This is a genomic window from Methanobrevibacter wolinii SH, from assembly GCF_000621965.1.
Lineage (GTDB): Archaea > Methanobacteriota > Methanobacteria > Methanobacteriales > Methanobacteriaceae > Methanarmilla > Methanarmilla wolinii.
In genome coordinates this window covers 115,343-163,372 of record NZ_JHWX01000007.1, presented here as the reverse complement: position 1 = coordinate 163,372, position 48,030 = coordinate 115,343, and the positions used below count along the sequence as shown (strand labels likewise).

At 22.9% G+C, this 48,030-nt stretch carries 37 protein-coding genes (1 of these 37 running past the window's edge); 25 read left to right on the top strand and 12 right to left on the bottom strand.

Features of this window, described 5'->3' with window-relative positions; translation table 11 throughout:
* Positions 1-442 precede the first annotated feature (442 nt).
* The 5 genes from T523_RS00685 to T523_RS00665 all read left to right on the top strand — a co-directional run bounded on the left by T523_RS00685 (position 443) and on the right by T523_RS00665 (position 5,337).
* A complete protein-coding gene (locus T523_RS00685; RefSeq protein WP_042706930.1) occupies positions 443-2,929 on the top strand; it encodes a carboxypeptidase-like regulatory domain-containing protein in 2,487 nt (828 codons plus the stop codon).
* A gap of 194 nt (positions 2,930-3,123) precedes the next feature.
* Positions 3,124-3,396 carry a hypothetical protein gene (locus tag T523_RS00680; protein WP_042706929.1) on the top strand — a complete coding sequence of 91 codons (273 nt, stop codon included), beginning with the start codon at positions 3,124-3,126 and terminating at the stop codon, positions 3,394-3,396.
* Positions 3,397-3,442: 46 nt separating this feature from the next.
* Complete coding sequence (locus tag T523_RS00675; protein ID WP_042706928.1) at positions 3,443-3,886, top strand: hypothetical protein; 444 nt, start codon at positions 3,443-3,445, stop codon at positions 3,884-3,886.
* A gap of 58 nt (positions 3,887-3,944) precedes the next feature.
* Positions 3,945-4,640 (top strand): hypothetical protein, encoded by a 696-nt coding sequence (locus tag T523_RS00670; protein ID WP_156929569.1) that lies wholly within the window; start codon positions 3,945-3,947, stop codon positions 4,638-4,640.
* A gap of 34 nt (positions 4,641-4,674) precedes the next feature.
* The gene (locus T523_RS00665; RefSeq protein WP_042706926.1) at positions 4,675-5,337 is read left to right on the top strand and encodes a metal-dependent hydrolase; all 663 of its coding nucleotides are present in this window, start codon (positions 4,675-4,677) and stop codon (positions 5,335-5,337) included.
* Positions 5,338-5,364: 27 nt separating this feature from the next.
* Here the strand turns inward: T523_RS00665 and T523_RS00660 are convergent, their stop codons facing one another.
* Positions 5,365-6,702, bottom strand: a complete 1,338-nt coding sequence (locus T523_RS00660; RefSeq protein WP_052334577.1) for a Sau3AI family type II restriction endonuclease — start codon at positions 6,700-6,702, stop codon at positions 5,365-5,367.
* A gap of 101 nt (positions 6,703-6,803) precedes the next feature.
* On the opposite strand from T523_RS00660, the gene dcm reads away from it, so the two are divergent.
* The 6 genes from dcm (at position 6,804) to T523_RS00625 (ending at position 14,612) form a co-directional block, all read left to right on the top strand.
* Complete coding sequence (gene dcm, locus T523_RS00655; protein WP_042706924.1) at positions 6,804-8,066, top strand: DNA (cytosine-5-)-methyltransferase; 1,263 nt, start codon at positions 6,804-6,806, stop codon at positions 8,064-8,066.
* A gap of 136 nt (positions 8,067-8,202) precedes the next feature.
* On the top strand, positions 8,203-9,324 hold the full coding sequence (locus T523_RS09110) for a hypothetical protein (RefSeq protein WP_042706923.1): 1,122 nt from the start codon (positions 8,203-8,205) through the stop codon (positions 9,322-9,324).
* Entirely contained in the window at positions 9,324-10,595 is a 1,272-nt protein-coding gene (locus tag T523_RS00645) for a DNA cytosine methyltransferase (RefSeq protein WP_042706922.1), read from the top strand. Before T523_RS09110 ends, T523_RS00645 begins: the two co-directional genes overlap by 1 nt.
* A gap of 875 nt (positions 10,596-11,470) precedes the next feature.
* On the top strand, positions 11,471-12,301 hold the full coding sequence (fdhD, locus tag T523_RS00635) for a formate dehydrogenase accessory sulfurtransferase FdhD (RefSeq protein ID WP_042706919.1): 831 nt from the start codon (positions 11,471-11,473) through the stop codon (positions 12,299-12,301).
* Positions 12,302-12,788: 487 nt separating this feature from the next.
* On the top strand, positions 12,789-13,430 hold the full coding sequence (locus T523_RS00630; protein ID WP_042706918.1) for a zinc ribbon domain-containing protein: 642 nt from the start codon (positions 12,789-12,791) through the stop codon (positions 13,428-13,430).
* Between the two features lie 309 nt (positions 13,431-13,739).
* Positions 13,740-14,612: a hypothetical protein gene (locus T523_RS00625; protein ID WP_042706917.1), complete on the top strand. Its 873-nt coding sequence runs from the start codon at positions 13,740-13,742 to the stop codon at positions 14,610-14,612.
* A 1,236-nt stretch (positions 14,613-15,848) separates the two neighbouring features.
* Here T523_RS00625 and T523_RS08695 read toward each other — a convergent pair.
* Positions 15,849-16,187 carry a TrmB family transcriptional regulator gene (locus T523_RS08695; protein WP_052334576.1) on the bottom strand — a complete coding sequence of 113 codons (339 nt, stop codon included), beginning with the start codon at positions 16,185-16,187 and terminating at the stop codon, positions 15,849-15,851.
* Positions 16,188-17,094: 907 nt separating this feature from the next.
* On the opposite strand from T523_RS08695, the gene T523_RS00615 reads away from it, so the two are divergent.
* The 5 genes from T523_RS00615 (at position 17,095) to ade (ending at position 26,153) form a co-directional block, all read left to right on the top strand.
* Positions 17,095-19,461, top strand: coding sequence for a right-handed parallel beta-helix repeat-containing protein (locus T523_RS00615; RefSeq protein ID WP_156929568.1), 2,367 nt, complete (start codon positions 17,095-17,097; stop codon positions 19,459-19,461).
* Between the two features lie 542 nt (positions 19,462-20,003).
* Positions 20,004-21,227 carry an ornithine cyclodeaminase gene (locus T523_RS00610; RefSeq protein ID WP_042706914.1) on the top strand — a complete coding sequence of 408 codons (1,224 nt, stop codon included), beginning with the start codon at positions 20,004-20,006 and terminating at the stop codon, positions 21,225-21,227.
* Between the two features lie 223 nt (positions 21,228-21,450).
* Positions 21,451-21,723, top strand: a complete 273-nt coding sequence (locus T523_RS00605) for a hypothetical protein (RefSeq protein ID WP_042706913.1) — start codon at positions 21,451-21,453, stop codon at positions 21,721-21,723.
* A 767-nt stretch (positions 21,724-22,490) separates the two neighbouring features.
* Positions 22,491-23,996: a DUF11 domain-containing protein gene (locus T523_RS00600; protein ID WP_198016016.1), complete on the top strand. Its 1,506-nt coding sequence runs from the start codon at positions 22,491-22,493 to the stop codon at positions 23,994-23,996.
* A 408-nt stretch (positions 23,997-24,404) separates the two neighbouring features.
* A complete protein-coding gene (gene ade, locus T523_RS00595) occupies positions 24,405-26,153 on the top strand; it encodes an adenine deaminase (protein ID WP_042706911.1) in 1,749 nt (582 codons plus the stop codon).
* 126 nt (positions 26,154-26,279) lie between these two features.
* Here the strand turns inward: ade and T523_RS00590 are convergent, their stop codons facing one another.
* The 3 genes from T523_RS00590 to T523_RS00580 all read right to left on the bottom strand — a co-directional run bounded on the left by T523_RS00590 (position 26,280) and on the right by T523_RS00580 (position 29,157).
* The gene (locus T523_RS00590; RefSeq protein ID WP_042706910.1) at positions 26,280-27,638 is read right to left on the bottom strand and encodes an MATE family efflux transporter; all 1,359 of its coding nucleotides are present in this window, start codon (positions 27,636-27,638) and stop codon (positions 26,280-26,282) included.
* A gap of 206 nt (positions 27,639-27,844) precedes the next feature.
* On the bottom strand, positions 27,845-28,396 hold the full coding sequence (locus T523_RS08690; protein WP_052334575.1) for a phosphatase PAP2 family protein: 552 nt from the start codon (positions 28,394-28,396) through the stop codon (positions 27,845-27,847).
* A gap of 161 nt (positions 28,397-28,557) precedes the next feature.
* Positions 28,558-29,157, bottom strand: coding sequence for a DUF2284 domain-containing protein (locus tag T523_RS00580; protein WP_042706909.1), 600 nt, complete (start codon positions 29,155-29,157; stop codon positions 28,558-28,560).
* 421 nt (positions 29,158-29,578) lie between these two features.
* Between T523_RS00580 and T523_RS00575 the strand changes: the two genes are divergently transcribed.
* From T523_RS00575 to T523_RS00555, 5 genes are all read left to right on the top strand, one after another.
* Positions 29,579-30,310, top strand: coding sequence for a 4Fe-4S double cluster binding domain-containing protein (locus tag T523_RS00575; RefSeq protein ID WP_042706908.1), 732 nt, complete (start codon positions 29,579-29,581; stop codon positions 30,308-30,310).
* A 1,188-nt stretch (positions 30,311-31,498) separates the two neighbouring features.
* On the top strand, positions 31,499-32,653 hold the full coding sequence (locus tag T523_RS00570) for an MFS transporter (protein WP_042706907.1): 1,155 nt from the start codon (positions 31,499-31,501) through the stop codon (positions 32,651-32,653).
* 395 nt (positions 32,654-33,048) lie between these two features.
* The gene (locus tag T523_RS00565; protein WP_042706905.1) at positions 33,049-33,291 is read left to right on the top strand and encodes a hypothetical protein; all 243 of its coding nucleotides are present in this window, start codon (positions 33,049-33,051) and stop codon (positions 33,289-33,291) included.
* Positions 33,292-33,742: 451 nt separating this feature from the next.
* Positions 33,743-34,534 (top strand): J domain-containing protein, encoded by a 792-nt coding sequence (locus tag T523_RS00560; protein WP_052334574.1) that lies wholly within the window; start codon positions 33,743-33,745, stop codon positions 34,532-34,534.
* 240 nt (positions 34,535-34,774) lie between these two features.
* Positions 34,775-35,170: an HIRAN domain-containing protein gene (locus T523_RS00555; protein ID WP_042706903.1), complete on the top strand. Its 396-nt coding sequence runs from the start codon at positions 34,775-34,777 to the stop codon at positions 35,168-35,170.
* Between the two features lie 192 nt (positions 35,171-35,362).
* On the opposite strand, the gene T523_RS00550 is transcribed toward T523_RS00555, so the two are convergent.
* The 3 genes from T523_RS00550 to T523_RS00540 all read right to left on the bottom strand — a co-directional run bounded on the left by T523_RS00550 (position 35,363) and on the right by T523_RS00540 (position 37,554).
* Entirely contained in the window at positions 35,363-36,079 is a 717-nt protein-coding gene (locus T523_RS00550; RefSeq protein ID WP_042706902.1) for a hypothetical protein, read from the bottom strand.
* A 357-nt stretch (positions 36,080-36,436) separates the two neighbouring features.
* Positions 36,437-36,715, bottom strand: a complete 279-nt coding sequence (locus tag T523_RS00545) for a hypothetical protein (RefSeq protein WP_042706900.1) — start codon at positions 36,713-36,715, stop codon at positions 36,437-36,439.
* A 188-nt stretch (positions 36,716-36,903) separates the two neighbouring features.
* Positions 36,904-37,554 (bottom strand): DUF447 domain-containing protein, encoded by a 651-nt coding sequence (locus tag T523_RS00540; protein ID WP_042706898.1) that lies wholly within the window; start codon positions 37,552-37,554, stop codon positions 36,904-36,906.
* A gap of 473 nt (positions 37,555-38,027) precedes the next feature.
* On the opposite strand from T523_RS00540, the gene T523_RS00535 reads away from it, so the two are divergent.
* Positions 38,028-39,044 (top strand): SIS domain-containing protein, encoded by a 1,017-nt coding sequence (locus T523_RS00535; protein ID WP_042706897.1) that lies wholly within the window; start codon positions 38,028-38,030, stop codon positions 39,042-39,044.
* Positions 39,045-39,377: 333 nt separating this feature from the next.
* Here T523_RS00535 and T523_RS00530 read toward each other — a convergent pair whose 3' ends face one another.
* From T523_RS00530 to T523_RS00520, 3 genes are all read right to left on the bottom strand, one after another.
* Positions 39,378-39,884, bottom strand: a complete 507-nt coding sequence (locus T523_RS00530) for an Hsp20/alpha crystallin family protein (RefSeq protein ID WP_042706896.1) — start codon at positions 39,882-39,884, stop codon at positions 39,378-39,380.
* A 557-nt stretch (positions 39,885-40,441) separates the two neighbouring features.
* Positions 40,442-41,476 (bottom strand): NOG1 family protein, encoded by a 1,035-nt coding sequence (locus T523_RS00525; protein WP_042706895.1) that lies wholly within the window; start codon positions 41,474-41,476, stop codon positions 40,442-40,444.
* A gap of 183 nt (positions 41,477-41,659) precedes the next feature.
* Positions 41,660-42,229, bottom strand: a complete 570-nt coding sequence (locus tag T523_RS00520) for a TIGR00296 family protein (protein WP_042706894.1) — start codon at positions 42,227-42,229, stop codon at positions 41,660-41,662.
* Positions 42,230-43,146: 917 nt separating this feature from the next.
* Between T523_RS00520 and T523_RS00515 the strand changes: the two genes are divergently transcribed.
* Positions 43,147-44,043 (top strand): radical SAM mobile pair protein B, encoded by an 897-nt coding sequence (locus T523_RS00515; protein WP_042706892.1) that lies wholly within the window; start codon positions 43,147-43,149, stop codon positions 44,041-44,043.
* Positions 44,044-44,134: 91 nt separating this feature from the next.
* Here the strand turns inward: T523_RS00515 and T523_RS00510 are convergent, their stop codons facing one another.
* Positions 44,135-45,502 (bottom strand): TldD/PmbA family protein, encoded by a 1,368-nt coding sequence (locus tag T523_RS00510; protein WP_042706891.1) that lies wholly within the window; start codon positions 45,500-45,502, stop codon positions 44,135-44,137.
* A 1,372-nt stretch (positions 45,503-46,874) separates the two neighbouring features.
* Between T523_RS00510 and T523_RS00505 the strand changes: the two genes are divergently transcribed.
* Positions 46,875-47,489, top strand: coding sequence for a hypothetical protein (locus tag T523_RS00505; RefSeq protein ID WP_042706890.1), 615 nt, complete (start codon positions 46,875-46,877; stop codon positions 47,487-47,489).
* A 239-nt stretch (positions 47,490-47,728) separates the two neighbouring features.
* Positions 47,729-48,030 carry the 5' end (the start) of an FAD-dependent oxidoreductase gene (locus tag T523_RS00500; RefSeq protein ID WP_042706889.1) on the top strand. The gene runs 910 nt beyond the window's last position, so only the first 302 of its 1,212 coding nucleotides appear in the window; it begins with the start codon at positions 47,729-47,731; the stop codon falls past the right edge of the window.

Genomic DNA, 48,030 nt, shown 5'->3' with positions numbered 1-48,030 from the left:
ATAAATTGTGTTTTGATTACTGTATCTAATTTTTTAAGGTTTTTAAAACCATTAGAGGAAAATATTTGTTTTGATTTTCTAGAACCAATAATTTTAAATATTTTATTCAACATAATATAATTTGGGTCGTTTTTATCAAGATTTAGATTGTGGAACATTTTTTTCGCCAAATATATATTTGTTGCACTTATTATTTAAATTTATTGGTTTAAACGACCTTTTTTTATTAAATTACTAATTTTCCAATTGTATTATTACAAAACAAGAATATACAATAATTAAAACTATAAAAATAAGAAAAATTAGGGCTCAAAAACAAGTCAAAAATTCAGGCCCCTAAAGTATTATTTCTGATAATAATACTAAATATGAAGAATCTTCTAGTAGATTATCATCAAATAATAATTTAGTTGATACTTCACTTAGTGCTAATAATCTTAGTATGAAATATCATGATGGATCTAAATTTATTGTTTATATTAAATCAGATAAATCTGTTGAAGGTAAATATATTCGTATTAATATTGGTAATGATACATATTGGAGACCAATACAAAATAATAAAGCAGAATTAACAATATATAATAAAGAAGGAACTTATGTTGCTAATTGTATCTTTAATTATTATGGATTTAAGACAAGTAAATGTTCTGCAATAATTAGAATTACTAATAATAAAACAGATACTAAAATGACTGCAGATAATCTAATTATGGATTATAATGATGGTTCAAGTTATATTGTTAAATTAACTGATGATAAAGGAAATCCATTAATAAATTCTTATATTAAAATTATAATATCAAATAGGACATATTATAAGGTTACTGATGAAGAAGGTTTTGCTTGTTTACCTATTACCAATGGTGCAGGGATATACACTGTGACAGCTTATTATAATGGTAATTATAATTATAAACCTTCCAAAATAAGTTCAAAGATTACTATCAAAAAGTTAAAAACATCAATTAAAGCAGATAATTTAATAAAATTATATGGTAATAACACTAATTTTGTAGCAATAATTACAGATGAAAATAAAAACCCTTTAAATAATACATATATTATTACTATGATTAATAATCGTAAGTACTATTCTAAATCTAATGAAAAAGGAATAATATCTATTAATATTAATTTAAATCCAGGAAAATATCCAGTAATAGTTAATTTTAATGGTACAAAAGGTTATGAAAAATCTTCTAAAAAAGCAACAATTACAATTATTGGATTAAAAACATTAATTGTCTCAAATAATATTGTTAAATATTATAGAAATGGAACTAATCTTGAAGGATTCCTTTATAAAATAAACCCAATTACTGGAAATAAAACACCTATAAATAATGCAACTGTAACAATTATTTTGAAAAATATTAAATATTATAAAACTACTGATTCTCATGGTAAATTTAATTTACCAATTAACCTTATAACAGGTAAATATAATATTTTAATATTATATAAAGGGTATGGTGGTTTTTCATCATCAAATAAAACTGTAAATATTCAAGTAATAAACCATCAAACTCAAATAGAGATAAATAATTTAGTTAAATATTATAGGAATGCAAGCAATTTAAAAGGTAGAATAGTAATTTTAGATAATAAAATTAAAACACCACTTAAAGGAGCATATATAACTTTAATTTTCAATAATAAAACTAAATATAATTTAAAATCTGATGATAATGGTTATTTTAGTTTAAATATTAATTTTAATCCAGGAAAATATAATGCCAAAATTTCTTATCAACGAACTGGTTATAATACTGTTAATAAAATAATTTCAGTCACAATCCTAAAATATTCAACAAATATCATTTGTAATAATGTAAATAAAATTTATAATGATAATAACAATATTAAAGGACAATTATTATTAATTGATACAGTAAATAAAAAGAATAAACCATTTGCTAATACTTATATTACAATAACAATTAACAAAAAAGTGTATAATGTAAAAACTAATAATAATGGTAATTTTAATTTAAGTATTAAACAAAATCCTGGGAAATACAAAGTTGTTATATATTATAAAGGTAATAATGGATATAAATCTGCAAGTAAAACAATATTACTTACAATAAATTCATATAATACAAGAATTGATATTAAAAATTTAAATAAGTATTACAGAAATAACAGTCAACTTGAAGGGAATTTAATACTTATAAATCCTTTAACAAAAAAAGAAACACCATATAGAAATACATATCTTAATATTATTCTTAATCAAACTAATTATAATGTAAAAACAGATAATAATGGTCATTTTAAGTTAAATATTAACCTTAAGCCAGGATTATATAAATTCTTAGCACAATACAAAGGACATAATGGTTATAAGGCATATAAAAAGTATGTATTAGTTAATGTTTTAAGTATTAAAACTACTTTAAAAACAAGTAATTTGATTAAATATTACAATGATAACAAGCAATTATCTGTAAAACTTATCAATCAATATAACCAATCAATTGCAGGTGCATATATCAATTTTAAAATTAATAATAAAACTTACAATAAAATAACTGATAAAAATGGAATAGCAAATATTTTAATTAAAATGAATTCTGGAAAATATGATGTTGTAATTACATATAAAGGTTCAACAGGAATTTCTAGTTCAAAAACAGTATCTCATTTAACTATAAATAAATTACCTATAACTATTTCTAGCCTTGGTGCAGATTTACATCAAAATGAGTCATATAAAGTAAAAGTTCTAGATTTTAATGGTAAAATTGTAAGTAATGCAAATATTATCTTTAAAATTAATAACAGAACATATTATAAATATACTGATTCAAATGGTATTGCAACAATTCCAATTACTCTAAAAAAAGGTAATTATAATGTTCTTGTTACTTCAGGAAATAATTATAAATGTGATAATTTTATAGAAACAGTTAGTGTTGTATGAATTTAAGTATTTATGATTTTATTATAATTTGGGTGGTTATATAAATTTTTATTAGATTCTAAATAAGTTTGTATTTATAATATTTTTTGTTATAAAGTAAAGTTTTTTGACTTTACTTTTTTTAATTTTTATTATGAGATTAATATGATTTATTATTTTTTAGTAAAAATTGTGATTTATTATTAGGTGAAAATATGGATTTTAATCAATTAATTAAATTATTGGAAATAAATGGTGAAAATAAAAATCAATTTTTCATTGAATTAAATTATAGAAATCAGATTTATATCTTTGATATATATGATATTAAACAAGACTTTATTAAATATAATATTTTGCATTTGCCTTTTAAACCATATGTAATGGAATTAAGTAAGATTAATATTGTTCGATGTATATGTAATAATCAAAATAAAGATAAATTGTATGAATTGGGTTTTGATAAAGAGAAAATTAAAGTAAAATAAAAGTTTATTATAAAATTTTATTTTAAAATGAATCATGGTGATTTATATGGGAAGATATGAAATTAAAAATCATAGTATGTATAAATGGTGGGTTAATATTTATTATAATGAAAACTTTCAAGGAAAACAATATAAATATGTTATTAACTGTTTTAATTCTATGTTTCAAGATTTTTTAATTAAAAATCCTAAATGGCTAAAAACATTAAAAAATAAAAAATATAATTTCCCTTTAAATTGGACTATATTTAATGGTGGTTTTATATTTTTTGCAGATAATTTTGTTAATATGGAATTAATTTATGATTGTATTAATGAAATTGAGATAGGTATATTTAGAACATTATATGTGGATAATTGGATTAAAAAATATTCTAAAGAAAATTTAATATTAAAAAATCAAATTATTATAGAATATAATTCTGATAAATTTCTTAAAATGATTTTTGTCAATTGTTTAAATCAAGTTAATAAAGAATTATTAATTTAATAAAAAATTTTTCGTATTTAACTGTTTTAAACTACTTAAATTAGATGTGGGGATATAATTGAATATAGATTTACGAAAGTTGCCTGATATCTTGTATAAACATAGATATGTTTTGTTATATGATTTCGATATAGATTTAATATTTAAATTATTTAAAGAATATGGTTCTGTTATTAGAATTAAATATCCAAATTATCCGAAGCATATTATGAAAATTATTGTACATTATTTTCATTTAGATTATAATTATAAAGATATTACATCTAAAAGTTTAGATTTTATTATTGATTTATTTAAAAATCATTTTATACAATATTATGATGAAACACAAAAATATTTATTTAAAGATCTTAATTTTGAAGGTTTTGTTGAGTATGAAAAAGCAGAATTCATTGATGATTCCATAATTTTAATTTTTGATAATTTTGATAAAATTAAAATAAATTCTATTCCAGTTTTTGAAACATTTTTTGAATTAAAAAATGTTTACATTATTGCAAATACTTACAGTGACGAATTTCAATATGAAATTAACAAATTGATTATTTCTAATTTTTATGAATTAAACTCCAATGAAATTATTGCTATTGATATAACTCAACCTTTTTTTATTTTAGTTGCATTAATTTTAGGTGCTATGTATTTTTCAATTTCTTATACTTTAACTCATAATATTTCTGCATTTGTAATTTTGGGTGCTATTTGGATTTCAACATCGTGGTATAAATTTGAAAATTATTTTGTTAAAAGATAATATTTTTATTATTAGATTATTTTTGTGATTTAAAATGAAAAATTATACTCATGCAATTAATGGATTATTATTAGGTTTTGTTATAATTTATATTGTTAAAATATTTTCTATTAATATTGTAGTTAATAAACTGCAGATTTTAATGTATTCAATATATATTATAATATTCTCAATAATATTGGATTATATTGAAATAACTATTTTTGATAAACATAAAAGACAATTACACACTTTATTTATCTTGTTAATTCCTATTTTAATAATATTTTTAAAAATTATTCCTCAACATATTATAATAGGTTTTGCAATGTTTGTTGGATTTTTAAGTCATATATTTTTGGATTTACTTACTCCCACTGGTTGTCCATTATTTTATCCATTAACTCATCATTTTTATAAATTTACAATTAAACATAATTTACGTATAAAAACTGGAACATCTAAAGAGAAGACTTTTGCTGTTTGTTTAATTTTTGTTCTTATTGTAGTAATTATTGGGACAGGTTTTATATTACCTGGTTTATATGGTTTTGATTCAAATAATAATTATGAAGTTAATAATTATAGTTTTGTTCATTCTAATATTAATATAAATATTAAAGATAATGAACAAAAAAATATAACTTATATTGATGAAAATAATCATACTAGTACAATTATTATTAGTAATTATGGCAATAATACAACAAATGTTTAATTATTTTTTTAAGAATCTAAATAATTTTTAACTAATTTTATTATTTAAAAGTTCTTTAGTTAACATAAAAGCAACTTTTGTTTTATTATTTTTAAAGAAATTATTATATGCATCATCACCTTTTTGACCTTTTGGTGCTACAACTAAATATTGATTATCAAAGGTATTAGGTGTTGGTAATAAATTAACATCTCTTTTTTCTATTGTTTTTTTAACATAATTATATGTTTTTTCAAAGGATTTAAAATCATTATCATTAAAATTAATTTTTTTAACACCTTCTAAAATTCTTTCTCCATTTTTACTTTTATATGTAGGTTGTTTCCATAATATAGTTAATATTGTAGTTTCCTCAAAATAATTTTTCCAATATGAATTTTCCCAATCTTCTTCAAATTCACTTAATTCTAAAGTTCTAAAGGACATTCTTTCTCTTGCTTTATTTTTAGGTGTAATAGGTAAATTTTTAATTATAAACTTAGTTTTTGTAAATAAATCATCTTTTTTAGCTAAATCCTCATCTTTACCAATTAATTCATCAGTAATTTTTTTACTGATATTTTTGGGAATGTTTTCTTTTTCATATTTAATACCTTTAATTTTTTCATAAATTTCTAATTGGCTTTTACCTATATATGGTTTTAATTGTCTAAATATGTATTCTTCAACTGTTTTATATTTATTAGATATTGTTGTTTGGGTAGTTGAATACATACTTCTTAATATACCTGTCATATAAGAATTTTTAAGAGAAAAAGCTCTTGGTTTTGCAGGAATATCAGAATAAGGTTGGGATCTTCTATCTGTACCTTTACTTGCTTTAGTGCATGCTCCTAAATATGATGTATCACTTTCAGATAACTCATGAGCTTTACCTTCTCTGACTTTATTTCTAATCATGTTAAAATCATGTCTTATGATTTTTTCATCTCTACTCATATCATATAACTGATAATCAGTAATTAAAAAATCTCCAACATCTTTTCCCTTTTCGTATTCATACCAAATTAATAATATTTTTTTGTTCTTAAATAATAATTTACTAAAATCAAATTCTTCATTTATAATAGAATTATAATCAATCATACTCAAAGATACTCTTTCTTTTGCAGAAATTTTACCTTTTTTACTTCTTTTATATCCAGTAACTTTAAGCTCAACACCAATTTCATCAAAATCAGCTTGAGGATTATTGTTTAAAGGGTATTTATAAAAACCTGTTTCTACAACTTCACCTAGTAATCCTTTTTTCCTTTTTAAATTTGTGTATCCCTCAAGCAAACCCTCAGAATCTATTTCTTTAAAAGTTTTTCCTTTAATATTTTCAGTATAATTTAATAATTCATCAATACTTTTGAATTTCATATTCATCCCTATAATATTTATATATTACTTTTCATTTACTAGTTTTATATTTTTATATAATATAATAATAAATATTAATATATAATTAAGGAGAATTTTATATGGATAAAACAGTAGTAGAATTATTTGCAGGTGTTGGTGGATTTAGATGTGGATTTAACCATGTAACTCTAAAAAACGGTAAAGTTCATGAAGATAATGATTGGAACTTTGTATGGGCTAATCAATGGGAACCATCAACTAAATCACAAGCCGCATTTGATTGTTATGTTGACAGATTTGGTAAAAGTAAAAACCATGTATGTGAAGATATTGCTAAAGTAGATAAAACTGCAATTCCAAATCATACTGTTTTAGTTGGAGGTTTTCCTTGTCAAGATTATTCTGTTGCTCGATCTTTATCAAATGAAAAGGGAATTGAAGGTAAAAAAGGAGTATTATGGTGGCAAATAGCTGAAGTATTAGAAGTAAAACAACCACCTTTTGTTCTTCTTGAAAATGTAGATAGATTACTTAGATCACCATCAACACAAAGAGGAAGAGATTTTGGAATAATGTTAAGAACTTTCTTAGAAAATGGATATTCTGTTGAATGGAGAGTAATTAATGCTGCAGAATATGGTTTTCCACAAAAAAGAAGAAGAGTATTTATATTTGCATATAAAAACACAACAAATTATTATGAGTCTATGAAAAATAAAACTCCTAAAGAAATAATATATAATGATGGAATATTTGCTAAAAATTTCCCAATTAAATATAATGAAAAAGATAATCATGGAAAAACAGATATCTCAACAAATATTTATAAAAATCTTCTTGAAGTAAGTGATAATTTTCAATTCCACTTCTTTAATTCTGGAGAAATGAGAAATGGAAATATTACTACTTATAAAACAGAACCAGTAGAATGCAAACATCATACAACACTTGGAGATTTAATTGAAAAAAATTCTGTAGATGAAAAATATTTCTTTAAAGGTGAAAAACTAGATAAAATTAAATATCTCAAAGGATCTAAAAAACTTAAAAGGAAAAACGCTGCAGGTCATGAATACAATTACTCAGAAGGAGCAGTAGCATTTCCAGATTATCTTGATAGACCAGCAAGAACAATGCTTACAAGTGAAAGTACAGTAAATAGAAGTACCCATGTAATAAAAGATATTCAAACAGGAAAATATAGGTCACTTACACCAGTTGAAACAGAAAGAATACAAATGTTTCCTGATAACTGGACTAATGTTCCTGAAAAATCCATGACTGAAAGAAGAAGATATTTCTTAATGGGAAATGCATTAGTTGTAGGAATAGTAGAACGTCTAGGCGATTATTTACAAAAAATAATTGAATATGAAGATTAAATTGAATTTATAATTTTATTTTTAATTAATAATGGGTTATTGATTAACTAAAGGTTAATAAATCTTATTGAGTTAACTGTTTTTATGTATAGTTAATGATGAATATTATTAAATTTAATAAAAGAATAGGGATAATATGGCTAAATATTTATCAGAAAATGAAGTTCAAGATTTAGTAAATCATAATGAAATTGTTCAAGAGGGTATAAAAAGTTTATTGGGTATTAATGAGGATGTAACTTTTATTCCAGAAGATAAGTATATTAATGGAATTACGGCTGATTTCACGGTAATTCAAGGAAAAACAATAAAAGCTATTATTGAATGTAAGGCAGGAAATATTAATTTAACAGATTATGTTAGAGGAATTGGACAATTATTTCAATATGAATATTTCTTTGAAAAAAATGTAGCTCATAAATCATTCAAATATGATGATAATAATTTTAAAACTATATATTTTTTTCCAAGTTCTGTTATTAAAAATAATAAATTTAATATTTCTAGATTTAAATATCCTGAAACAACAGTTATTTATGAATTAAATGAACATAATTATGCAATCCGTAGAATTAATAAAAATGATTTAAAAAAATTAGAAAATAAGAATGAAGACAATTTAGTTACAATATCACAATATTATTTCAGGGATAATCGAATTTTTGAGTATTATATTTTAATTAAGTTTTTATTGCTACAAGAAGAAATAGGTTTAACTGAAGTTGATCGTATAAAATCCGAAGTTTTTTTAATTAAAACAAATACTATTAATAACGGTAATTGGAGGAATGCATTTATAACAATTTCAAATTTAGGATTAACAAATAAAAATAATTTGTTAACTGAAGCTGGAAAAAAATTAGCGATAAATAATTACGAAAGTTTTGCGGTTAAAATGTATCATTCTTATGTAGAACCTTATTTTGAAGAAATAATAAAATGTTTTAAAAATAATAAAGAAGTAAATTTATCTAATCATGAATTTATTAATATTATTAGAAAAAATCATAAAAATAGGGATGTTTTATATTTAACAGAATCAGATGGAAGATATATTTCTAGCTGGTTGAATATTATGAGAGATGATTATGGAATTATATCATTTGAACCAAGAAAAAAAATAAGAAAACTTAATTATAATCCTCATGAATTAAAAGATGAAATTATTGAAGAAAAAATAAAAAAATTTAGTATAGCCTATGTTTATATAAATAATTATCAAAAATTATTAAGAAAACGTTTTGAAGGAGGTATTTAATGTATACTATTTGTGAAACATTTGTAGGAGCTGGAGGATCACATTTAGGATTCCAGAATGAAGGTTTTGAAAGTAAATATGTAAATGACTTTTCCCATGTAGCAATAGAAACATTATTAAAAAATAACCCTAAAATTAAAAAAACAGCTATTGTTGATGAAACAGACATAGTTGATGTAAATCCTAAAGATATATTAAATGAAACAAAATTGGCTCCTGGTGAATTGGATGTTCTATTTGGAGGAATTGTATGTAAAGGATTTAGTTTAGCAGGAAATCGGTCACCTAATGATGAAAGAAATTATTATTATAGAAAACAATTAGAATTTGTGTCTGTATTAAAACCTAAGGTAAGTATAATTGAAAATGTTCCTGGAATAAGAAATGCTAAAGTTTTATCATCAAATGCATCTGAAGAACTTAAAAATAAAATTAATAATTTATGGCAATCTTTAGATAATTATAAGGGAAAAAAAGCACAATTACGTAAAGAAAATAAAATAACTAAAGAATTTGAAGAAAAAGGTAAGGTCATAAAAAAGAAAAAAAATAAAATGTTACGTTATTTAAAAAAGAATAATTATTTAATTTCTGTTATGGATGATATTTTAAGATTATATGATGAATTAGGTTATACTGTAAATTATAAAATATTAAATGCTGCTTGTTATGGTGCAGCTACTAAAAGAGAAAGAATGATTATTGTTGCTGTAAGAAATGATATTGATATTAAATATGAATATCCCAAAGCAGAATATGGTGATGAAAAATTTATAAAAAAATATAAAGATTTTTATGATTTAAAAAAAACATATAAACCTTTAAGAACAGTAAATGATGCATTAAGTACTATAGATTATTCAAATAAAAAAGACATTGATAATAAACCTATGAATCATGCACCTAAAACAGTTGAACGTTTTAAATATATACCAGAAGGAGACAATATCGCAAACCATATGGATGAGTTACCTGAAGATTTAAAAATAAGTAAATTCTATTCAAGAGGTTGTACTATGAGGTTAGATGGTAATAAACCAAGTCCTACATTAGTTCCAGGTCATAGTAATTTTCCATTGCATCCGAAGGAACATAGGAGTATAACTGTCAGAGAAGCAGCAGCAATCACAGGATTTCCAAATGATTATATTTTTGTAGGTAACCACACACAACGTTGTGAAGAAGTTGGAAATGCTGTTCCTCCTGCTTTATCACAGGCAATTGCAAAATCTGTAAAACAATTGCTTAATAAATATTATAATAAAAATTAGTTTAATTATTTTACATATATGATTAAGATTTAATCAGTTTTATATTTTTTTAAAATTTAATGATTGTTATTATGGGAATAAATATCATTGATTTAAAGATTATTGAAAATATATTAATTGACAAGACTATGTACTAGATTTCAGTAATACACATTTTAAAATTTTTATAAAAAAAGTATATCTATTGATGTTTATAATGAAAATTATTAAGTAATGTTGAAAAAGAAATAGGAAGTAAATCTAAAGGAAAGTATATATCTTATTTTTTTATACAATGAATCTGATGAAAAAATTATATGTTTACTTTGTAAGTTATTTCAATTATATACAATTTTCTAATAATGAAAAATTTAAGATAAATAATAATATGATTTATTAAAATTTGATTTATAATAAAGATAAAATCTTGGGAAAAATTATATGGAACTTATTATGGAAAAATATGGAGAAATATTAAGAGATAAATTAATTTCAATGTTAACTCCTTTTTGAAGTTGTCTATTACTGCAGAAACATATAATAAAAATAGAAAAACTGATATTAATGATATAGTAATATTTTTTTTCATTGATGAATGTAAATTTTGTAATGGGATAAAGAATTATTTTAATTCAGCAAATCAATTTTTAAGTTATTTAAATTGGAAAGATAAAAATATTACATTAATATTAGATGTTTTTTTGAAATCCTTAAAATTTTTAGAATAAACTTTCTTAAAATTGATTTTCAAATATTAACTACTGTTTAAATTTTTATAGAAAATAGAATTTCAACAGATTCTATTTTTATTATTTTTATTAATTTATTAAGAAATTTTTAAATATAACTATAGTTAAATAATAATTTAATAATATTTTTTTAAGGGTTTGATTTTTATGGAATACATTAAGAAAATACCTGCTATTCGATGGGAGAATGGAGAATATAGAAAAGTTGAAGAGAAAACTGTAGAAGATGAAAATATATATTTCCATATAGATTTGCTTCCACCACGTAAATTTTCAACTTATCCAACAGATCTTGAAGACTTTATAATAGGATACTGTTTAGGTGATGGTTTAATAAAGTCAATTGATGATATTATTGATATTGAAGTTGAAGATAAAAATGTAACAATACATACTAAACTTTGCCATACTCCTGAGGCGGATTTTGAAAGTGAGGATATTCTACAGGAAAGGGAAGGTGGATGTAAACATGCATGTGCATGTAGGTTACTTGAATATCAGGGGGTAATGTCAGATAGTGCAGGTGGATGGAGATCTGAACTTAAAACGATCGAACCTGTTGAGTCTGACTTGACTGTTGATGCAAGTGAAATCATTAAAAACATGAAAAGACTAAGAGAGAAAGCAGAAGTTTGGCAGGCTACTGGAAGTGTTCATGTGGCACAACTGGTATATGGTGATAAGTATATTACACGTGAAGATGTAAGTAGACATGTGGCTGTGGATAAGGTTATTGGTGCTGCTGCACAAAGGGGATATGATCTCAGCAGGTGTTATGTAACTTATAGTGGAAGGATGCCCGCAGACATGCTTATAAAGGTGGTTAGGGTTGGAATTCCAATTTTAGTTTCTAATGCTGCTCCTGCAGGATCTGGTTATGATATTGCTGAAAAAGGCCATATTACTATGGTTGGTTTTGTACGTGATAATAGATTTAATCTATATACTGCACCAGAGAGGGTGAATCTTGATAAATAGGTATAGGTAACTATACTTTCCATTTTTTTATATTTTTAATTGTAATTAATTTTTTTTTAATTTCATGCATTTTTTTAGAATAAGAATTCCATTTTTACTTATTTTCTTGTATTTTTAGTTGTTTTTTCATGTAGTTGATTGGTTAATTTTTTATTTAATGATTTAATTTCTAGAATCTATCTATTTTTTTATACTAAAAACTGTTTTATCCTATTTTATTGTTTTTTGTGTTTTTGTTTGGTTTTTGTTTTGGTGTGGTGTTTTATTTTATTGTTTTTTGTGTTTTTGTTTGGTTTTTGTTTTGGTGTTATGTCTTAATTAATGGTTTTAAATATTTTCTTGGTTTTGAATATGTGCTATCTTAAATTTATTTAAAAAATTTTATATATCGATTATTATAAATAGTAAACTTGTTTATATTTATTTAAAGTTTTAATTAGGGTATAAACATTCTATTTTTAATATTAATTATGAAAGGGGGTTTTCAATGAGTGATTTTAAGTATTGTCCTAATTGCGGTACTGAAGTAAAGGAACAAGACAAATTTTGTTTAGAGTGTGGTTATAAATTATCTGATAAACCTTCGGCAAATATCAAAAGGACCAGTTCTAAAAAACCTGAAAGGAATAACAAAAGGACTTTGTCTATTCTTATCATTGTATTAATCATTGCTGTTGTTTCATTAACTGCATTTTCATATTACAATTCTCATGGGGATGTGGATTCAATGAAATTTAGTTTAATGCCACATAAAATTGCTATTAATTCTGTGGATTCTACTGGTGGTGACACTGTTAACTCTGATGATTATAAAGGATATGAAAAATCCTATAAGGTAACCTATACAGCTAAAGAAGATCTAAAAGATGTCACTATTGAGGTATATCCATATTCTTCTGACGGTAAAGAATTGGATGTTATGGCAAATTTCTTTGGTTTGAATGCTTTAAACGTTCTTTGTTATGATGATAATATTACTTCAGGTACAAGTAAAACTGCTGATGTGATGTTTGGTCATAAAGGTTCCGGTGACTTTAAAGTATCTTACTTGAAAGTCTTTGTATATAAAGAAAATTCTAATGGAAATAGGAATTTAATTGATAAATTTACCTATAATTTAAATTCATAATATTCTATTGAATTTTTTTATCTATTTTTTTTAAATTTATTAATTTTAATTTTTTTTTTAATTTTTTAGTTTCAGCTCGTTTGTTTGTTAATTTTAATTTTTTTATTAGGTTTTATTATCACTTTTTTACTATTTTTTATTAACTTTTATTGGATCCTCTATCTAAAATATTTGAAAATATTTTATAAAATTTGAAATTTTATTAAAAAATATGGATTTTATTATGAATTTTTTAACTAATTGAAGATTATTTTGTAGAAAATTTGTATATATTATAAAATTCAAATAAGAAAAAGTAGGTGAATTTGAATGAAGAGAAGAATAATGACAATTTTTTGTATAATCGTATTAATGTTGAGTATTTGTTCTATAAGTGCAGTTAATGTTACAGTCTCAGATACAAATGAAACTGATAATGTTGATACCCAAGTAGTTCATGTTGGTGAGGATGGATATCTTCCTGCTTATACTAGTGATAATTATACTGCATATTGTATAAACCCATCTAAGGATGGTCCATATGTTTATTATAATGACCGTATAAATTATACTGAACATAATACCAGTAAAGTTAAAGTTGTAAATACCATAACAAACCAATCTGTAGATGATTACATAAAGACTTTGCTTGTAAATAAGTTTAGAAAAGAAAATCTATCTGATGGTGATATCCAAGGTATTATCACAGGATTTTTAAGATATAATTATTTAAATATTAGTGATAGCTCTAATCTTTTAGAGCCTAATAATAACTTTTTTGATTATGTACTCACTAATGGAAAAACAAGAGGGGATTATGTTTTAGAGATTTTAAACATGGTTAAATCCTATCCAGATACTGGTATTATACGAAGTGTTAATGGAAGCGATGAACATTATCAACTTAAATTCTTTAATCCTGTAAGGGATAACTTTCAAGAATTAATGGGTATTAAATTATGGTGGGAGACTCCTAAAACAAATAATACTACCACAAATAACATTACAATCCATAATAATACTACAAACAACAGTACATCTCATAATAATACTACATTAAACAACTATTCTAATACAAATAATACAACCGATATTTTAAAAGATCCAGTTAAAAATACAGGTACATTATATAATACAGGAAATCCTTTGTATATCCTCTTATTTGCATTAGCTGCTATTGGTTTAGTACTTAGAAGAATATGAATTTTTTATTTGCTTAGCTTTTAGGTTTATTGGTTTTGTGAGTAAATTTTTTTATTTGCTTAGCTTTTAGGCTTACTAGTTTAGAACTAAATTTTTCATTTTTAAATAAAAAAATAGGGATATGAATTTTAATAATTAAACTTAAAACTTCATAAATTAGATTATCTACTTTGAAATAAGGATATTTTATAAACTGATTTAAACATCATTAAATTTAAATCTTTTAAAGTTTAATGCCTCATGAAAATTTAAACATTATTGGGATTGGATCTTTCAAAATTTAAAACCTCATATTTAAATTAGTTTTTATTATATTCTTTTTAAAGTTTAACGCCTTGTAAATTATTTAAAGTGTTTATTTATTAAAATAATATTTTCATTAAACTTTCCTTAAATATATAAACTACAATAATTATGTCTTAATTCTTAATTAAGACATAGTTTATTCTTTTTTGTTGGATTTTTTGTAATATTTATTTAAAACATAAATATTTAAAACATAATTTATTCTTTAATAGTTTTAAACTTATTTCATGTTTAAGAATGATTATATTTAAATTCGGTTTCATCTTAAATTTTTAAATAAACAATTTTTAACAGTATATTTACTTGAGTATACTTTAGATTTAAAATTTGTATTCTATTTTTATTTAGTTTTTATTTTCAATTTTAGAATCGCGAATTTCCGCCATGGATATAACTATTGTTATTTTTCATCATATAAAAAAATTAAAATCTTTTCATGAATTTTCTTAATTAAAAATAATTTTAATTTATCATGAAATTAATTTATATCTTATCCTCTTTTAATTTATAAAAATCGTCGATAAACATATTGCTATAGTTTTTAGAAATCTCCTCATATTTATTCCATATGCCTATTTCGGTATTTGGAATTATTAAATTATCGTCATCGACTTTAATGAATGTACGAAGTATCTCTTTTCCATCTATAATTAATAATTTAGTTGGTGGAAGATTCCTTTCAATAATTTCTAGATTACTTAATTTTGAATTTTTAAATTTTTCATAAATGTTTTCATTTCTTCCATTTACATTGATTTCATTGTTTAATATTATTTTAATTTGAATTTCATTGGATATTTTTTTTAATGTGTTGATTAATTCATCATCCTCATTTTCAAATAAGAAACCAATTTTTATATATATTGATTTTTTAGACTCTCTAATTAATTCTAGTTCTTTGTTTACAATATTTTTAGAAGAATTTATTAATCAAACGGGCGCTTGTGTTTCGTTTATTTGATTATTGTATATTTCATTTAATCTTTCACCACTTTCGTTAAGTTTTTTAATAAGCTCTTCTTTTTTATTATTATATACATTAAATGGAGGGATAACTGTATATGTTAAAGGCCTTGTTCCATGATCTATTTTAATAAATCCTTTTTTGTCTAACTCTTTTAAAACATAATATACTTTTGTTCTAGGTATATTCGCAAGTTCAGATATTTCATCTGCTTTTGCTGAAATTAACTTATTTAAGCTAATATATGCTTCTGCTTCATAATGGCTTAAACCTAATATTTTTAAAGAGTATATAATGTTATCCATAATCTCACATCCTCCATTTTTTTATCTTATGAATTTTAATTAAACTTCTTAATATGGTTGTTTGTGTTTAGTTAAGGTTTAATTAATTTTAGTATGAGTTAATCCTTGCGCTTAATTATAGCTTAATTTTTAATAAGATCTAATTCTTATACTTAGTTAACTAATTAAATGTCTTCACTTTTTGATTGTATTTTTGTTTTTAATTTTGATAATTATATGATTAAATAATATTTCTCTTTTATATTATTTATTGGATAATTAACTAAAATTTCTTATTTTAAATTATTTTTTCATGAAAATAATTTAATATCTTTTAATATAAGCTTTGTTTATAGCATTTACTTTTTGTAGTTAATTTATCTATTAAAAAATTTAAAATTCATTATCTTTATTTTAAAAAAACAATAATTTAAAGATTTTGTAACTAAGTAATTATAAAAAGTTAAAATTCTTATAAAAAACTTTTATATTATTTTATTCTTTAAAATTAGGATATTATTTTGATTTTTAAGTAATTTCAACCATTATTGATTACTTAATGTCTTTTATAAATCAATTGATTTTGATAATTTATATAAAATAATTCATTTTATTGTTTTATTAAATTTTTTTTATTTGTTTTCATTTTTATTTATTTTTTATTTATTATTTTGTATTTTTGTATATTTTATCTTTAGTTCTATTTATTTTTTGTGTATTTTTGTTTTTTTATTTTTTTGTAATATTGTATTTCATATAATTTTTAGTTTTTATTCTATTTGTCTTTATATCTTTTCTCTATTTTCCTTATTTTTTGTATATATTTTATTTTTCTTGTAATTACTTTGTTTATTTTGGTTTTTTTAATTTTAAAGATATATAAAAAAGTTTTATATGTTACAAACATATACTATTAATTAATGATATAATGGGGGGTGAGAATATCTTAAAGTTTAGGAAATTACTAATTGTTTTATCATGTTTGTTTGTTCTATTGTCTTGTATTGGAATGAGCTTTGCTGCAAATTCTGATAATATCTCTTCAACTGATGTTTCGGTATATAACTCTTCTGTTGGTTTTGATAATGCCTCTAATCATGGTTCTACTAATGGTGTTTTGGATTATGGTTCTAGTAATGTTTCAGCTTATGCTGCTAACTGCAATTCTAATAATGCTCTAGATTCTGATTCTAAATCTGAGGATAGTCTAATCTCTAATAATTCTAATAAGAGTTTAGTTTCTAGTTCAAATTCTTTTATTCAAAAGGATAATGAACTTACAGGTGATAAGTCAGTATATATTTCTAGTAATGGTAGTGATGATGCTGGCGATGGATCTGAATTATCTCCATTTAAAACATTTGATAAAGGTTTTGATTACTGCAGAAATCACAACATTAAAACCATCTATGTGGAGGGAACTTATTATGGTGAAATCTGGGTGTCCCTAGATGATTTGACTATAATCGGTATAAACAATCCTGTTATTTCAGGTGGTAAAACTAGTCGTGGATTAACTAATTATGCCTCCAATCTTACTATTAAAGGATTTACTTTTAAAGATTGTTATAAGCGTATTGGTGCTTCAATTTTTGATTCTGGTGGTATTACCGTAATAAACTGTACATTCATTGATAACTATGCTTGGGGTGCAGGTGGTGCAATTTATGCGCCTTCAGAGTATTTTAAAGTAATCAATTCAACATTCATTAGTAATGTTGCATATCAGGGCGCCGCTATCTATGGTGAATATGGTGCTAGTATAATTAATTCAACATTCGTTAATAATGGAAATGCCAGTACAAGTCAGGGTGGTGCAGTATTCATGTATGGTGATAACTTGTATGTTGAAAATTGTAGTTTTGTTAATAACACTGCAAATTATGTTGGTGGTGCGTTTATAACTTATAGTGCTGGTAATGTTACCTGCATTAACTCCAGTTTTATCAATAATTCTGCGAAAGTAGCTGGTGGTGCTATTATCTCTGATGGTGAGAGTAATTATATAAATAACTGTACTTTTATTAATAATAGTGCTTTAAACTATGGTGGTGCTGTAAGTTTATTTAGTGGAAATGTTTCTAATTCCAGGTTTATTAATAATACATGTGAATTAGGTTCTGCAATATGTAGTAATAATCTACAGGTATCTAATGTAAGTGTTATTAATCCTCGCTCTAATGGTTCAGACATTGTGGTGTTATCTTATGGAGTAATAAATGACACCAATAGCTCTGTTGTTAAAGTATATAACTATCCAATCATGGATGGAACTTTATACAATGGGACTAGTGATGGATATATTGGTTTTTGTGCAGAAAAACACAATCATGAACCTTATTATGGTTCTTATTCAATTAGTTTAGATGGTATTAAGAATAATCTCAATGGGGCCTGTGTTGGTGAATATGTCAAATTGTTAATATACCATAATTTAAATCAAAGTTCTAATTTAAATAGTACAGATATTAAGTTAATCCAACAATGGATTTGGGATTTTACAGATACTAATTTTTTAGAATCAAATGATACCGTTATTCAGGATACCATTAGAAGGTATAATGCTGGCGAACGTATTCCTTCAGTATCTGCTAAAGTTTTGGATAACGGCACAGTCTTAAATTATCTATTCAGGTCTTCATTTTCTGCAAATAACTATCAGAACATGTTCATGTTTAAAATTCTTTCTGGTGTTGACAATATTACAGTACTTAAAGATACTTTGGATTCTAATGTTGTTGTCGGTGATTTGGTTAGATTCAATATTACTGTAAGGAACGATGGTAATTTAACACTTGATGACATGTTTATTAATGATTCTGATTATGATGCTGGTCTCAATTATTATGATTACGTTAACGGTACTGGTTTATGGGATTATGAAGGAAATCACATTTGGGTTTTAACAAGCCCTTTAAACCTAGGTGAATCAAGAAACATCATCCTGTTATTTAATACCACTAAAGAGGGTGTTTTAAACAATAATGTTAGTGCAGGTTACTTGAACAAAACCTTGTCCTATGCAGTAAACAATACAACTGTAAGCCATCACAACACCACAAACACTACAAATAATACAAACAATACAACAAATAACAAAAGAAACAACAGTACAAACAATACAACAAATAATACTCCAAAATCAGATAACAATACAACAAACAGTACACCACAAGTAAATTCCAATAATAGAGATAAAGGATTTATGTACAATACTGGAAATCCATTATTTATTTTAATAATAACATTAGTTCTATTATTGTTTGGGGGTTTTAAGGGTAATAATAAAAAATAGTTTTTAAATATAATTACTTTTTTAAGTAATTATTTTTTATTATTTTTTCCATGTAACTTTTGGTTTTTCATGTTTTCAGTCTTTATGTTTTTTTAATGCATTTTTCATGTTTTTCATGTTTATCTAAATAGTATTAATCTTTTTTTATAAATTACAGTTTTTTAGCTTTATTTATTTAATTATGGGCTGTTTATTTTTGTTTTTTATATATAGATAATATTTATAGTAATTCTCATATTTTTATTTTAAAATTTTTATTTTATCTTTATATTGCTTTAATTTAATAATATGATGATAATATTGATGGTTTAATAGATTTTCATATAAAATAAATTATGATTATAATTATGTGGCTAAGTTTTCAGTTATTTTGGTTTTTTATATAATATTTTTTGTTTTTATTCAGTTTTTAAAAAAATTTAATTGGTTTTTTTAATAAAAAACCAATAATCTAAATATTTAAATATATGAAAAAACTAAATTTTATTATAATTTATCTTTAGATAAATTTTTTTAATACATAAAAGTGTAGGAGAATAAAAATGTTTAAACGTGAAATAGAACTTTCTGGTCATATTATCGATTCACTTGTTCTTTCAAAAACATTTGATATCGTTATGGACAAAGGAGGAGATTTTGAGGTTTTAGATATTAGTGTTGGTAAAAACAAATCTGACATATCTAGGGCTAAAATGGCAGTATATGCAGAAAATTTAGATAAACTAAATGAGATTTTAGATGAACTTTCAGCTATTGGTGTTTCTATTGCTGAAATTAAAGAAGCTAAATTAGTTCCCTCTCCTAAAGATAAAGTTCTTCCTGAAGGATTTTACTCAACTACACACCATACTACTCATGTATTATATAAGGGTAACTGGTTAATGGTTCACGATATTGAAATGGATTGTGCTGTTGTAATTGATGAAGAAAAAGAAGAGGCATATTGTAGGCCTATTGGTTCTATTAAAAAAGGAGATATGGTTGTTGTTGGAATTGATGGAGTTAAAGTTTCCCGTCCACAAAAACCTAGAGGAAAAACAAATGCTTTTGAATTTATGAACAGTGATGTTTCTAGTGAAAAACCATTAATGAGTACTGTAAAAGATATTGCAGCTGAAGTTAAAAGGATTAAAGCAAATGGTGGAAAAATTGCATTTGTAGGTGGACCTGCTATTGTTCACACTGGTTCACAAGGGGTTGTTGCAAATTTAATTAAAGAAGGATATATTGATGTTTTATTCGCTGGAAATGCTCTTGCAACCCATGATATTGAATGCGATATTTTAGGTACTTCATTAGGTATTAATGTTAAAACTGGTGAAATTGTAACTAATGGTCATTCCCACCATATGAGGGCAATTAATAAGATTAATAGGTCAGGTTCTATTAAAAATGCTGTTGAAGATGGAACTTTAAAAAGCGGAATCATGTATGAGCTTGTTAAAAACGATGTTCCATTTGTTCTTGCAGGATCTATACGTGATGATGGACCATTGCCTGATGTTATTACTGATACACAAGAAGCACAGGAGGCTATGCGTAAATATGTTCAGAATGTAGATATGGTATTTATGGTGGCTACTATGTTACACTCCATTGCTGTTGGTAATATGTTACCTTCTAGTGTAAGTAGTGTATGTGTTGATATTAACCCATCTACAGTAACTAAACTTGCAGATAGGGGTAGTGCACAAGTTCTTGGTGTAGTTACTGATGTTGGTGCATTCCTTCCAGTATTGTACGATGCAATACACAGTGATGACTAAATATATTATATTTGGGATTGTATGGGGAATGGTTAAAAGCATTGTCTTAGATACTTAAGTGATTTCTAAGTATAAAGCTATTAATATTTTGTTTAAGTGTTTTTTTAATCACTTAGACTATTAAAATATTTTTAGTTATTTTAGTCGCTTTATTTATATGTTTAATAAAAATTTAAAAATGTCTTTTATTGTATTTTAACTTATTTTATATGAAGGTTTAATTATGGCAAGTATTGAAGAAGTTTTAAAACATTATGATTCACCAATTGTTTTAGATAAAAATGGGGATAAGGAAGTAAGTGATAAAGTTTTAAATGACGCAATTATATTAAAAAACGATGATAAGAAATTTACTTTAGAATATAATGATTCTGATTGTAAAATTATTGTGATTGCAGAATATCCCAGCAGTGTCTCAATATTGGAGTACGATGAAAATAGGAGTTTAGTTGGTGGACATAGCTACGTTGGAGACATGGAAGAAAGATTTAGTTAAATCTTCTTGTTTTATTATTTTTTCTTGATCTAATTGTATATTTTTTAATTTAATCTGTTTTTCTTGTTTTTATTATTTTTTTTAGTTTAATCTGTTTATCTCATTTCAGATATTTTTTATTTTTATATTTATTCTTTAATCCAATCTTTTAGTTAATCTATTTTTTTTAATTTATAGTGTTTTTTATATTTTTAATATAGTCCATCTACTAATTTTAAAGATATTTTTAAACTCTTGAATCTATGGTTTACTTCCTTGATTTTATAGTATTTATTAACTTTATGGGTTAATTTTTATTTATTTTTATTTATTGACTTTATGAGTTAATATTACACTATTTATTAACTTTATGAGTTAATTTATAAGATTTAGAAATATTTATTACCTTTAAATTATAAAATAAGACTATCTACTTGGTTTTTACATGTAATATTTCAGTTTAAATGTTTTGGAATTTTTATATAAAAATTAAGTATGATTATTAATTTGTATATTAATAATTTGATGGTTTTCTTAATAGTTTAATATATGAATTGATTAATATTGGATTAATGGATTTATTATTTAAATTAAATTATTTATTAGAATTTAATAATCAAAATAAATGTTTATAATTTAAAAATATTAAAAATAGCGTTTTATTTATTTTAATATTATATAAATAATTTAATTCAATTTAAATAAAAATAATAGGTTAGGAGTTAATGATGAAGTTTAATTTTAGAAAGACTTTAATTTTACTGGCAGTTATTTTTTCTATATTTTTAGTGGTTAACACAGTAAGCGCATCAGATAATACAGGTATTTCAGATATTGATCACATTAATTCGAATATCTCAAGTACTGATTTACCTTATAATGATACTTATCAAACTGATAATGATGCAAGTAATCTTAATAATACTTATACTGAAAATGATGTCCCAAATTATTCTTTAAATAATAGTTCAGATAAAAATATATTGAAATCTGATGGTTCTAATGTTTTAAGATGTAGTCCATGTACATTAAATGTGACAAAAATAACTCTTAATGAGACTGTAAAATTAGGTGAACAGGTAACATTTACTATTATAGTAAAAAATGTAGGTTGGGAACCAGTTTATAATAGTCCTATTACCATTGATGATTGGGCTGATGAAGGTTTAGTATTTGTTCATTATGATTCTATTGAACCTTATGCAAGTAATTTACAATTTAAAGGATTACAAAAAACTTGGTTAGGTGATTTTTATCGTTGGGAGTATCCAATTGCTCAATGGTGGCCATTTTATCCAGGTTATGAAATTAGATTTAATGTTACTTATAATACAACAAAACCTGGTAAATTGTATAATCATGTGAATTTGTGGGCTCCTGGTTATCCAGAACAGGTAAAATCAGAGAACTCAACTTTTGTAAAAGATCCTAAGTTTACTGTTGAAAAAATTTTAGTAAATAATGATACACGTATTGGGGATACAATTGTTTATAATATAGTTATAAATAATACTGGAAATGTTGAATTGGGAAATATTACTGTCAAAGAGGAATTTCCAGATGCACTAGAATATCTTGGTGTAAATGGAAATTGGACATATGATGGTAATGACCTTTTTAAGTTAAATAGTCCATTAGCAGTAAATGGTACTACCAAACTAAATATTAGATTTAAGGTTATTCATGCAGGTAATATAACAAATATCGTTATTGTATCTAGTAATGAAACTGATAATAAAACTGCAAATAATACTACTTTTGTTAAAGATCCTAAATTAAATATCGAAAAAATTACAATTACTAAAAAAGTAAATTCTGGCGAAGACGTAATTTTTAAAATTATTATTAAAAATATTGGTAATGTTGATTTAAATAATATCACAGTTACTGAAAGTTATCCTAAAGAGCTAATTTTAAAATCATATTTTGGTGAGGGGTGGACTAGAAATAATAATCTTTTTAATTATGGGAATACTTTAAATGTTAATGATACAATTATTTTGGAATTAGTATTTAAAACTACTGTTGCAGGTAATTTTACTAATATTGTATATGTTAGTTCTGATTTAACAAACCGTACTAATGCAACTAATGTTACTGAAGTTGTTTCTATTAAAAATGACACTAACAATACCAATAACACCAATAATACAAAGCCTAATAATAAATCTAATAATAAAGCTTTAAATTTATCTAAAGAAGACATTGCTAATAATAAAACAGGAAACCCTATTTTTATATTGTTAATTGCTATTGGTGGATTAGTTTTAGCGTCTTATTATAGAAAAAAATAGATTTTTAATTTTACTATTTTTTTCTTTTTATTTTTTTTAGTTTTTTTTTTGAGGTCATGTTTTTATTGGGGCTTTATTTTTTTTATTTTTGGTTTTTCTGAAAACTTGTTTTATATAAAAATTTAAATTTATCAATTTCATTTATTTTTTGGTTTAGAAAACGATTTTTATTCTAAATTCATAAGATTTCAATAAAATGTCTATTTTATAGTTTTTTAAACAAAGATCTTTTTTTCATTACTAAGTTGATTAAGAATAAATGTATATATTTTTAAAATACTTTCTAATATTACTTATAATTCAAAATACAATCATAAAAAAGTTTTTTTTATTTTATATCCTCTTAGTTAAAAACATAAAAATTTATATTTTTTGATAATATATTTAGATAGTATAGAGTGATTTTTTATGGAAAAAATAATTACTGCAAATATTGTTGATGTTAAGTTTAATAATATGTATCCAGCAGAAATTAAGATTAAAGATGGTTATATAACTGATGTTATACCAATAGCTACAGATAGTCTTGAAGATATTGATTTTGATTTTGATGGTATTTTACTTCCTGGTTTTATTGATGCTCATATTCATATTGAAAGTTCTATGCTTACTCCTTCTAATTTTGCTAAAGCTGCAGTTAGTCATGGAACAACTTCTGTAATTGCTGATGATCATGAAATTGCAAATGTTTTAGGTATTCGTGGTGTTAATTTCATGATTAATAATGGTAAGAAAGTACCATTTGATTTTTATTATTCTGCACCTAGTTGTGTTCCTGCTACTTCATTTGAAAATTCTGGTGCAGTTTTAAATAGTCAAGATGTTTCTATGCTTTTAAATATTAATGAAGTAGTATGTCTTGGAGAGATGATGAATTTCCCTGGTGTTATTAATGATGATGAAGAGGTTTATAAAAAAATTGATGCAGCAAAATTACTTAATAAACCTGTTGATGGTCATGCACCATTACTTACTGGTAAAGATTTAATTAAATATGTTAATGCAGGTATATCTACTGACCATGAATCATCTAGTTTTGATGAAGCTATTGAAAAGAAAAAATTAGGCATGAAAATTTTAGTACGTGAAGGTTCCTCTGCTAAAAATTTTGATGATATTTTAAATGAAAATGATAGAAGGATTTATCTTATTAATTCTCATGATGCAGATGAGTTTTCACATGATGATTTAGAAACTCTTATGAAGAATCCTATATTTGACATGATTGTATCTGATGATAAGAATCCTAAAGATTTAAAAGAAGGTCACCTTGAAGTTTTAGTTAAAAGATTAATAGATTATGATGTATTTCCTATTGAAGCAATTAAAATGGTTACATTAAATCCAGCTCAACATTATCATCTTGATTCTGGTTCAATTGAACCAGGTAAACGAGCTAACTTTGTTCTTATAGATAATTTTGAAAACTTTAATGTTTTAAAAACATTTGTTGGTGGCGAATGTGTATATGAAGATGGTAAAGTATTATTTGATTCAGAGGATGCTGAACTTGAAAATACAGTTAATCTTCGTGAAGTAAAACCTGAAGACTTTGATATTTATTATGATGGTGATGAAGATAAAGTTAAAGTTCGTGTCATTAAAGTCTCTGATGGATCTTTAATTACTGAAGAAATTAAAAAAGAAGTTGAAGTTAAAGACCATATTTTACAAGCTAATGAAGATAGAGATATTTTAAAAATAGCTGTTGTAAATAGGTATGGGGCTAATACTGTTGCAAATGCATTTGTTAAAGGTTTTTCAATTAAAAATACTGCAATTGCTTCTTCTGTAGCACATGACTCTCATAATATTATTGTTGTTGGTACAAATAATAAAAATATGGCTGATGCAGTAAATCTTATTAATAAGTTTCATGGAGGTATTGCTGTTGTATCTCGTAGGAATGAAATTAAAGAAATTTTAGAATTACCTATTGCTGGATTAATGAGTAATGATAGTGTTGAAACACTTTCACTTAAGTTAAGGAATCTTCAAAATATTGTTAAATTACTTGGTTGTAAATTAAAATCTCCATTTATGACAATGTCATTTTTAGCATTACTTGTTATACCTTCACTTAAATTATCTGATAAAGGTTTATTTGATTCAAATAAATTTGAATTTGTAGATCTTGTAGTTAATGAGGATAATTAATATTTTATAGTTTAAATATATATTTTAATATATACATATTCTTATTTTTTTCTTTTTAAGTGTTTATTTTATTTTAGGTTTTCTTTATATTGTTTTTGAGTTTTATTTTAGTTTTTTGAAAATATATTAATTTCTAAAATTAATTTTTTTAATGGTATATCTTGCATAACTAAAGTTTAAAATACTTGCAAGTGTTCTTCCTATTGCAAGACCAAGCCATATACCAATTAAACCCCAGTTTATGTATATTCCAAAGAAGTATGTAAAACTAACTGTAAATATTACTTCTCTTATTATTGTCCACATTAAACTTGTAGTTCCTTTTCCAATTCCTTGGTAGAAGAAACTTGAAACCATTCCAGCACCAGTAAATGGAAGAGATAAACATGCTATCTTTAGAAATGTTGATATTCCTGGAATTAAACTTGCTGTATTATTTGTATATGCAAATATTGTTGAAAGAGGTGTTGAGAAAATAACAAGTATTGCTGTTACAATTGTTCCAAATATAACTCCAAATTTAGCTCCATAAATATGTGCTCTTGAAATATACTCCTTATTTTTAGCACCAAATGAACTTCCAACAACTGCAGTTACTGCACTACCAATTGCTGTTAATGGCATTATTGCAAAAAGATATAATCTTTGTCCTGTTGTAAATACTGCAATTCCATATTCTCCAGATATCATTGATATAAATATTAAGTATAAACTCATTGCAATAGACATAATAAACATGTCCATTGATGCAGGAACACCTACTTTTAAAATGTCTTTTACTATTTTTGAATCATATTTAAAATCTTTTAGTTTAACATCAACATATGTATCTTTTTTTATTAAAATCCAATACATAATTACTATTGCTGATATTACACTACTTACTACTGTAGCAATTGATGCTCCAGCAGAACCTAGGTTTAATATGTAAATAAATATAGGATCAAGTACTGCATTTAATCCAACTGATACTATAACAGCATACATTGCTCTTTTCATATCACCTTCTCCACGTAGTATACCACTTGCCCCATTTGCAAACATGAATCCAAATAAACCTGCAAATAATGGGGTTCCATATTTTAATCCTTCAATTAATGTTTGTCCATTTGCTCCATATAATATAAGTAGTGGTTTTTCAATAAGAAGAAGTACAATTGTTAGTATGATTGATGCTATTAAAAAGATTAGTAATGAATGTTCTGCAGATATACTTGCTTTTTCGTGATTTTTAGCACCTACAAATCGACTAATACTACTTGTAGCTCCACTTCCAAGTCCTACGCTTACTCCATTTAGTATCATAAATATTGGAGTTACAAATCCAATTCCTGCAATTGCTGATTGTCCAAGTCCTGCTATCCATATTCCATCTATTATATTATATGATGCAGTTAAGAGCATTGATATCATTATGGGAATAGCTAATTTTTTTACAGCATTTTCAGGATTTCCTCTCATTAACTCTATATTTTTATTTACCATATTATCCCCAACTAAACATTGTTTATAATATGGTTTTTATATTATTTTAATTACTATGTATTAAATTCTTTAATATTGAATAATTTATAGGATTTATTTTTTTAAATATTTTCTTAAAAAATAGCTAATTAATCATTTTAGCTGTTTTGATGGTTTTTTGAATATAACCTTGTTTAATGTTTTTTTTTTTGAAATTATTTACTAATTTATATTAATTTAAATAATTTATATATCCTATTTTTATTATGTATTGTAAGATATCCTATTATAATGCCTATTAATCCACCACATATAACATCACTTGGATAATGTACTCCTTCATATACTCTTGCTATTCCCATTATTATTGCAAGTATAAACCATATTGGAGCATATTTTGGATATTTATAAGATAATATTGTAGCTATTAAAAATGCAAATAACGTGTGTTCTGATGGGAAAGAATATCCTTTTTCAATTACTAATTTGTTTATGAAGTTTTCAGTAATTAGTGGTCTTAATCTTTGTATTGTATATTTTAAAATTCTTGATAAGATTATACTTAAGATGTAACTTATTGTAAATAAACTAAATAGCTTTTTACCCTCTTTTTTATCTAATATTAAAACAAGTATTGGGATTATTATTACAAATGCAGGTATTGTATGCCAAAAGTCAATGGTGTATAATCTTAGTAAGTCATCTAGAATATGGTTTGATAAGTTTTTATTAAAAAAGTATAAGATATTTGTATCTATTTGATATAATTCTTCAAGCATTTTTTCCCTTATTACTATATTGTATAACTTTAGTTTATTAATATAAAGAAGTAGAATTTTTTATTATTCTATTTGTATTAATGGCTATAAAATAATTTTTATGCTTGAATTATTAAGAAAAAGTAGTATACTTAAAATTATAAAATTTTAAGTATTTAGTTTTAATTGTGCATAAATCCTGTTATTACACAAGTATATTCTGGTATTATTCCTTTAGGTAAATCAAACCATTTTAATTCTAAATCAGTGTGATCTTCTACAGCTTCACATATTCTGGTTCCAAGTTCATCCCATCCTCTTCTTGCTTTATCTGGTTTTTTACATGGTTTACCTAAGGGTCTTTGACATCCTTTTGTACATAAAATACATGGTCCTGCATTTATAAATAGTCCACCTGTTTCTTTTTCTTTTTTACGTAAATCTGCCATTAATTTATAATTTTCTTTATTGTATGTGTTTGGTACAATTTTCATGAGGATTTCATCTAAACTGTAATTTCTTGATCTTGCTTCTTTCGTGAAATTGATTTTCGTTATTATAAAATCTAGTTTTTCATATTTTTCTTCAAATTTCTTCCATACATCAAGTGAATTTTCTCTATGTGGTGGGCACATCCATACTTTTCCATAATTAGGACATTCTTTACATAATTTGTATTCTACATCTTCATCATAGTATTTTTCTATGTATTCTTTTAAATTCATACTTCCTTCAACATGTTCTGTAGTGTAAAAATTATCAAAATTTATTTCTTCTTCCATATTATCATCTCTCTGTTTTAACAATTGTTATATTTACTATTAAATATTAACGATTGTTATATTAATTATATTAAAAAATATCTCATAATATTAAATCTATAAAACAATTTGAATATTAAATTAATTTTAAAAAAAGATATTTTAATAAAGCAAATTAATATTTACTTATATTATTTTATTTTAATTGTTTTAATATTTAAACTTTCTTAGTTTTAATCTAATTAAGTCTATATAAACTATTTATTTTAATTTTAATTTAATTTTATTCAAATTTGTTTTATTGTTAATTTTGGTGTGGTGTTTTAATTTATTTTATTGTTAATTTAATAGACTATTTTTAAATGATAATTCTATTTTTAGATTAAATTTAATAAATAATAATTAAATAATTATCACTAATTAATAATTTATAGGTTGTATCATGTCATTATCAAAAGATTTAAGAAATTTTATTTTATCAAAAGGAGCAAATGAGGTAGGTTTTGCAAATTTAGAAGATATGAATATAAGTAATATTAATGGTGAAAATCTTAATTTTAAAGTAAAGTCAGGTATTTCTTTTTTCATTCATTTTAAACCAGAAGTTATAAATAATTTATCTAATGGTCCAACTGAAGAGTATCTTGAAAACTTTAATCATCTTAATGATAAATTAAATTCTATTGCTATTGATGTTGAAAAATATTTAAAAAGTTTAGGTTATAATGCTTATGCTCAAACATTAGCTAGAACAGGTTATAATGCTGTTTATAATGATGATTGTAGAAATACATTACCTTATAAAACAGTTGCAACAAAAGCAGGTTTAGGATGGGTTGGTAAATGTGCAATGTTTGTAAATAAGGATTATGGTTCTGCATTACGTTTATCTTCTGTTTTATCAGATGCACCACTTGAATATGGGAAACCTATTACAAGATCATTATGTGGTAGTAGATGTATAGAATGTAGAGATGCTTGTCCAGGCTCTGCAGTTTCAGGACTTAAATGGGCTGCTGATTTAAAAAGAGAAGACTTTTTTGATTATAAAAAATGTTTAAAAGCAGCTAAAAAGATTTCTTTAAAAAATTTAAATAAAGAATTGACTATATGTGGTATGTGTATCTATGTTTGTCCTCATACTCAAAAATATCTACGTAAAGCTTTAAAATAGCTTTTTACATTTTTTTATTAAATATTTTATTTTTTTAGATTTTGTATTATTTGGTTTTTTATTAAGTATTGATTTTTTTATTTTTTTTTTAGATTTTGTATTATTTGGTTTTTTATTAAGTATTGATTTTTTTATTTTTTTTAGATTTTGTATTAGTTAGTTTTTTATTAGGTTTTTTATTTTTTATATTAATTTGCTTTTTATTAAGTATTTTATTTTTAATAATTTTATTTACTTGTTTAATTTAATCTCTTTAAATTAAATATTTTATAATTTTTTTACTGATATTTCTTATAAAATCCATTAATTATAAGTTATAAGTGTTCATTTATAACTATACTTATTCAAATTCTTTATTTTTTTATTTATCTTGTTATAATTTCTTATTTTTATTATAGAACTTATTTTTATCTTATTTTTACTTATTATCTATTTGTTTTATTTATTTTACCTTATCTTATTATAATTTTTACACTTGAAATATATGACTAATTCTTAATAATTTTACACTTGAAATATACCTCTTGAATTTCTATTAATTACTTTTAATAGTTTTAATTTCTTATAATTTGATTTTTATAAAACTTTCGTATTTTTATTATATGTCTTAATTTTAATATTTATATCTTAATATCAATTATTTTTTAATTTAAATGGTTTTTAATAATTTTATTTAATATATATTAATATTTTTTTATTTTTAAGTTTTAAAAATAGTTTTAAATAGCTTTATCTAATATACATCACTATCTTTTTATTTTTTACTTTTAAAAATAGTTTTTAATAGTTTTCTAATAATTTTATGGTTTATATAAGTTTAAATGATTTTAAAAATATATTTTTATTAATATATAATCTTTTAAGTGCTTAATTATATTTTAATCTTATTAATTTTTTTAATTAATTATTTATTATAGAATTTATTCTAAATTAATTACTTAAATTAATTTTAAATAATTTAAATTAATTTTTATTAATTTTACTATTTTATTATAATTTATTTTAATCTAAATTTATTAGTTTATTTCTAAAATTATTTTTATTGATTTTTAATATATTTTCTTGGTTTCTTATTGGAAACTTTAATTTTAAATAATTAAAGTAATATGACTATAGTTAACTTATTTTTTAATTTAAATAATTTTTAAAAAAATATTATTGTCTATTTATAAAAAAGGAATTAATAAAATGTTTAAAATAACTGATTCTAGAATAATGGTTTATATTTTAGCATTTGCTACTTTAGCAGTTAATACACCACTTAGTATAGTTGGTATATTAGTTGAAATATCAAAATATTTTAATATTTCTATTGCAATTTCTGGATTATTTGTTAGTTCTTTTACATATACAATAGCATTAACAGGACTATTTCTACCTCTTATCTTTAAAAGATTTGAAAGAAAAACAGTTTTTATTTCAATACTTTCAATATTTGTAATAAGTAGTTTAATATCAATATTTACAAATAATCTTCTTATATCATTAATTTGTAGGATTTTACCTGCAATTTTTTATTCAAGTTTTGTAAGTATTGCACTTACAGTAGCAGAAGAAATAGCTCCTAAAGGATTAAAACAAGATTATGTTACAAAAATATTACTTGGTATATCAATTGGAAGTATAATAGGTCTACCAATTACAACAGCTATTGGTACTCTTTTAGGTTATAAGGCAGTAATGTTATGGTTAAGTATAATTAATTTTATACCTCTTATCTTAATTTGTGGTTTTCCAAGAATGCCTAATTTAAAAAAATCCAATCCATTACCTTATAATTTACTTAAATCTAAGAAATATATTGTTTCTTTTATTGGAATTATTATGTATCCAATTGGAATAAGTATAATTTATAATTATATGTCTTACTTTTTCCAAACAGTTAATCATATTTATACTTATAATTTAAGTTTAATTTTATTTGTATATGGATTAATATCAATATTTGGAACAGGAATTTATGGGAAATTACTTAAAAATAAGTCTCGATTTGCTATATTTAGTGTATCTATTATTGGAATCATTACACTTATTTTATTATACAAGTTTGCTAGAATAAAAATATATGCTGTAATATTGATGATGATTATTGGAATACTTGATGGTGCAGGTTATACTGTAATGCAATATATTGAAAGAAGATTACTTCCAGAATCTCCTGAACTTGCAAATGGAATATTTTTATGTATTCTTAATGGTGGTATTGCAATTGGTACATCTATAGGTGGATTTTTAGTAAATGATTTTGGTGTAATGTCTATATTTTTAGGTGCAATCTTTCCATTGATACTTTCATTTATCTTATTGTATTTAATTATACCTAAAAGTGTTTATAATTCTTAATTTTTTTTAATTTTAATTTTTAATTATATTTAGAAATTTTTATAGTTTTTAGTTTTTTTTTAGAGTTTTAATTTTTTAATTATATTGGGTATTATATTTCTTAATTTTTAATTTTTTGAGATTATAATATATTTAATTATGTCTTAAAATATTATTTTTTTATTTTTTTATAAAATAGCTTTATTTAAGCTATTTATAGCTTTATATTAAGTTTATTATAAAATAGTTTTATTATATACTAATTGTTTGTAGTTATTTATGTACAAAACCTTATTCTTTGTTTGTATATTTTTAAATATCTATTTATATTATTTTGATTTTTTATATAAGTTTAATTAGTTTTATATATTAATAAATACAACCTTTTAATAGAAATTATAGAAGGAAGGATTAATATGGTAAGCAAAAATAGTGCTGCAGTTATATCCTTTTTCTTACCTGGAATTGGACAAGCTGCTCAAGGTAAAACTGGCTCAGGAATTTGTGCTTGGATTGTAACTTTAATTATTGCTTATGCAATATATTATTTCACACAACCAAACCCATGGTATGCTGTTGTCATTTACTTTATTATTGGTATTATAGCAGCATATTATGCATATTCTAAAGGTGATGTTGACAATGGTGGAGGAGAGTAAAAAACTCTTTTCCATTTATTGGTAAAAGTTCTATTAACTTTTTGATTTCTTTTTTCTATTTTTTCATTTTATATAAATTACTTATTTTAAACTATTTTTGTGTTTTATTGTTTTTATTATAGTAGACTATTAAATAATCTATTTTTTAAGTTTTTATGTGTTTAAATAAAATGTATTATAAAATAATCTGTTTTTTTAAGTTTTATATGGTTTTAAATAAATTTGTGTTAAATGATGTGTTTTTTATGTTTTTACTGGTTTTAAATAAATTTTATGTTAAGTAATCTGTTTTAAAGTTTTATGTGTTTAAATAAAATCTATGTTAAGTGATGTGTTTTTTAAGTTTTTATCTGTTTAAATAAAACATTTTTCAGTATAATATAATATTAGGTAATTGTATTTTTACTAATAACATTAATATTTAAATATTGTTTAGATTAAAATCTTAATTATGTCTAATATTGCAGTTTCCTTTGAATATACAAAATTAAAAAAAGAATTATCTGATTTGGTTTTTGAATATGAATCTCTTAAAAATCAAATATGTCCTAGTTTAGAGAGGGAATATATTCTTAATTTTGGATTACTTGAATATAATATATATAAAAAAGATTTTGAGATAGATAAGATTAAAGCAAAAATCAAACTAATCCAAAAAGAGATTAATCATCAAAATCAAGTAGATATCAAAGTAATTGATGAAAAATTAGAACTTAAATTTAAGGATTATAATAAAAAATTAAAAGAATCAATGGATGAAGTATCAAATGTTTTAAAAAATAAAAATGAATTCTCAGAACTTTCTGAGGAAGATTCATTAAAACTTAGGAAAATATATAAAATACTTGTTAAAAGATTACATCCTGATTTAAACAAAGATCAAGATGAATTTGAGAAAACTTTATTTATGGAAGTTACAGATGCTTTTAAAATGGGTGATTTAAAAAAATTAGAAACATTATATGCTATAACTCCAGATTCTAAATTTGATGTAGATTTTTCAACTGAAGCAGATTTAAATAGATTAATCATTGATTTTAAATTAAAGATTTCTGAAATAAGATCAAAGTATCCTTATACTGTAATGGATTTATTATCTAGTGATACTGAAATTGAAAATTATATAAATGATCTTAAATCTTTGATTAAAGATAAAGATGAAGAATTAGAGTATTATAATAATAAATTAAATCAAAAATTAGAAGAGGTAAAAGATTTTAATAAGAATATTAATTCTGATTAGGTTAATGGGTAATCTTGGATATTTTGATTAGGTTTATTTTATTAGTTAATTAGTGATTTTAGGTATTCTTATTAGGTTTTTATTAGTTATTGGGTAATTTTAGATGTTCTGATTAGGTTTATTTTATTATTTATTAGGTAATTTTAGATATTATTTTAAAAATAAATATCTATTGAGTTTGAAATCTTAGTGAGTATATTATTTTAAAAGTTTTTAATAGATATAGTATGGTTGATTAAAATGTCAAATATTGAAAAATATACTGGTTCAGATATTGGGGAATTTATAGGTTATATTCATAAAGGTGGAAAAGTTAAATCTTTTGATGAAGATATTTATTTAATTAATATTCATGTTGCTGGATTATATTATATTGAAGATATTGATGAGATTTTATCTGATATGAAAATAGGTGATATTCTAAAACTTTCTAGAGAAAAATGTAATAGATATGATTCATATGCTATTTTAATAAAATATAATAATAAAAAAGTAGGTTATGTTCCAAAAAATAAAAATTTGGTATTAGCTAATTTAATGGATGGTGGAAAAGAGTTATATGGTGTAATTACTAGTTTATCAGAGCCTTTTGAAAATTATAAATCAATTAAATGTGATGTATTTTTAAAAGATTAATCCTTTTTATAAATTATTGATTTATTTTTAAAAAGAATATACTTTGAAATCATTTAAAAATATAGCTTAATAAAAAGTTTAGATTTAAAATAAGTTAATATATTAAAAAATTAGAAAAAAATAAGAGTAGTAAATACTCTTACTTTATGTATAGTATACGAATTTAAACATTATTGAGAAATTAATTATTCTCTATGCAGCATAGTCATCATAACTATATTCTTCACTACCACTACTACTACTACCACTACTACCACTACTACTAGCTCCACTAGAGCCACTATCATAATTATAGCTAGAATCATCGTAATAATTAAATTCATAGAAGTTTACAGTAGTATTAGCTTCTTTTGTTTTATTTGTCTTATTTTTATGATTAGTTTTAGGACTACTGGTAGTGGTACTTACTGAATCAGTACTAACTGTAGTATTTACTTGGAAATAATGTATACTTGTCATTATATGAGTTAAAATATCTTTATTTTTAGTAACAATTAAAATATTATCATGTGTAGTATCATTTCCAAGGAATGCCATATAATACTTAGTGTCCTTATTATACCATACTGATTGGTTGTTAAGTGTTTGTTGTTCTGCACCTATTTTATATGAATCTCTTGTTGATGCAAGTTTTACACCATCACTTAAATCAGAAGATAAATTATCAGAATTACTATTATAATACATTATAATAAGATCATGTTGAGTATCATTTATTACAGAGATATTATCTCCAATTGTTGTATTTGTTAATTTATTAGATACTGGAATATCCATACTACAACTTTCACTCATCTTAATATTATTATATTGAACATTTGGATTTGAAAAATAGACAAAAGCAGTTACTCCAGATACAGCAGCAATAATTATGATAATTATAATAGTCGTTAAAAGTTTCTTATTCATATTTTCCCCCTATTTTTTATTAAATATTATTCTTAATTTTTGAATAATATTTATCTCTTTCTTTTTTAAATTTAATATATTTATTTATTAAATTATTTTTTCTAATTAATTGAATTTAGAATAAATTCTTTTAGGAGCTTAAATTTTTAAAATGAATTAGGTTTTTAATGGGGTTTATTAGTGTTTTGAGGTTTATTTATTTGGTTTTTGGATTAGGTTTTTAATTGAGATTTTTTAGAGGTTCAATGTTTTAAATAAATTAAGATAAACTAAAAAATTAATATTAAAAATAAATTGTAATTAACAATTAATTACAAAAATACAATATAAAAAATAGTTAATTTAAAAATATCTCCTTCAACAAAGCATTTCTAATAATCGAGCTGGCTGGATTAATAATCTTTCATCAGAAAAAAGATATTCTGGATCAACTATTTTACATTTTTTAGGATGATCATACTTAAAACAATCACTTCTATATAAGTTTCTAATAAAGTCTGGATCCCTTTTTAATAAATCGTCATATATAAATTCTAACTTTTCTTCACGAGTAGCGTAATCTCCAGTTTTGAGAAATATTTCAATAACTCTTTTTTCATATTCTTCATAAGTCATAGGGTACTTTTTTTCTTTCATTTTCTCATCCTCCTATCTCTTATTCTTTCAGCATCATCATAATCTTTACCTTTATATTTATCAATACTTGTAAAATGTTTAGCTTTTATATATTTACTTTGTTTTCCTGTGTATTCAAAGAAGATATTTTATTTAGGTTCATAATCCTCAGGATTTGCGTTTTTTAGAGTTTTAAAGTTTTAAATAAACTAAGGTTCAAAGTTCTTTATTTTATATCCTTTATTTTCTAGTACTTTTTTAAGTATCTCAATAGATTCTTTATCATCTTTTGTACCTACCTTTTTTATAACTCTTTGATCTTCTGAGAATCTATCTAGATAATATTTTTTTAATTCATCATCAACTATATCAATACGTGTATAGTTAACAAGTGATTCTATAAGCATGTATAATCCACGATTTACTATTTGTGGACATGCTTTGTTTTTAACAATCTTTGTAACTTTTGCTTTAATAATATAAGATTTTCCATTAGATGCTACTGGATCATGTTTTTTACATGCTTCTTTAAGTGTTTCTACTTCACATTTTAAGTATGCATCACAATCTTTTAAGATTGCTTCTTTATCCTCTGTAAAGTAATCATCTGTTAAATTTCCTATTGTTGATAATGTGAATATTTGTGGTTTGTTTGTAATATTTACAACAAATTCACGTCTATTATAAATATTTGATGCAGTAAGACTTGTTTTAAAAATACGAAACATTAATTCATCTTTACTATATGCAATGGTTCCAAAAGGAGCAGCATTTTTACTACCATCATCACATAAACTAGTTATTATAGTTTCATACTGACTTCCTTTTTCCATTCCAACTAAACTAATATCAATGTCCATATTATCAACCTTTAAATTCTTATTTGATTATTTATTGATTTTTATTAATTAATTTTTATATATTTTTTTTAATTTTATTTAGTTAAGATTTTATTGTTTTTTGGGTTTGTTTGTAAATAATTTTTTTTATTTTATTTTGTTTGGTTTTTGGGTTTGTTTGTAAATAGTTTTTTTAATTTTATTTAGTTAATCTTTTATTGTGTTTTTGGTTGGTTTGTAGATATTTTTTTTATTGTGTTTTTAGTTTTTTGTAAATAGTTTTTTGTTTGTGTTTTTATTTTGTTTATAAATAAACTTTGATAAAATTATTTATTTTATACTTTTTAACTATTATTTAAATAGCTTTAAAAAAATTATTTATATTATTAATTATAAAATATTTTATAATATAATAAAGTAAATTAAAATAAAACTTATTTATTTTTTTTATAAAAATTCATTTTTTAAAAATAAATCATATTTTAGGGATGCTTATGGAATATAAAATGTATGATGAAATAATGGAACAACCTGATGCATTGAGAAAAACATTTGAAACTGAAATGGATCAGATGAATAAAGTTTCATCACTTGTAGAAAAATGTGATAATATTTATTTAATTGGTTGTGGAAGTTCTATTTCTACATGTTATTCAGTTAGAGATGCTTTGGAAATGGTTTCAACATTAACTGTTAGGGTTTTTACTGGATTTGAATTTTATTACAATAAAAAATTAATAAAAGGTGAAAATTCTATAGCTATTTTTACTTCACAATCTGGTGAAACAGGAGATACTTTATCTGCTCTTAAAAGGGCTAACGAATATGGTATTGATACAGTAGCAATCACTAATGAACCTGAAAGTTCAATGGTTAAAGAATCTAAATATCCAATTATTACAAGAGGAGATCGTGAAACAGCTATTTTAGGTACTAAAACATATGTTACTCAACTTGCTTGTTTATATCAAATCTTGTTTAAAGCTTCTGATTATGAAGATAAAGATGAATTACTTAATCAATTAATAGCTATTCCTGACTTATATGATAAACTTCTTAAATCAACAATTGATGATAGTGAAAAATTAGCTAAAGAATATAAAGATGAAGATTTATTCTATTGTTTAGGTGCTGGACCTAATTTTGGTCTTTCATATAAATTAGCTATGACTATGTTTATGGAAGGTGCAATTAAACACGCTTGTCCAGTATATGCATCAGAGTTTAGACATGGTCTTATTGAAAGGGCTGAAGAAGATGTTCCAATAGTATTTTTATATTCTGGATTTGAGGTTGATGAAATTACAGAAAAAGCAATTAATTTTGCAGAAAACCTTAAAATGAAAGTGATTTTATATAAATTATCTGACTATGTTGGTGATGACTTTAATAAATTATTATCACCATTTGTATTTGTTATACCACTTGAATGGTTTATATATTATTTAGCTCACTATAATGGAGAAGATCCCGGTAGTACTAGACATATTGGAAAAGTAAGATATGATTAATTTTATAATTTCTAATTTTACTTTTTTTATTTTTTTTCTTAATTTGGTCTTTTTTTAGTTTTTTTTTATTCATAGTTTTTTAGTTTTTTTAGTTTTTATTTATGGTTTTTTAGTTTAGTCTTTTTAAGAGTTTTTTTTAATTTTCTAAGCTTTTATCTTATTTTTAAAAAAACTAAAATAAATTGTATAATTTTTATAAAAAATAGTATATAAAAATAGTTTTGAAATTATTAATTTAAAAGTATATTCTGTTTATATTTTAAAAATGGGTTTAAATTTTAAATAAAATAAGTTTTAGATAGTTTAAAAAATTTAAAAAAAATAGTTGAATATTTATTCAACTGTAACATTATATGCTTTAGGTTTTACTTTAGGTATGGTTAAAGTAACTGTACCTTTTTTGTATTTTGCTTTACTTTCTTTTGTTTTTATTTTTTTAGATAATGGGATTATTCTTTTTGCTTTACCTGTGATTCTTCCTTGAATTAAGTATTTAAGTTCTTTTTCTTCGTCTTCTTCTTTTTTATCTTCTTCTTTTGCTATATCTGCTGCAATTTCTTTAAGTTCATCTTCAAAAGATTGGAATTCACAAGTAATAATAACATTTTGTTCTTCTATAGTTACATTTACTGAATCTTTAGAAGCTCCAGGAATATCTGCTTTTATATAGTAGTTTTCTTCATCTTCAAGTAAATCTACTTTTATTTTGGATATAGATGTATCTCTGTAGTCTCTAATTATATTATCAAGTTCTTTTCCTGCAGATTTTACACTATCTACAATGTCATCTGCTGCTTTCTGTGCTCTTTCCTTACTTCTTGAGTAATCATAACTGTCCATGATTATTCCTCCTTTAATATAATATAAACTATATCTTAAATATGTATAAATCTATTCTTTTTTTATTAATACTTTACTATTTTTTTTAATATTTTACAATTTTATTTTTATATTTTTTATTATTGTTTTTAAAATGAGTATTTTTTTATATAAATTTATAAAAATAAGTATTTTAATTTTATAGTTTTTTTAAATCAGTAAATGTAAAGTATATTTTTTTAATCTTTTAAAAATAGTTGTTTTTTAGGCTTTGTTGAAATCCTCAAAATTTTTTTGAATAAATTTTCTTAAAATGGATTTTCAAGCATTAATTATTGTTTAAATTTTTATAAAAAATAGGAATTCAACAAACTCGTTTTTTAAATCAGTAATTGCAAAGTATATTTTTTTAATCTTTTAAAAATAGTTGTTTTTTAAATAATATTTTAAGATTTTTTATTAAAATAAGTAAAAATTATTTTTTTATAGAATATTTATTTTATTTGGGCTTATTTTTTTATAGAATTATTTTTTGGCTTATTTTTTATTAAAATAAGTAAAAAATTAAATTTTAAAATTTAATAGTAATCATCATCTTCCTCTTCATCACGAGGTATTTTTTCAATACTATCAAATTTTTCAAGTATTTTATCTATACCATCTCCTTCATAAGCAGATATTATTAATGGATCTTCTGTTTTATCAATAAATCCTTTAATATATTCATAGTTTTCACCTTTGTTTTCATATTCTGTAATGTCTATTTTATTAAATAGTGGAATAAATGGTATGTCAAAAATTCTTTTAATTTCTGTATATAATTTATATTGGTTTTCAAGATAATAACCACAAGTTTCTGAACTATCAAAAATAAATAATATTGTATCAGCTAAATCTTCAAGTGCTACAATAGCATTTAATTCAATATCATTCATATCACTTATAGGTCTATCAAGTAATCCTGGAGTATCTATAATCTGAATATCATTCCAATGTCTTTCAATATGGCCTATTTGAATACCTTTAGTTGTAAATGGATAGTTTGCAACTTCTGGTTCTGCACTAGTTAATTGTCTAAGTAATGTAGATTTACCTACATTTGGAAATCCTGCAATTACAACAGTTTTTGCATCAAAATTGATTGTTGGCATATTTCTTAATCTAGATTTTGCATAATCTAAAAAATCAAGGTCTTTAGAGATTTTCTTAATTACTGATGAAATTCTACCATATGCTTGTTTTCTTAATTTGCTTGCTCTATCTGGTGCAGATCTTCTAATTTTTTGTCTGTATTGTTCTTCTAATTGGGCAATAATTCCATAAGCCCAGTTAACTGCACCTAAAGATTGTTTAAGTGCATCTACACCTACTGTAATATCAATATAATCCTGATAAAAAACAGGTAACTCTTCAATTTCTGGGGTACGGTCAATTATCATTTTTAATTTATCTTTAATTACTTGACAAGCAGTTGTAACTCTTACTTCTTCAACCCTTTTTCCTTTAATATGTTTAGGCATTCTTTCAGATCTTTTCATATCTGCTGCTTTTTTTCCTCTTGAGAAACCTTTATCTAAGATTTCATCAACTGTTGGTATTGTTGGTATCATCATATATATCACTAATTAAAAATTGTAAAATAAGTTTTTATAAATTTTTAATTTATAATTTATAAAATAATTTAAGTATTCTATATTATTTGTCTATAAAATATTTTAGTTATTTATTTAGTATTTTATAGTAGCTTTTGTCTATAAAATATTTTAGTTATTTTATAGTTGAATCTATAAAATATTTTAAATAATTTCATCAAATATTTGTCCTTGGAATTTATATATTTCTACATCTTCACTAAACCATGCATTTGGTGAAAGACCTGCTTTTAAGCAAGTATGAGATAGAAATTCTTCTTCATCCATATTATTTTCAGTTGCAACTTGTGGAAGGAGTAATCCTTTAGAATAACCTTCTTCAATTATTAAGCCATCTTCTCCAATTGTAATTTTACTTGGATAATCATGAGGATTATCTACTTCAATAAGTTCTGGTTTTGTTAAAACAGTAAGTTCAATCCTAATATCTGGAAGTTCACTGGTTCTTACAATGGGGAACCTATAATCAGAAACGGCAGCAGATATTGCAGAATTAATAGTAGCTTCAATAAGTGGCATAACTGGTTCTGGATAACCAATACATCCTCTTAAATTATTATTTTTGTTTAATGTTACAAAGACTCCTAATTTTTCAAATAAATATTTCGGACAATCTTTTGGTACACTAATTTTAATTCTGTTATCTAAATATAGTTCAATAGCTTCTCTAGCAACATCTATAAGATATTGGCCATCTTCTTTAGTTAATACCATTTTATCACCTAAAATTTTTTTAATAATTAATAAAAATCCTATTTAGGTTTTTTAACTTTTATTAATTAATGAACTTAAAAATATTAAGACGAATTATAATTTTATTTAATTTTTATAATTAAATTAAATTTTCCATAGAATTAATTACTATTTAAAATAATTTTAAATGTTTATACTATTTATATTTTTAAAATCCTATGATTTTTAATATATTTTTTATAATTTAATTATTTATTACTAATTTTTTAATTGTATTATTATAAAATATTAATAAACAATATTTGAATCTATGGAAATTAAAGAAATCAATGTTTCAAAAATTCTGAATCTTAACTGTAATATTAATAATTATTATGCTTTTCTTGTTTTTTAGGATATAATTTTATGTAGAAATAATATTTTGTTTAAATATTTCTAATTTTAGAATAAAGTTCTTTAAACTTAATTTTCAAGTATTAATACTATTTAAATTATTTATAAAGAATTAAAATTTCAACAGACTCTATTATTAATATTATTTCATGTTTTATTAAGATTAGGTTTAATATTTCAATGTTTTCTAGTTCTTATTTATTTTAATAAAAAAATGGCTTTGTTGAAATTATCAAAATCTTTTGAATAAATTTTTTTAAAATTGATTTTAAAGCATTAATCATTGTTTAAATTTTTATAAAAAATAGGAATTTAATAAACCCAAAAAAATTATAATTTTAAACATATTTCAAGAAAGGGATTAATTTTAATCCTTTCTAAATCTTATTATTAAACTTATTTTCTAGATTTAAATTCTTAGGAGAAATTTACCTTCAGATGTTTTAAAAAATCATTTTAGAAATTTTTAGATATGTAAATGATACAAATAAATTATATGAACTTTAATTAGTAAAATATATTAAAAAAATAAAAATTTGATTAAAATGTCTAATGAAATACAAATAAATAAAAAAGAAGTAAAAAGTATTTTTACTAAATCTAATTTACCAGTAGGTGACTATTCAATAAATCCTTATATAGGATGTTTGCATGCATGTAAGTACTGTTATGCAACATTTATGAAAAGATTCACAAAACATGACGAGAAATGGGGAGAATTTTTAGATATTAAATATTGGCCAAAAATACGAAACCCAAATAAATATGATGGAAAATCAATATTCATAGGATCAGTAACAGATCCCTACCAAAAGGCAGAAGAAAAATATGAAAGAACAAAATCATTACTAGAACAACTAGAAGGAGTAAATGTTGAAATAAGTATTGCAACAAAATCCGACCTTGTACTAAGAGATCTTGATTTAATCAAATCATTTCCAAATTCAAGAGTATCATGGTCAATAAATACTTTAGATGATACTTTTCAGCAGGACATGGATAAGGCAGTAAGTATATCTAGAAGAATAAAAGCAATGAAAAAATTCCATAAAGAAGGAGTAAGAACAACATGTTTTATTTCACCTATATTTCCAGAAATCACTGATATACCTAGTATAATAGAAAAAACCAGAAAATATTGTAATCTTATATGGTTAGAAAACCTTAATTTAAGAGGAGACTATAAAAAAGTTATACTAAATTATATTAAACAGAATTATCCACAATATGAAGAATTATATCAGCAAATATATAATAAAAAAGATAAATCATATTGGGTAAAATTAGATAATCAAATAAAACAGTACTGTAGAAAAGAAGATTTACTGTATTTAATTAATGATGATTCTATAAAAAGACCATTTAATGATGATCCAATAGTGGTAAATTATTTCTATCATGAAAAAATTAAAAAATCCTCACGAAAAAATAATTCAAATTAAAAATAGAAAATTAAATTTTGTAATTATTTTTTTTATAAATTTAATTAATTTTTTTAAAAGAAGTTTATTAAAATTTAAAATTAAGGTGGAATTATTGACTTCCACCAACAATTGCATCTTGTATTCTAGTATGTGGACCTCCATCACCAACTGGTGCAATTTGACCATCTTTACCACAGAATCCAACACTAGTTTTAAAGTCAGATCCAAGTCCATCAATATGTTTAAGTGTTTCAAGTATATTACCACTTAAAGATACATCACGTAATGGTGTTGTTAATTCTCCATTTTCAATTTTAAATGCTTCTGTAGCATTGAATTGGAATATTCCTTTACCAGTATCTACTTGTCCACCTCTTGAACCTTTAAGATATATTCCATCTTTAATATCTTCAATTAATTCATCAAAACTCATGTCTCCAGGTTGAAGATAAGTATTACTCATTCTTACAATTGGTTGATCTTCCATACTTGATCTTGCATTACCTGATGATTTCATTCCAAGTTTTCCTGCAGATTCTCTTGAACTTAATAAGGATACTAATTCTCCATTTTTAACAAGATGGTTTTTAAATGTTTTAACTCCTTCTGTATCATATTCATAATGACCAAATGCATCCATAGTGGGGTCATCATATATATTTACAATATCTGATCCTATTTTTGTATTCATTTTATCTTTTAATATTGAATCATCTTGTAGTATTAAATCTGATTCTACTGCATGACCTAATGCTTCATGAATCATTACTCCAGTTAATGTATTATCTGTTATGATTGGGAATCTTCCAGATGGTGCAGCTTTTGCATCAAGTAATCTTATTGCACTTTCAGCAACATTCCTTCCAAAAGATTCTATATCTGCATTTTTAAGAACTTCGTATCCTTTTGCTCCACCTAAACTATCATGACCTATTTGTATAAGTTCACCATTACTTGCAATAACATTTAAGAACATTCCAAGTCTAGTTTCTTCCATATGGATATTTGTTCCTTCACTGTTTAAGAATACTGATTCTGTTTCACTATCTGAATAATTTACTGTAGCACTTATAATTTTATCAAGTTTTGCAGCATCATTAGTATCTTTAATAAGGTCTATTTTTTCATTAATATCTACTGATGAAACAGGAATTTTTCTTGGTGTTTTAACATCATCTTCAATTACATCAGCATCACTCATTTTTACATCACTTTTAAGTGAATTTGATATTTTAATTGCTGTTTTTGATACTTCTTCAAGTTTTGATAAGTCATTAGTGTATGCAAAACCCCAAGCTCCATTATTAAGTACTCTTATTCTAGCACCATTTGTTAATCCACTGTTGATTTCTTGGATTTTATCATCTTTCATAACGATACTAGTTCCATTTCCTTTCCCTGCTCTAATATCTACATAATCAACTTGAGATTCTATTTTTGTTATAAGTTGGTCTAAATCGTTTATATCGTATTCCATAATAAAACCTGTTTTTTAATTTGATTTATAATTTAAATTATTATAATAATATATATTATATATAACTAGATTAATTAAATATACTATTTTTATATAATTTTTGAATTTTATATATACTAGATTAATTTTTATATATTTTTGAATCTTATATATAACTAGGTTAATTAAATATACTATTTTTATATTTTGAATCTGTTTTTTGATTTGATTTTGTCTAAATTTATTTTCATGTTTTTATTGTTCTTTTTTATTTTTTCTTAATTTTTATTTCTTGTTTTTTGAATTGTTTTTTAATTTATTAGTTTTAAAATTTTTATATTATGATTTAAATTATTATTTTTTATATTTTTTAATTTTTATTTTATAATTTCTATTAATTTTCTTTTTAACTAATTATTAATATTTTTAAAATTTATTTTAATAAAATTTAATTTAACTTTAATTTATTAATTTTTATTAAAAATCATTAAAAAATAGTTTAGTTTTAGTACATTTTTTATATTATGTCTTAAATTTAGACAGTTTTATTAAATTTTTTCTTAATTTTTGAAAAATCTAGATTTTTATATTTTTTTAAAAATAGTTTAAAATAGTTTTTATCTAATTAATCTTAGTTTACTATTATTATTCTTTTTATTAACTTATTTAGTTGATTTAATTTAGTATTAAAAATATCTTATTTTATCTCTTTATTTATTATTCTAATTATATGATTTATTTTTGTTTTATTATATACAAATTAATTTAAATAAGTTTTAATCATGATTTTTTTTAATTGGACTATTTATTATAGTTTATTTACCTTTGTTTACTTTATTAATTTGATTTGTATTTTTTAAATTATTATAAATACATTAGTTTTTTATTAATTTCTATTATTTTTCTTTTTTCTTTTTTAATTTAAATCATTTTATATTAGTCTTTTTTATTCTTATTTAAACTAAGTCTAAAGTTTTTTAACTTAAATTAATTAAGTTAAAATTTTTCTTTATTTATTAAATAACCTAATATCAAAGCTTTAATTGAAATTTAAACCTTTATTATAATTTTTTTTATAAAATTTTACAAAAGCTTTATATATTATAATAAATAATCTTATGTTTAAAGTTTATTATTTTATAAGAATTTAAAGAAATTATAAGTTATAACTTCAAATTTTAAAAAAAATAAATAAATTTTTTTAGAAAAAAGCATTAATTTTAATTTAATTAAATTTGGAAAGTAAAGTATATAGAAGTAAAAAAGAGATTATGTATGTTATTTATAAATATAAACTGTTATATTTGCTTTTTTTCATTAGTGGGTAGTTGATAAGATTTTTTAATATTTGAAGTTTTTATATATTATTTTATTTATTTAAGAGGTAATTATTATGGATAATAACTCTAAATCATTTTTATTATTAATTTTTATAATTATTATATCAGGTATCGTTTGTATAGCTGCTGTATATGCTACTGTTAGTGAGGAAAATTTAAGTAGTAATAATAAAACAAGTAGCAATAATAATGATACTATTTTATCAAATAATACTAGTGATGTAAATATCACAAATAATCAATCAGTTAATATTAGTGATAATAGTTCTAATCATAACATTTCAACAATTACTGTTCATATGAAACCTAGTGTTGAAACTGGTTTAGAATATAAATATTATACAAGAACTTGGGTAAATTATTGTCCATTTTGTCATAAATTTGGAACATTAACTGATACTCCTAAAGATGTAAACAGAAATAGTACTGTTCCAGAAGGTGAACTTACTTGTGACATGTCTAAAGGAGGCTGTGATGCTGATTTTGATGGTGTAAGTGGAAAAGATAAACTTTGGAGAGATGTTTATTTAACTCCTGCAGATGGAAATCAAATAATATCCCTTGACAATGGTACTGTTGTTCTTAAAAGTAATGGATTAACTAAAAAACAGAATATTAGAGATGCACAATTATCAATTTTAAATCAAGAAAATGCAGAAGACTCTTGATTTTTAATTAAATATATTATTATATTATAAGATAATTGCACATTATTTATTAAAAAATAATTTTTATTATTTTTTTATTTCTAATTTTTATTTAATATTAAGATTTTATGAAATTAAATCCTATTAATTTATATACCTTAATAGATTAATTAATATTATAACAATTGTTAATTATAGTTTTTTATTTTAAAAAAATTAATATAATATTGTTAAATATTTTTTATAATCGGAGTGATAAAATGGTACTTATTATTGGTTCTGGTGCAGGAGGAGGAATATTAGGTTTAGAACTTGCAAAAGCAAATATTCCTGTAACTATTGTTGAAAAAGGACCATTAATAGATAGTAAAGATGCATTTGATTACTATAATGATCCTGTTGATGGTATGGATTTACTTGCTACTACTTGTGTAGGTGGTAATACTATAGTTTCAGCAGGTAATGGTGTCAGATCATGTGAAGATATGTTAGCAGATTATGGTATTGATTTGTCTGAAGAATATGATGAAATTGAAAAACAAATCAATATTCATCAAATGGA

Coding starts and splice junctions, on each gene's coding strand:
- T523_RS00685 (WP_042706930.1), top strand. CDS start 443: ATGAAATATCATGATGGATCTAAATTTATTGTTTATATTAAATCAGAT.
- T523_RS00680 (WP_042706929.1), top strand. CDS start 3,124: ATGGATTTTAATCAATTAATTAAATTATTGGAAATAAATGGTGAAAAT.
- T523_RS00675 (WP_042706928.1), top strand. CDS start 3,443: ATGGGAAGATATGAAATTAAAAATCATAGTATGTATAAATGGTGGGTT.
- T523_RS00665 (WP_042706926.1), top strand. CDS start 4,675: ATGAAAAATTATACTCATGCAATTAATGGATTATTATTAGGTTTTGTT.
- T523_RS00660 (WP_052334577.1), bottom strand. CDS start 6,702: ATGAAATTCAAAAGTATTGATGAATTATTAAATTATACTGAAAATATT.
- dcm (WP_042706924.1), top strand. CDS start 6,804: ATGGATAAAACAGTAGTAGAATTATTTGCAGGTGTTGGTGGATTTAGA.
- T523_RS09110 (WP_042706923.1), top strand. CDS start 8,203: ATGGCTAAATATTTATCAGAAAATGAAGTTCAAGATTTAGTAAATCAT.
- T523_RS00645 (WP_042706922.1), top strand. CDS start 9,324: ATGTATACTATTTGTGAAACATTTGTAGGAGCTGGAGGATCACATTTA.
- fdhD (WP_042706919.1), top strand. CDS start 11,471: ATGGAATACATTAAGAAAATACCTGCTATTCGATGGGAGAATGGAGAA.
- T523_RS00630 (WP_042706918.1), top strand. CDS start 12,789: ATGAGTGATTTTAAGTATTGTCCTAATTGCGGTACTGAAGTAAAGGAA.
- T523_RS00625 (WP_042706917.1), top strand. CDS start 13,740: ATGAAGAGAAGAATAATGACAATTTTTTGTATAATCGTATTAATGTTG.
- T523_RS08695 (WP_052334576.1), bottom strand. CDS start 16,187: ATGGATAACATTATATACTCTTTAAAAATATTAGGTTTAAGCCATTAT.
- T523_RS00615 (WP_156929568.1), top strand. CDS start 17,095: ATGGGGGGTGAGAATATCTTAAAGTTTAGGAAATTACTAATTGTTTTA.
- T523_RS00610 (WP_042706914.1), top strand. CDS start 20,004: ATGTTTAAACGTGAAATAGAACTTTCTGGTCATATTATCGATTCACTT.
- T523_RS00605 (WP_042706913.1), top strand. CDS start 21,451: ATGGCAAGTATTGAAGAAGTTTTAAAACATTATGATTCACCAATTGTT.
- ade (WP_042706911.1), top strand. CDS start 24,405: ATGGAAAAAATAATTACTGCAAATATTGTTGATGTTAAGTTTAATAAT.
- T523_RS00590 (WP_042706910.1), bottom strand. CDS start 27,638: ATGGTAAATAAAAATATAGAGTTAATGAGAGGAAATCCTGAAAATGCT.
- T523_RS08690 (WP_052334575.1), bottom strand. CDS start 28,396: ATGCTTGAAGAATTATATCAAATAGATACAAATATCTTATACTTTTTT.
- T523_RS00580 (WP_042706909.1), bottom strand. CDS start 29,157: ATGGAAGAAGAAATAAATTTTGATAATTTTTACACTACAGAACATGTT.
- T523_RS00575 (WP_042706908.1), top strand. CDS start 29,579: ATGTCATTATCAAAAGATTTAAGAAATTTTATTTTATCAAAAGGAGCA.
- T523_RS00570 (WP_042706907.1), top strand. CDS start 31,499: ATGTTTAAAATAACTGATTCTAGAATAATGGTTTATATTTTAGCATTT.
- T523_RS00565 (WP_042706905.1), top strand. CDS start 33,049: ATGGTAAGCAAAAATAGTGCTGCAGTTATATCCTTTTTCTTACCTGGA.
- T523_RS00560 (WP_052334574.1), top strand. CDS start 33,743: ATGTCTAATATTGCAGTTTCCTTTGAATATACAAAATTAAAAAAAGAA.
- T523_RS00555 (WP_042706903.1), top strand. CDS start 34,775: ATGTCAAATATTGAAAAATATACTGGTTCAGATATTGGGGAATTTATA.
- T523_RS00550 (WP_042706902.1), bottom strand. CDS start 36,079: ATGAATAAGAAACTTTTAACGACTATTATAATTATCATAATTATTGCT.
- T523_RS00545 (WP_042706900.1), bottom strand. CDS start 36,715: ATGAAAGAAAAAAAGTACCCTATGACTTATGAAGAATATGAAAAAAGA.
- T523_RS00540 (WP_042706898.1), bottom strand. CDS start 37,554: ATGGACATTGATATTAGTTTAGTTGGAATGGAAAAAGGAAGTCAGTAT.
- T523_RS00535 (WP_042706897.1), top strand. CDS start 38,028: ATGGAATATAAAATGTATGATGAAATAATGGAACAACCTGATGCATTG.
- T523_RS00530 (WP_042706896.1), bottom strand. CDS start 39,884: ATGGACAGTTATGATTACTCAAGAAGTAAGGAAAGAGCACAGAAAGCA.
- T523_RS00525 (WP_042706895.1), bottom strand. CDS start 41,476: ATGATGATACCAACAATACCAACAGTTGATGAAATCTTAGATAAAGGT.
- T523_RS00520 (WP_042706894.1), bottom strand. CDS start 42,229: ATGGTATTAACTAAAGAAGATGGCCAATATCTTATAGATGTTGCTAGA.
- T523_RS00515 (WP_042706892.1), top strand. CDS start 43,147: ATGTCTAATGAAATACAAATAAATAAAAAAGAAGTAAAAAGTATTTTT.
- T523_RS00510 (WP_042706891.1), bottom strand. CDS start 45,502: ATGGAATACGATATAAACGATTTAGACCAACTTATAACAAAAATAGAA.
- T523_RS00505 (WP_042706890.1), top strand. CDS start 46,875: ATGGATAATAACTCTAAATCATTTTTATTATTAATTTTTATAATTATT.